We start from the raw sequence: 45,232 nt of genomic DNA, 5'->3' as shown, positions 1-45,232 counted from the left end.
GCCGATCGAGCAGGAGCTGGACGGGAATGGCACCCCGCTGGACCCGGAGCGGTTCGCCGCCGACTTCGCGACGGCCGTCAACCGGCTGCTCGACGTCCGCCAAACCGCCGGAGGCACCCCGTGCAGACGCACGACCCCGAACCCCCCGACCCCCAGGACCCCCTGCATCACGAGCGCACCCACCTCACCCGGTCCCGCGCAGCACTACGCGCGATGCGCGAAGACGTCGAGAACCTCGACATCAAGGACGTCACCGCGAACTGGGTCAACGCCGCCGTCCTCCAGCGCCAGATCGACGACCGCATCAAGGCTCTCGCGGACCTCTCCCACACCCCCCTCTTCTTCGGCCGCCTGAACTATCTGCACGCCCCCGGCGCAGACCTGGCCGAAGGGGCGGAGGGAGAGCAGTTCTACATCGGGCGTCGGCATGTCCACGACGCGGACGGCGACCCGATGGTCATCGACTGGCGCGCCCCCGTCTCGCAGCCGTTCTACCGCGCCTCGAAGAAGGACCCGATGGACATCGGGCTGCGCCGCCGCTTCGGCTACACGGGCGGCGACCTGACGGCGTACGAGGACGAGCACCTCACCGACCCCACCGAGGCCGCCACCACCAGCAAACTCCTCCAGGCCGAGATCGAGCGCCCCCGAGTGGGCCCGATGCGCGACATCGTCGCCACGATCCAGCCCGAGCAGGACGAGATCGTACGGTCCGGCCTGGGCGGCAGCGTCTGCGTGCAGGGCGGCCCCGGCACGGGAAAGACGGCCGTCGGCCTGCACCGGGTCGCGTACCTGCTCTACGCCCACCGCGACCGCCTCGCCCGCACCGGCACCCTGGTCATCGGCCCGAACAAGTCGTTCCTGCACTACATCGAGCAAGTCCTCCCGGCTCTGGGTGAGTTGGAGGTGAAGCAGGCGACGGTCGACGACCTCGTGACGACGGGCGTCGAGGTGCGCGGCACCGACGAGGCCGGGTCGGCCGTAGTCAAGGGCGACGCCCGCATGGCCGAGGTGCTCCGCAGGGCCGTCTGGTCGCACGTCACGACCCCCACCGAGCCTCTCGTGGTGGTGCGCGGTTCGCGCCGCTGGCGGGTCCCGGCGTATGAACTCGCCGAGATCGTCGAGGAGTTGAGGGACCGGGACATCCGTTACGGTGCTGCCCGCGAGGCGCTGCCTCAGCGGATCGCGCACACCGTGCTCGTACGGATGGAGCAGGCGGGCGAGGCGCCCGACGACCGCGTACAGGACGCGGTGGCCCGGAATGCGGCGGTCAAGGCGGCGGTGAAGGCGATCTGGCCCCCGGTCGACCCGGCGAAGCTGGTGCTGCGTCTGCTGAACGACCCCGATTTTCTGGCGGCGCACGCCGAAGGCGTCCTCACGGCCGACGAGCAGAAGGCGATCACCTCCCCCAAGCCCGCGCGCAGCGTGAAGTCGGCGAAGTGGACGGCGGCGGACGCCGTCCTCATCGACGAGGCGAACGACCTGGTGGCCCGCACCCACTCGCTCGGCCATGTCGTACTCGACGAGGCGCAGGACCTCTCCCCCATGCAGTACCGCGCGGTCGGCCGCCGCTGCACGACGGGTTCGGCGACCGTCCTCGGCGACCTGGCGCAGGGCACCACGCCCTGGGCGACGGCGAGTTGGGCCGAGGCGCTGCGTCACCTGGGCAAGGGCGAGGCGGTGGTCGAGGAGCTGACGGCCGGTTTCCGCGTGCCGCGCGAGGTCATCGCGTACGCCTCGAAGCTGCTGCCGTCGATCTCCCCCGGTCTGGCGGCGGTGGAGTCGGTACGTGAGACTCCGGGCTCCCTCGACGTACGAGAGGTGAGCGAGTCGGCAGATCCGGACGCGGAGGTGGTGGCCGCCTGCGTGGAGTCCCTGGCGCACGAGGGCTCGATCGGCCTGATCGCGGCGGATGCCCGAATTCCCGTACTGGCCAAGGCACTTGAGGCGGCGGGCCTCGCCCATCTGGCCCCCGGCGAGGAGACGACGGCCGACTCCCGCCTGACCCTGGTCCCGGCCTCGCTGGCGAAGGGCCTGGAGTACGACTACGTGGTCCTGGACGAGCCGGCCGCGGTGGTGGACGGCGAACCCGACGAACGCACGGGCCTGCGCCGCCTGTACGTGGCCCTGACCCGAGCGGTCTCGGGCCTCACCGTCGTCCACACGGCCCCGCTGCCACGCCAATTGGCCGAGTGACGCGGAGCGGCCGCATCAGGCCGCCGGCCGCTCCAGCATGCTGGGCCTAATACGGCAGCGACTTGATCAGCGCGTCGAGCAGGCCGGGGAAGCGGGCATCGAGGTCCTCGCGCCGCAGCCGCACATAGCGGTTGCGGCCGACGACGCGGGTCGAGGTGACCCCGGCCTCGCGCAGGGTCCGCATGTGGTGCGAGACGGTCGACTTGTGCAGGTGGTCCAGGCCCAGCGCGCCGGGCTTGCAGCTGTACTGGGCGCCGTCGGCGTACACCTTGAGCAGCCACAGCCGCACGGGGTCACCCAGTGCGTGCAGCACCTTCACCAGCTCGATGTCGGCCGCGTCGGGCTGCGGAAGCTGCTCCCCGCGGGGGTCGTCGTCGGCCAGCAGGTCCTGCTCAGGCCCCTTCTCCGTCTCCATGCCCGCACTCTCCCTCCCCCCGAAACTGTTTGACAAACATCAAACAACACCTAATATTCGAGGCGCTCACTTCGTTTGATGCTTGTCAAACCATTGTCGCACCGCGCTGCCCGTGGAAGGGGACCACCCATGCGCTTACGCCTGATCCTGCTCGCCCTCGGCACCTTCGCCGTCGGAACGGACGGCATGGTGATCGCCGGAATTCTCGGCCTGGTCGGCCGCGACCTGGACGTCTCCGTCGCGGCCGCCGGCCAGATGATCACCGTGTTCGCGCTTTCGTACGCGGTGCTCGCACCCGTCCTCGCGACGCTCACCGCGAGGTGGCCCCGGCGTCGCACCCTGCTCATCGCGCTCACCGTGTTCACGCTGGCCAACGCCCTGTCGGCGCTCGCCCCCACCTTCGGCGCGCTGCTCCTGACCAGGGTTCTGGCCGCCGTCGGCGCCGCGCTCTACACCCCGACCGCGAGCGCCGCCGCCACCGCGCTCGTACCGCCGGAGCGCCGGGGCCGGGCCATCGCCACGGTCATGGGCGGCATGACGGTGGCCACCGCGCTCGGCGTACCACTCGGCACCTGGATCGGCCGCTCCGACTGGCGGCTCACGATGTGGCTGGTCACCGTGCTCGGCGCGGCCGCCTTCGCGGGCCTCGCCCTGATGCTGCGCGACCTCCCGGCGCCCGCGCCCGCCGTCTCCCTGCGCACCCGGCTCGCCCCGCTCACCAACCGCCACGTACTCGGCGGGACCGCCACGACCTTCCTGGTCCTGCTCGCCTTCCAGACGGTCTTCATCTACTTCACGGTCGCGGCGGCCCCCGCGACCGGCGGCGACCAGTCCCGCCTCACCCTGCTCCTGCTCGTGTCCGGCATCTTCTCGGTGGCGGGCAGCAACTTGGGCGGCCGCCTCGTCGACAAGTGGGGCCCGAGGGGCGTGATGCTGGTGGGCGGCACGGTGCAGGCAGCCGTCAGCTTCGCCCTGCCCTGGCTGATGCAGTCCATGACGACCGCCCTCATCGCCTCCGTACTCAACCCGCTCGCGGGCTGGGCGGTCGCCATCGCCCTCCCGGCCCGCCTGGTCTCCCTCGACCCACCGAACGCCCCGTTGCTCCTGTCCCTCAACTCCACCGCGCTCTACCTGGGCATCGCGGCAGCGGGCGTCACGGGCAGCGCGGCCATAGCAACCCTGGGCGACAGGTGGTTCCCCTTCGCCTCAACTGCCCTGACCTTGCTGTCACTTGCGGTGGGGTACGCGACAACCCGCGACCGTCACCCCCGCCCCGCGAAGGCGACGAAGTCGCCCCAGGCGGCGGGAGAGAGGGTGAGCTGAGGGCCGGTTTTGTTCTTGGAGTCGCGGATGTGGATGGTGGCGGGGCAGGCGGCCACCTCCACGCAGTCATCGCCTTCGGCGCTGCTGTAGCTGGACTTGCTCCAGCATTCGGCTACTTCGACGCAGTCACCACTGGAGTCGCCGCTGTACGTGGCCTTCCGCCAGGAGTGGGCTACCTCGACACAACTGTCACCATCACCGCTGCTGTACGTCGACTTCCGCCAGTCGAGGGCGACTTCAACACAGTCGTCACCGTCACCGCTGCTGTAACTGCTCTTGAACCAGCCGAGTTCGGTTGTGCTCATGGCGCTCCTCGCAGTAGCTCCAGTCGGCCCACCGATTGCTCAGGCGTAAGGGCCTGTGACCGAAGTTTCGCATACCGCATGTGAAGCGTACTGACCTCTTTCGGGTCGGCTACGAACAACCCCGCTCGCTGCCCCTCGCAGTAACCGAACCACTGGTGGGACGGAGTTTCAGCAAGCCGCATGGGCCCGGCCAGGCCTGCATGAACTCCCGTGTCCATCGGGAGGATTTGGAGCTCGACGTTCCTGGGTGACGTGCTCTCCAGAACGAAGTCGATCAGTTCTCGGGTCACCTCCGGCCCACCAGTACGTCGAGCGAAGACGTACTCATCGATGATGAAGCTGTACGCGGTGTTGGGGCGGTCCGCCAGCAACTGCTGTCGCTCCAGCCGGGCCGCCAAGTTGGCCTCGATCTGCGCGTCAGCGAGAGGAGGCAGCTGCGCCCTGAACAGCACCCGGGCGTACGCCTCAGTCTGAAGCAGCCCCGGCACCAGCCGGGACTCGTACGTGTACAGGCTGATGGCCTCCCGCTCAAGGAGAGCCCATTTGCGGAACCAGGATGCGAGGCCCGGCTGCCTGCTCAAATACCGAGCCGCCCTCTTCAGCGCCCCCGTGTTGCCCGTGGCCTCCTCCGTGCCCTCGATGAAGTCGGGGTAGGGCATACGGCGCCCCAACTCCACGGAGGCGACGGTGTGTTTGGAGTAGCCGACCAGCGCCGCGAGGTCCTCGCGGCTGAGGCCGGCGTGTTCGCGCAGGGCCTGGACGACCGCGCCGAACGTCCGCAGACTGTCGGAGGAGTCGGGTTCCCCATCGTGTGCTTCGTGGTCCCATGCCATCGGCGGCCACCTCCCGGTGAACGGATCGCCCCGCGTTCGCAACTCACCCAGAGTTACGGCACGCGGCGCGTACCGTCTACACCACGTGCGCGTACGCTCGCGGAGCGTACGCGGCGGATGCCTGGTCGCGGGCGATCCGGCCCCGCCAACGTGGTCGTATGCACCTCGAAACAGAATCAAGAGCCCGTCAACTTCCGGCTACCGTGCGTGTGTTCAGAAGGCGGTTCGCGTCGACGCGGCGGGCGGCCGTCCTGGCGCGGCGGCTGGCGCAGGGGCAGTTGGACGCGTGGGGCGTCCCGCACGACAGCGAGGTCTCCGACACGGCGGCGCTGATCGTGGCGGAGCTGGCCGCGAACGCCGTGCTGCACGCGTACGTGTCCGGACGCGGCTTCGAGCTGGGGCTGCTGCTGCGCGAGGACGGCGTCCTGCGCATCGAGGTGACCGACACCCGGGCGGACAAGGCGCTGCCGGTGGTGGCCGGCGGCGCACCCGCCGACGCCGAGTCAGGACGCGGCCTGCTCATCGTCCAGGGGTTCGCCGACCACTGGGGCACGACGGAGGGCCCACCCCCGCTGAAGACGGTGTGGGCCCAACTGGCAGTAGGCGAGGGTGATTTCGTACGAGCGCCCGGGTCAGCGGCACCTCGCCGTCCGGAGTGTCGGCGCGCGGGATCCTGACGCAGCCGGAGCTCGCCACGATGACGACGACGTGCGCGGTGGCCCCGGACGCCTGGGGCGCGTCGGCGGCGCCGGTCACGAAAAGACCACCCCCGTGGATCTCTTCGCGGCCCACGCCTCCCCGCGCATCGCCTGCCCCACCGTTGGCTCCCTTGCCGACCCCATCCGACGGCGAACTCGGCGCAGTTGGCCTTGCGGACGACGTACGGGGTGGCGGCCCCGGAGCAGCCCGGGCTTCAGCCTGTCGGAGGGGGCGGGGGAAGTCGTTTGCACAGCGTTCACAGTCCTTGGCGCTCAGTGCACGGTGGCCACGCGGAGCGCCTGCCGGCGGAAGTCCTTGGGCGGCATGCCGTACGCGCCCCGGAAGGCCCGCGTGAAATCGGCGGCCCGGGGGAATCCCCAGCGGGCGGCGATGGTGTGGATGGGCGTTTGGCACATCGCCGGGTCGGCGAGATCACGACAGGCCCGCTCAAGCCGCTGGCGCCGTATCCAGGCCGCGACGGTCTCGTCCTCGTCCTGGAAGAGCCGGTGCAGATAGCTGGTGGAGATGTGGTGCGCGGCGGCGATGGCGGGCGGCGTCAACTGCGGGTCGTGCAGGTTGCGTTGGACGTGGGCGCGGATACGGTGGACGAGGGCGCGGGTACGGGTCTCGGGCGGCAGGGCCCGTTCGGCGTCGAGGGTGTGCGCGAAGAGGGCGGACAGCAGGTCGAGGAGTACGGTCCCGAGCCGGGGCCCGTCGCAGGGCTGGTAGGGGCTGGTGTCGGCGGCGAGCCGGGTGACGAACTGTACGAGCAGGGCGCCCATTCCGTCCGTACCGGGGATGGCCCGCGCGAAGAGCTGGTCCATCTTGTGCTGCGGCAGGTGCAGCATGGCCTTCGGGACCTCGATCCCTATCCCCTGGAACGGGTCGGCCCCGTTGGAGCAGGTGACTTCGACGGGGCGGGAACTGTCGAAGACCCCGATGTCGCGGGCCCCGTACACCGCCTTCTGGTCACCGAAGGCGACTCGGTTGCCCCCCTTCAGAGGGATCCCGATGTGGAACGACTCGGGGTCGGACTCGCGGATGAGCCTGGGGGTCCGGCGGTAGGTGAGGGACTGGTGGGTGGTGGGCCACATGTGGACGGCGCCGAGTTCCAGGACGCGCTGGTGCGCCCGGTAGTCGGCGGCGTGTTCGCTGTGGAGGTCGAGAGGGGCGTGGGTACGTCCGATCTGCTCACACCAGAAGTCGAACCGGTCCGCCCCCGGCAGATCCTCAGTCCGAAACACTGCCTCGCACAACATCCCCGCGACCCCTCCACACGCTTCCCCAACGCCCTGGCCTGGCGTTCTTTGCGTGGTCCACCGTCTCAATCGGGGGATGGGGGACGCCATTTGGGCGCGGGGGGTTCGCTTTCCCCACCCCGCCCCTTCACGACTGCGACACTCCGCGGCTCCGCCGCGTGGCTCCGGGGACGGGGTGTGGTCGGGCGGGCTGGGGGCGCTGAGGGCTCAGCCCGGCTCGCCAGGGCCGCCCGACCGGGCCGGAGAGGAGCCCCGCACCCCGCTACGCGTCGAGCGCCGCGCGCCACTCGGCGACCGCGGCCGCGGACACCGGGGCGGCCCATCCGCCAGGACGGGACGCCCCGCCGATGTGGACCGCGTCGATACCCGCGGCCCGCAGCTCCGGCAGGTGGTCAAGCCGCAACCCGCCCCCCACGAGGATCCGCGGCTCGTAACCCGGCTCACCCCGACGCGCGGCCTCCGCCAGGAGAACGGGCAGTCCGTCGTCGACCCCCGACGCGGACCCGGCGGTCAGGTACGCATCAAGGCCGGCCAGCCCGGACAGTTCCTTCCGCAGCGCATCGCGGGAGGCGGCCCGGTCAATGGCCCGGTGGAAGGTCCAGCGGCACCCGGACAGCGCGGAGGCGAGGGCGCGTACGGCCACCATGTCCGGCCCCCCGGTCTCGTCGAGGAAGCCGAGGACGAACTCCTCCGCCCCCTCCGCCCGCAGCGCCTGCGCGGAACGTACGAGCGCGGAGACGTCCCCCGCCTCGAAGCCGTCCGCCGCCCGCAGCATCACCCGCAGCGGGATGTCGACGGCCGCGCGGATCGCCGCGAAGGTCTCCACGGTCGGGGTCAGCCCGTCGGCCGCCATGTCGGTGACCAGCTCCAGGCGGTCCGCCCCACCGGCCTGGGCCGCGATGGCGTCCTCCGCGTCGAGCGCGATCACCTCAAGCAGTGCACGGTTGCTCATCTGACCCCATTCCTCCGTAACCCGGGCCCGGCTCGGCCCAAATAGGTCTAGTCCATTGACTAGCCTACGCCGCGAAATGCCCACCCACGTGGACGGTAAACGCGGCCGCGGGGCACCCCTTGCATCCAATACACCCCGGGGGTATACATGATCTTATCGAAATACCCCCTGGGGGTATCACCACCCCCCTCCGGCCTCAGCACTCCAGCACTCCAGCACTCCGCCCTCCGCACAAGGAGCCGCAGCCATGACCACCACCGCATCCGGCACCGCCCCCGGCGCCACATCAGGCGCCGCCGACGTCGAGCTAGCCATCGGCGGCATGACCTGCGCCTCGTGCGCGGCCAGGATCGAGAAGAAGCTCAACCGCATGGACGGGGTCGAGGCCACGGTCAACTACGCCACCGAGAAGGCGAAGGTCACCTACCGCGAGGGCGTCTCCGTCGCCGACCTCATCGCCACCGTCGAGGCCACCGGTTACACCGCCCAGGAGCCCGCGCCCGTGCGGCCCGTACGGACCGAAGCCGACTCCTCCACGGGCGAGCCGAACGACGAACTGCGGCCGCTGCGGCAGCGGTTGCTCACCGCGGTCGCCCTCGCCGTACCGGTGATCGCGATGTCGATGGCTCCGGCCCTCCAGTTCGAGTACTGGCAGTGGCTTTCCCTGACCCTGACCGCGCCGGTCGTGACGTACGCCGCCTGGCCCTTCCACCGGGCCGCCTGGACCAACGCCAGGCACGGCGCGGCGACCATGGACACGCTGATCTCGCTCGGCACGTCGGCCGCGTTCCTCTGGTCGCTGTGGGCGCTGTTCTTCGGTACGGCCGGCACCCCGGGCATGACCCACCCCTTCGAGCTGACCATCGGCCGCTCGGACGGCGCGGGCAACATCTACCTGGAGGCCGCCGCCGGGGTCACCGCCTTCATCCTCGCCGGGCGCTACTTCGAGGCCCGCTCCAAGCGCAAGGCGGGCGCGGCCCTGAAGGCGCTGCTCGAACTGGGCGCCAAGGACGTGACCGTCGTCCGCGACGGCGGCGGCGGCGAACAGACCATCCCCACCTCCGAGTTGAAGGTCGGCGACCACTTCCTGGTCCGGCCCGGCGAGAAGATCGCCACCGATGGTGTCGTGGTCGAGGGGACGTCCGCGGTCGACGCCTCCATGCTCACGGGCGAGTCCGTCCCGGTCGAGGTCGCACCCGGCGACGCCGTCACCGGGGCCACCCTCAACGCGGGCGGCCGCCTGGTCGTCGAGGCCTCCCGCGTCGGCGCGGACACCCAACTCGCCCGTATGGCCAAGCTCGTCGAGGACGCCCAGAACGGCAAGGCCGCCGCCCAGCGCCTCGCCGACAGGATCTCGGCGGTCTTCGTCCCGGTCGTCATCGGCCTCGCGCTCGCCACCCTCGGCTTCTGGCTCGGCAACGGCTCCGGCCTCACCGCCGCGTTCACGGCAGCCGTGGCCGTACTGATCATCGCCTGCCCCTGCGCCCTGGGCCTCGCCACGCCGACCGCCCTCATGGTCGGTACGGGACGGGGCGCCCAGCTCGGCATCCTGATCAAGGGCCCGGAGGTCCTGGAGACCACGCGCAAGGTCGACACGATCGTCCTGGACAAGACCGGCACGGTGACCACGGGCCGCATGACCCTCATCGCCGTCCACACCGCCGACGGCACCGACGAAGCCGAAGTCCTGCGTCTGGCAGGCGCGTTGGAGCACTCCTCCGAGCACCCCATCGCCCGCGCGGTGGCCGACGGAGCCGCCGCCAAGGTCGGTACGCTGCCGGCCCCCGAGGACTTCGCCAACATCGCCGGCCTCGGCGTGCAGGGAATCGTCGACGGCCACGCGGTCCTGGTGGGCCGCGAGAAGCTGCTGGTCGAGTGGGCCATGGAACTGCCCCCGGCCCTGAAGCGGGCGAAGGAGCAGTCCGAGGCGGCGGGACGTACCGCGATCGCGGTCGCCTGGGACGGCGAGGCCCGCGCGGTCCTCGAAGTCGCCGACGCGGTCAAGGAGACCAGCCCCGAGGCGATCCGCCGCCTCCGCGCCCTCGGCCTGACCCCGATCCTGCTGACCGGCGACAACCGGGCGGTCGCCGAGGCGGTCGCGGCGGAGGTCGGCATCGAGACCGTGTACGCGGAGGTCATGCCGCAGGACAAGGTGGACGTGGTCAAGTCCCTTCAGGCGGAGGGCCGTTCGGTTGCCATGGTGGGCGACGGCGTCAACGACGCGGCCGCCCTCGCCCAGGCCGACCTCGGCCTCGCGATGGGCACGGGCACGGACGCCGCCATCGAGGCCGGCGACCTCACCCTCGTACGAGGCGATTTGCGGGCGGCGGCGGACGCGATCCGGCTCTCCCGCAAGACCCTCGGCACCATCAAGTCCAACCTGTTCTGGGCCTTCGCCTACAACGTGGCCGCCCTGCCGCTCGCGGCGGCGGGCCTGCTGAACCCGATGATCGCGGGCGCGGCGATGGCGTTCTCGTCGGTGTTCGTGGTGGGCAACTCGCTGCGGCTGAGGAGCTTCAAGGCGGCGACCAACTGATCACCGGCGCTCAGAGCCTGTGTCTAAAGCCAGTCCGGATCGGGCCCGGGCGGGGTTTAGACACAGGTTCTCAGGCACCCACGGGCCGACGGCCGCCAACGGCGCGCAACCAGCCACCGGCGGCCCAGCCTTCCCGTCCAGCAGCAGAACAGGCGGGCAGGGCGGGAAGACCACCCCCGATACCCTCAGCCGCATGCCGCACAACCACCCCCTCCGCGCCCGCTGGCACACCACCCTGCTCGCCGCCTCCCCCGCCGCGCAGCCAGAGCCGTACGCCGACGCTCTCCTGGCCCGCTGGGCGGAGCCCCACCGCCGCTACCACACCACCGCCCACCTCCAAGCGGTCCTGGACCACATCGACGTACTGGAGCAGTACGCCGACGACCCCCACCTCGTACGCCTCGCCGCCTGGTTCCACGACGCCGTGTATCTCCCGGACCGTTCGGAGAACGAGGAGCGCTCGGCCCGTCTGGCCGAACGTGCCTTGCCCGAAGCCGGGTTGAGCCAGGAGGACACCGCCGAGGTGGCTCGCCTCGTGCGCCTGACCGTCACCCACGCCCCCGAAGACGGCGACGCGAACGGCGCGGTGCTGTGCGACGCCGACCTCGCGATCCTCGCCGCCGCCCCCGATGCATACGCCGCGTACGCCGCCGCCGTACGCGAGGAGTACGCCTTCGTGCCGGACGAGGCGTTCCGGGCGGGCCGCGCCGAGGTGCTGACCCAACTGCTCGCGCTGCCAAGGCTGTTCCGTACCCCGTACGGCGAGCGCGAGTGGGAGGCCCCGGCCCGGGAGAACCTTGAGGCAGAACTGACCCTGCTCACCACGTGACCGGCCGCATAATCACCCCGAGCCCACCGCTCACCGGGCAACTGGACCACTCCCTCTGGAAACTGGAAAGCAGGTGACCCGCGTGCTCCCCGTGACCGTCCGGGCCGACCGCGTCGCCCTTCACGAGCTGACCCGCGCGTCGGCCACAGAGCTCCAGGACGACGGCGACGGCGGCTGGGAGTGGGCGCCGGGCGGCCCGCACGAGGGCAGCCGCTTCGCCGCCGGGAAGATGCTGGCGGGCATGGAGACCGGCCGGCACCGCACGGGCTGGGGCGCGTACGTCATAGTCCGGACCGAGGACGACCGCGCCATCGGCGGCATCGGCTTCCACGGCCCGCCGGAGGACGGCCGCGTGGAGATCGGCTACGACCTGGCGGAGTCCGTACGGGGCCAGGGGTACGCGACCGAGTCCCTCAGGGCGCTGACCGCCTGGGCACTGGCGCAGCCCGACGTCGAGACGGTGTACGCCACGACCGACGAGGACAACACCGCCTCGCAGCGCGTCCTGGAACGAGCGGGCTTCCGCCGCATCGGCGACACCCCGCGTCCGATCGGCGGCCGGGAGGCCCAGTACCTGTTCGAGCAGAACCGGAACTGACCAGGGCCTGTCCCGAACCGGCACAAGCGGACCCAAGCGCCGACACGCCCAAGGAATGCCCAGGGAATCACTCCCAGCGAATGCCGAGGGAATGCCCAGGGAATACAGAACCAGCCACACCCGTTGACACCCGATATGCCCGCCGAGCCCATACCCACGCCCGTGCCCGCGCCCACCCCCACCCAGCTCTCCCCTTCTTCCTCCCCCTCGGCTTCCTCCTCCTCGGCGAAACGCATGCCGCTGGCCGTCTACATCCTGGGCCTGTCCGTCTTCGCGCTCGGAACGAGCGAGTTCATGCTCACGGGGCTGCTCCCGGCCATCGCGGACGACATGAGCGTGTCGATTCCGCAGGCGGGCCTGCTGATCTCGGCCTTCGCGATCGGCATGGTGGTGGGCGCCCCGCTGCTCGCGGTGGCCACGCTGCGACTTCCCCGCCGTACCACCCTGATCGCGCTGATCACCGTCTTCGGCCTGGGTCAGGTCGCGGGCGCGCTGGCCCCGAACTACGCGTTGCTCTTCGCCTCGCGCATCGTGTCCGCGCTGGCCTGCGCGGGGTTCTGGGCGGTCGGCGCGGCGGTCGCCATCGCGATGGTCCCGGTGAACGCGCGGGCCCGCGCGATGGCCGTCATGATCGGCGGCCTGTCGATCGCGAACGTCCTGGGCGTGCCGCTGGGCGCGCTGCTCGGTGACGGCCTGGGCTGGCGCTCCGCGTTCTGGGCGGTCGGCGCCGCCTCCGCGATCGCGCTGGTCGGCATCGTGACCCGCATCCCGCGCATCCCGCTCCCCACCGAGAAGCCCCGGCTCAGCCGTGAGCTGCGGATCTACCGCGACCCGCAGGTGCTGCTCTCGGTCGCGATCACCGCGCTCGCCGCGGGTGGCGTGTTCTGTGCGTTCAGCTACCTCAAGCCGCTCCTCACGGACGTCGCGCACGTGGACGCGGGCTGGGTCCCGGCCGTCCTCGGCCTGTTCGGGGTGGGTGCGCTGATCGGTACGACGATCGGCGGCCGGGTCGCCGACGCGCACCTCTTCGGGGTGCTGCTCAGCGGCATCACCGCCTCGACGGTGTTCCTTGTCGCGCTCGCGCTGTTCGCCTCGACGCCCGCCGTCGCGGTCACTCTGTCGTTCCTGATCGGCCTCTCGGCGTTCTACACGGCCCCCGCGCTCAACGCCCGCATGTTCAACGTGGGCGGCGCCGCCCCGACGCTGGCCGGCGCGACGACGACGTCCTCGTTCAACCTGGGCAACACCGCGGGCCCCTGGCTCGGCGGCCTCGTGATCAGCGCGAACCTCGGCTTCGCCGCCACCGCGTGGGCGGGCGCCGCGATGACGATCCTCGCCCTCGCCCTGGTCACGGCCTCCCTGCGCCTGCACAGGTCCCGGTCCCGCGTGGTGGCCCGCTCGACGAACCAGGCCCCCGCGCCGGCCCGCGTAGAGGTCTGACCCGTACACGGAAAGCGCCCCGCACCCATTCCTCGGGTGCGGGGCGCTTCGGTGTTCCCCCGGCGGAAACCGGGGTCACAGGTTCACTGCTTAGGCGGGGACGACGTTCTCCGCCTGCGGGCCCTTCGGGCCCTGCGTGACGTCGAAGGTGACCTGCTGGTTCTCCTGGAGCTCACGGAAGCCCGTGGCGTTGATCGCGGAGTAGTGGACGAAAACGTCCGGGCCGCCGCCGTCCTGCGCGATGAAGCCGAAGCCCTTTTCCGCGTTGAACCACTTCACGGTGCCGGTTGCCATGTGTTTCCCCTGTCGAGGATCGCGGGGTACTGGCTTGTCAGTACCCCTGGGTGAGGTGATCGCCCTGGTCCTCGGACATTGCTGCACAGCAAACGCCCACGGCGTAAACCGCGGGCGTTGAGACTTCGGAACCACGACTACTGGCAAGGAAGTTAGCCGATCCGCAGTCGTCTGGCTACGGGCCGCAGCCGAACCGGCGACAAGATCCCGCCAGAGAGTGTTCCTCCGGCCGGGGCTCGGACGCTCTCCGCACGCCCCACGACCCGGGGCCCGGCCTCAGGCCGGCCGCCCCTTAGGCCGCCGCAGCCCCGCCTCCGTAAGACGGCGTACGAGTTCCTTCGAGCCGATCTCGACCGCGCCCGCCCGCACCGCGTCGTCGTACCGATGCGAGGGCACGTCGTAGTGATCACGTTCGAAGGCTCGCGGCGGGCAGCCGATCGACGCCGCGAACGCGTGCAGTTCCTCGTACGAGGCGTCGCTGACCAGATGCGACCACATACGGCCATGACCCGGCCAGGTCGGCGGGTCGATGTACAGGGTCATCCGCCGAGGCCGCCGACCCGGGCCACCACGACGCCCGCCTTGCCGCACACCCAGTGCGGGTCGGGCCCCAGCTCCGGTTCCACGTCCAGCGCATGCGGATCGCCCGCGTCGCACACCGGGCACAGCGGCCAGCGCCCGTACCGCTCAAGCAGCGCGTCCTGTACGTCCTGAGCGACGAGGCCCGCGACGTACTCCGTGCCCTCGGGCCACTGCTCCACCCACCAGCGCCGGTGCGTCACCGCGTCCTCGACCAGCGAGACCACGTCCGCGTGCGCCACGTCGCGCGCCGCCAGATCCGCCAGGACCAGGGCGCGGGCGGCGTGCAGGGCTTGCTCCAGCGGCTGGATGGGTTGTACGTCGTCCATGCCCTCCATTGTCACCCCACCCACTCCCGGCGCAGGAGCGAAGGGGACCGGGCGACGCCGGGGCAGGGGACCAAGGGAGGGCCGCGACGGGACCAAAGGGGGGTTGACCGGACAAGGTCCCGAAAATATCTTTCAAGAGTGACCAATGACGTGAAGGAAAGTTTCAGCAGCCCGCCTGCGGGCGGCGGCGCCCCGCCGGCACCGGCGGCCCTCGCGGCCAAGGTGCGCACGCTCGCGCCGTCCATGACCCGCTCCATGCAGCGGGTCGCCGAAGCCGTCGCCGGCGACCCGGCCGGCTGCGCGGCCCTCACGGTCACCGGCCTCGCCGAACTCACCGGCACCAGCGAGGCCACCGTCGTGCGCACCGCCCGCCTCCTCGGCTACCCCGGCTACCGCGACCTGCGCCTCGCGCTCGCCGGGCTCGCCGCCCAGCAGCAGTCCGGCCGGGCCCCCGCCGTCACCGCCGACATAGCCGTCGACGACCCGATCGCGGACGTCGTCGCGAAGCTGGCCTACGACGAGCAGCAGACCCTCGCCGACACCGCGGCCGCCCTCGACACCGTCCAACTCAGCTCCGCCGTAAGCGCGTTGGCGGGCGCCCGGCGCATCGACATCTACGGCGTCGGCGCCTCCTCCCTCGTCGGCCAGGACCTCGCGCAGAAGCTCCTGCGCATCGGGCTCATCGCGCACGCCCACACCGACCCGCACCTGGCCGTCACCAACGCCGTGCAGCTGCGCTCCGGCGACGCGGCGGTCGCGATCACCCACTCCGGCTCGACCGGCGACGTCATAGAGCCGCTGCGGGTCGCCTTCGACCACGGCGCCACCACGATCGCGATCACCGGCCGCCCGGACGGCCCGATCTCGCAGTACGCCGACCACGTCCTGACCACCTCCACGGCCCGCGAGAGCGAGCTGCGCCCGGCCGCCATGTCGTCCCGCACGAGTCAACTCCTCGTCGTGGACTGCCTGTTCATCGGTATCGCCCAGCGCACCTACGAGACGGCGGCCCCGGCCCTGTCCGCCTCGTACGAGGCACTCGCCCACCGCCACAACCCACGCACCCGCTGAAGCCACAACCGCCACCACCGCCGCCACCCACACAGCACCCGAACCCGAACCCGAACCCGAACTCAGACCCGGACCCAGACCCAGACCCGCACCGGCACCCGCACCCGCACCCGCACCCGCACGAGCCGTACGCAGAGAAAGAGCCGCTGTCACCATGACCACCCAGGACTACGCCGAACTCCGCGCCCAGCTGGCCACCCTCACCACCGAGGCGTTCCGGCCCGAGCTCGCGGAGATCGACCGGCTGCCGACCGCCGAAATCGCGCGGATCATGAACAGCGAGGACGCCACGGTCCCCGCGGCCGTGGCCGAGCAACTGCCCGACATCGCGGCCGCGATCGACGCCACGGCCGCGCGGATGTCGCAGGGCGGCCGGCTGATCTACGCGGGCGCCGGAACGGCCGGGCGGCTCGGCGTCCTCGACGCGAGCGAGTGCCCGCCGACGTTCAACACCGACCCGTCCGAGGTCGTCGGGCTCATCGCGGGCGGCCCGTCCGCGATGGTGAAGGCGGTCGAAGGAGCCGAGGATTCGAAGCAGTTGGCGGCGGAGGACCTGGACGCGCTGCACCTGACGCACCTCGACACCGTCGTCGGCATCTCGGCCTCGGGCCGCACCCCGTACGCGGTCGGCGCGGTCGAGCACGCCCGGCGCGTGGGCGCCCTCACGATCGGCCTGTCCTGCAACGCGGACAGCGCGCTCGCGGCGGCGGCCGAGCACGGCATCGAGATCGTGGTCGGCCCCGAACTCCTCACCGGATCGACGCGGTTGAAGTCGGGCACGGCCCAGAAGCTGGTCCTCAACATGATCTCGACGATCACCATGATCCGGCTGGGCAAGACCTACGGGAACCTGATGGTCGACGTACGGGCCTCCAACGAGAAGCTGCGCGCCCGCTCGCGCCGCATCGTGGCACTGGCGACCGGCGCGGACGACGCCGAGATCGAGGCCGCGCTCGCCGCGACGGACGGCGAGGTGAAGAACGCGATCCTGGTCATCCTCGGCGGCGTGGAGGGCGGCACGGCGGCCCGCCTCCTGACCGAGAGCCGAGGCCACCTGCGCACGGCCCTGCACGCGGCCTCCTGACCCCGCTCTCGACCCTCACGACCCTCTCGGCACCGCACACAGCAAGGCACGAGCACCGCAGCACCAACACCCGCACCCGCACCGCAAGCACCAGCACCAGCACCAGCACCACAAGGCACCCGCACAGCGAGGCACACCGCACCATGGCCCCAGAGAACAAGAACCGCGCCACAGCCGCCGCGATCCTCCCGCTCGTGGGCGGTGCCCGGAACGTCGACTCGATCGCCCACTGCATGACCCGTCTCAGGCTGGGCCTGAAGGACCGCACCCTGGTCCAGGACGAGGAGCTGAAGGCGCTGCCGGCGGTGCTGGGCGTGGTCGAGGACGACACGTACCAGATCGTGCTCGGCCCGGGCACGGTGGCGAGGGTGGCCCCGGAGTTCGAGGCGCTGATGACGGAGCCGGACCACCAACTCCCGCCAACCGCAGAGGAGTTGGCAGATCGCGGCGCCGAACTGAAGGCAGCCCGACGGGAGAGGAACGCCACCCCGTTCAAACTGTTCCTCCGCCGGATCGCGAACATCTTCGTGCCGCTGATCCCGGCGCTGATCGGCTGCGGCATCATCGCGGGCCTGAACGGCCTGCTGGTGAACCTGGGCTGGCTGACCGGCGTGACGCCCGCGCTCGCCGCCATCGCCTCGGGCTTCATGGCGCTGATCGCGGTGTTCGTGGGCTTCAACACGGCGAAGGAGTTCGGGGGGACGCCGGTCCTGGGCGGGGCCGTGGCGTCGATCATCGTGTTCGCGGGGGTCGCGAAGATCACGGTCTTCGGCCAGACGCTGGCGCCGGGCCAGGGCGGAGTCCTCGGCGCCCTGGGAGCGGCGCTCCTGGCCGTATACGTGGAAAGGTGGTGCAGGCGCTGGGTCCCGGAAGCTTTGGACGTCCTGATCACCCCCACCCTGACGGTACTGATCGCGGGCCTGGTGACTCTCTACGGCCTGATGTTCCTGGCGGGGGAGGTGTCGACGGGCATCGGCCACAGCGCGAACTGGCTCCTGGACAACACGGGCGCGTTCGCGGGCCTGGTCCTGGGCGGCCTGTTCCTGCCGCTGGTGATGCTGGGCCTGCACCAGGCCCTGATCCCGATCCACACGACCCTGATCGAGCAGCAGGGCTACACGGTGCTGCTCCCGATCCTGGCGATGGCGGGCGCGGGCCAGGTGGGCTGCGCGGCGGCGGTGTACCTGCGCGCGAAGAAGAACAAGTCCCTCCGCAACACGATCAAATCAGCCCTCCCGGCGGGCTTCCTGGGCGTGGGCGAGCCGCTGATCTACGGCGTCTCGCTCCCCCTCGGCCGCCCGTTCGTCACGGCGTGCGTGGGCGGGGCGGCGGGCGGGGCGTTCGTGGGCCTGTTCTCGATGCTGGGCGACAAGGTGGGCTCGACCGCGATCGGCCCGTCGGGCTGGGCCCTGTTCCCCCTGCTCCAGGGCAACCACGGCCTGGGCACGACGATCGCGATCTACGCGGGCGGCCTGCTGACGGGTTACGCGGTGGGCTTCCTGGCCACGTACTGCTTCGGCTTCACGCGCCAGTCCCTGAGGGACCTGAACACAGCCCTCTCCCCGGCAGAGCCCACCACCCCCAAGTCAAGGGAACCTGCCCACTCGTAGGGCAGGCGAGGGCGAGCACGACCTGCCCGTCGGGATCGGACAAGCCCGGTTCAGGAGCGGCGCCACTCCTCGAACTCCCCCACCACATCCCGCAGCCGCCAGGGCCGGGCCTTCAGGAACATGCCTCGCAGTTCGGCCACCGGGACCGACGCCGGGTAGTAGTCATCGTCCTCGTACAGGTCCTCGTGGTCCGGGTCCTCCATCGGGTCGCCCGGGACGCCGACGAACGGGCCCTCCCACGTTCCCGGGTCCATCGGCGCCGCCGGGTTCACCTTCCACACCGCGCCCGCCCGTACGCACACCTCGCCCAGGTACCACGCGGGCGCGGTCACGCTCGGGGTGTGCTGGGCGGCCCGTACGCCCTCCCACTCCGACGAGGCGAAGTCCGCCCGCACCGCCCGCTCCAGCTCGTCGACCGAGTCCACCGAGAAGTCCCAGGTGCCCGGGTGCGCCGCGGCCCACTCCGCGAACGCCGCCTCCTGTTCCGCCAGCCAGGTCCTCAGCCGGGGGTGGTCCGTCCACTGCTGATCGCTCATGGGAGACGAGCGTACGGGAGTGGTGTAAGGGGCTTGTGGAGATGGGGAGTTGGGAGTTTGGGGAGCCGGAAAACTGTGGGACTGCTGTGGCCCCGGGGGCTAGCGTGTGGTGCTGCGCGACGCCATTGAGCAACGGGGGCCCCTGGTGTCGCAGCACGCTCCACGCCCACCTCTCTGGGCTCCCGGGGAAAGACACCTTCGCGTGAACCATCCGATATCTCCGATGTCTTCGACGAAATCGACGAAGACATCGACGGCCCAGCCGAACCAGACGGCTCAGACGACCCGGACGTCTTCGGGATCCGCTCGCCGACACCACCTGTGGGCCCGCGCCGCCGTCGCGCTCGCCACCGTCGGCATCCTCTCCGCCAGCGGTCTGCCGCAGCTCCAGGGCACCGCCGACGCCGCGACGAAGGCCATGCCCTGCGAGCAGATGTTCAAGCTCAAGGGCAAGCCCACCGACCCGGGCAAGCTGCCCTGGGCCAAGGGCGACGCGGTGCGGCCCGAGACCGACTGGGACTCCTACGGGTTCCCCAACCAGCGCCAGGCCATGGACGGCCTCACCCTGCCCGACGACCCCGCCGAGCGGGACAAGATCCTCGACAAGCTCGACAAGCCGTACAAGAGCTACCCGGAGGGCACCCCCGACCGGGTCTACGCGACGTACAAGGACTACCTGTCGCGCAACGGCAACACCGACACCAAGTACGGCGGATTCGGCAACTGGCTGAACGAGGCCTACATCGAGGTGTACGGGCGCCAGCCGCGCGGCGAGTCCTTCCACGGCAAGGTCGTCAAGGACCTCGGGCTCCTCGGCCCCGACTGGATCTGCGAGGAGACCTTCGACGTCACCGACCCTGAGACCGGCAAGCCCTACACGCGGCGCTTCGACGCGGTCAACCACAAGACCAAGGAAGTCGTCGAGATCAAGTCCGGCGGCAATCACGACACTTCGCAGGCGCCGAAGGACCGCGCGTTCCTGAAGGACCCGCGGTACAAGGACTACAAGCTGCGGTACGCCTTCGGGCAGCCGCAGTCCGAGGACACCATCAAGTACACCGACGGGCTCAAGAAGCTCGGCGGGCAGGGCCGGGTCACGACGTACGAGCACGTCTCCACTCCGGAGGCGGAGTTCAAGCCGGGGAAGTACACCGCGCAGGACACCGCGAAGAGCATCGGGCGCGGCTCCGACGTCATCCGGCAGTCGCCCCCGACCCCTGCGGATATGAAGGCACGGATGGACCGCATCCGGGCCGCCGACCCCGAGGGCATGCGCGTGCGCGGCCCCGGCGGCGTCGACTTCTCCACCCTCGAACTCCGCTACGTCGGCAAGCCCGTCAAGGGCCAGGGCCTCAACTACTCGTTCTCCGCGAACAAGGTCGACGAGTCCTCCGGCCTCGGCTACGGCGGTCAGCAGAAGGCCGAGCTGATCTCGGACTCCTTCTTCACCTGGCTCGCCCTCACGCCCGAGAAGTTCTGGGTCAACCTCAACCCGGACGAGCCCGAGAGGATCATGGACAAGACGTTCGGCAAGACCGACGCCGGACGCGTGCTGCTCCAGGCCGACCTGGAGATGAAGCACGACTACGCCAAGGACATGGACCCACGCACCGGCGTCGGCAAGCAGCTCTGGGACAAGCTCAACGCCGAGCACATCCCCTGCACCCACGGTGTACGGAACTGGATCGTTCCCAAGCCCGCCGAGGTCCGCGAGCAGAACGGCGGGCTCTACATCCTGAACGCGCCGCTCAAGGTCAACTCCGTTCCACAGGAGGTCAACACCCCCAGTCCCAACGGGAGTTGCAACCTCACCGAGGCCCAGCACAAGCGCGTCACCGAACTCATGGGCGCGATCATCGTGCCGGACATCGAGAAGAAGGTGAACGCCGACGCCAAGTACGCCGACCTGCGCGCCGTCTACAACGCGCGCGTCGCGGCCGAGTGGATCCGCCAGCAGGACACGGCGTCCCCGACGGACTACCACGCCGTCATCAACAGCAACCGGGTCGCCGACTGGCCGCTGCGCGGCAAGAACGCCTCCTGGACGCCCCAGCAGACCTACAAGGACTACGTGAAGTCCTTCACCCAGGGCGACTACAGCTACCCCTGCCAGAAGGCCGGCCGCCCCGGCACCTGCGTCATGGGCGGCGTCGACTTCTCCAAGTCGCCCAAGCAGAACGTCACCCAGGCCAAGTTCACCGCCGAGCACAAGCACCTGCCCCGTACGACCGACATCTCCGTCAAGGCGATGACGGACGACGCCGAGAACAAGGCGCTGCTCGCCCTCGGCGGCAACACGGCCCCCCACACCGGCACGGGCGGCGGTACGGACCCGACCCCGACGCCCACACCGACCCACCCCGGCCAGCCGTCCACACCCCCGGCCGGCCACAACCCGACCCCCGCGCCGACCGGCCAGGGCGGCCGGAACCAGCCCGGTGACCAGCACGCGAGCGGCGGCCTCGCCAACACCGGCACCCAGATCGCCACGATCGCGGGCGCGGCCCTGGCACTGGTAGCGGCAGGCGCCGGTCTCGTCTGGCTGCGCCGACGCAGGAACGGCTTGAACTAACACCAATTGACGGTCGCCGGTTGGTACTTGACGACGAACCGTCAGGACCTCGCAGCAGAAGGGGCGCCGCCTCCCAGCGGCGCCCCTTCCGTGCTGTTGTACGTCCCGGCCAGTACGGCCACGAGCCGCAGCGCCATGTCCAGATTGCAGCGCCCCAGATCCACCAGCGGGTACAGCACGTGCCCCGCACACGTCAGCGGGTCGATCCGGAGCGACGGCAGCACCACCCCGACCCCCGCCAGCCCCTCCCGCAACTGCTCCACAGCGACCTCCGTCGCCCGTACCCGCTCCTCCGCCGTCAGCCCCATCCGCCTCGCCCTCCTGCATACCGAGTGTCCTGCTTTCCTTACCCAGCGTGGCCGAATCCAGCTAGCCTGACTACTGTCGGCGACCCAACAACCCCTCATGTCCACCAGGGAGTTGCCCGTGCCAGGCCCCAAGGACCTCGATCCGTCCTCCTCACCCCGAGCCTTCCTCGGCGCCGAACTCCGCTTCGCCCGAGAAAAGGCCGGCCTCACCCAGGACGAACTCGGCCAGCCCCTCTTCGTCTCCGGCTCCTTCATCGGCCAACTCGAAGCGGGCACCCGCCGCATGCACCTCGAATACGCCCGCCAGATAGACGAGATCCTGGGCACGGACGGCTTCTTCACCCGCAACTGCGTCGCGGCGGCCAAGTCCAAGTACCCCGACCACTTCGCCGAGGCGGCAGAGGCGGAGGCCGTCGCTACGACGATTCGCGAGTACGCGCCGCTTCTCATCCCGGGTCTGTTGCAGACGGAGGCGTACGCGCGGGCCGTGTTCCGCGCCTACCAGCCCACGGCGACGGATGATGTCATCGAGAGGCTGGTGACGGCCCGACTGGAACGCGCCCAGCTCCTCGATGATCCAACAACCCCCATGTTGTGGGCGGTACTTGATGAGGCCGTGCTGCGGAGGCGAGTGGGCGGGTCTGCGGTGATGGCGGAGGCACTGGCCCGTGTGGCGGCGCTCGGCCTCAGCCATCGGGTCATCGTGCAGGTGCTGCCTTTCGACGCGGGCGCCCATATGGCCCTGGAAGGCTCCCTCAAGCTGATGGCCTTCGAGGACGCGCCCCCTCTCGCCTATCTCCAGGGCCTGGGCACAGGCCGCTTGCAGGACGATCCGGCGACGGTCACTCGCTACGAACTCACCTACGATTTGGTGGGGGCCAGCGCACTGTCACCACAACAATCTCTGGCCCTGATCGAATCAGTGGCGGAGGATTACGCGCATGAGGATCAGCCCTGAGTACGACCTGAGCAAGGCAAGTTGGCACAAATCCAGCTACAGCGGCGGCAGTGGAGGCGACTGCCTGGAGATCGCCCGATGGCAGAAGTCCAGCTACAGCGGCGGCGAGGGAGGCGACTGCCTGGAGGTGGGCCACTGGCGCAAGTCCACGTACAGCGACGGCAGCGGCGGCGACTGCCTCGAAGTCGCCGACGACTTCCCCCACATCGTCCCCGTCCGGGATTCGAAGAACCCGGACGGACCCATGCTGGTCTTCCCGGCCGCCGCCTGGGCGGCGTTCGTGGAGGACGTACGCGCATGAGGGACCCGGACCACGAGCCCGTCTTCCGCAAGAGCAGGTTCGGCACCAACCGGTACGAGTACAACCCAGCGAACCCGGTGGGCCGCGTACTGATCGTGGTCACGATCATCGGGGTAATCGTCGGCCTCGCCGTGATGAGGTCGTCGCACTGAAGCCGGCGCAACGGGCCCGGGACTCTCAAGTCCCGGGCCCTGTCGGGCCGGGCGTCAGGCGCTCATCCCCCTGAGACAGCGGCGCCCCAGCCCTTCTCCAGGAGGTCGAAGGCGCGCGTGACGGACTGGCGGGGATCCTGGCTGCTGCGGGCGGCCCGGGGTGCTTCGAGGGCGAAATGAGCAAGGGCGGCACAGGCCGGGTCGTCGGCCGGAAGCCCGCTTTCCTCGGCGATGGCGCCGGCGAGGGCGGCCTCGTGGCGCAACCACATGCGCTGGGCGTAGTCCTGCAAGGCCGGGGTGTTGTCCACCAGCTCGATGAACGCGGTGAAACCGGCGTCGTCCTCCACGGATGCGACGCGGTAGCGCAGGGCATGCTCGCGCAGGGCCGCGGGGATGGACTGGCCTTGGGGCCGCTCGCGTACGGCGGCGAGCAGACGGGCTTCCTGGTCGGCGTCCTCGTCGAAGACGAGGGCTTCCTTGACCGGGAAGTGCTTGAACAGCGTGGTGGTGGACACGTCGGCGGCGTCCGCGATCTCACGGATGCCGACCTGCTCGTATCCCCGCTCAAGGAACAGACGCAGAGCCGCCTCGGCCAGGGCTCGGCGGGTGGCGGCCTTCTTGCGTTCGCGGCGCCCCGCCGGTGCCGTCGCCGCGGTGCCGGTCGTCGTGTCGGTCATGCCACGACCCTACCCGCTCGGTTGCTCAACTTCAAAAGTTGAGTCGTTGCACTTATTGAGTTGATGTGCTCTTCTGGAGTGGCGGGGCCGCGTGGCACAGCCCGGCCCGTTCCGCACGCTCTCCTCTGCCCTCTGCTCTGCCCGAAAGGCGTGACCAGCCATGCCCACCCACCGCATCGCGATCATCGGCGCCGGCCCCGGCGGCCTGACCTGCGCCCGCATCCTGCAGCAACACGGCATCACCGCAGCCGTCTACGACCTGGCCGTCTCCCGCACCGCCCGCAACCAGGGCGGCACCCTCGACATGCACCCCGACTCCGGCCAGCACGCCCTGTGTGCGGCCGGCCTCTGGGACGACTTCCTCGCCCAGGCCCGACCCGAAGGCCAGCAGATGCGCCTGGTCAGCCGCGACGGCCACATCCTGGTCGACGCGATCCCGCCCGAGGCCGACGCCGCCGAAGGCAACCCCGAGATCGACCGCGGACAGCTCCGCGACATCCTCCTCGACTCCCTCAAGCCCGACACCGTGCACTGGGGACACAAGCTCACCCGCACCGAAGCCCTCGGCAACGGCACCCACCGCCTGCACTTCGCAGACGGCACCAGCACCGACGCCGACCTCGTCATCGGAGCCGACGGCGCCTGGTCCCAGGTCCGCCCCCTCCTGTCCGACGCGACGCCCCTCTACACAGGTGTCACCTTCGTCGAAACCGGACTCAACGACGCCGACATCCGCCACCCCCGCCTCGCCGCGCTCACCGGCAACGGCACCATGATGGCTCTCGACGACAACCAGGGCTTCGTCGCCCAGCGCAACAGCGGCGGACACATCCGCGTCTACGTCGGCATGCGCACCGCGCAGGACTGGCACCAGCAGGCAGGCCTCGACCTGACCGACACCGCCGCCGTCCGCGATGCCCTGCTGGAGAAGTTCACCGGGTGGAGCCCCGAGCTCCTCGGCTTCATCACCGCCACCGACACCGGCTACACCAACCGGCCCCTGTTCGCCCTGCCCGTCCCCCACACCTGGACCCACACCCCCGGCGTCACCCTCCTCGGCGACGCCGCCCACCTCATGTCCCCCTTCTCCGGCATGGGTGCCAACCTCGCCATGCTCGACGGCGCCGACCTCGCCCACGCCCTCATCGAAAGCCCCACCATCAACGACGCCATCCGCGCCTACGAAACCGTCCTGCTGCCCCGCTCCATCCAGGCAGCCGAAGGAGCCGCGGAAGGCATCAACAGCGCCTTCTCTCCCGACAGCGCCACCCAGACCCTCGCCCACATGACCCAGCACCACTGACAGCGATGCCTGGCCGGGCAGCCTTGAGGAGGCTCAGCCAAATACGCGGCGGACAAATTCGCGGCGGACTGACCCCGTGATGCGATGACGTCCCGAAGCTCAGGCGGCGAGCCCCGAGCCATGCCTGAAATCGAATGGGCGGAGGGCCTCAACCCACCCTCCCTCCCTGCCAGTTGAGCGACCCGTACAGCGAATTCGCACTTTCCGCGTTCGACTTGCCACGGAGGGTGACGACCGTTTAGCGTCCGAGACAACAAAATGCCCCCGGGGCGCGCAAACACCTCCGGGGGCCTCCGCCAAGATCGTTACGAGCGATCCGGCGGCGTAACCACCACGATCGTTAGGCGATCCGATGGCCGACAGCCACTTTAGTACCGAGCCCCCCGCCGCGCACCCGGACCCGCATCCGATGGCCAACCCGGGCTACGGAAAGCGGTGCGTGCCCGGCCAACTGGCCCGCACGAATAACGACTTCTCGCACCTTCCGCCCCGCGAGGCCGCCGTCGCCGCATACCTCGACCGGCTCCCGGAAGGCGCGGACATCTCCGTGAAAACCCTGGCCAAGGTGCTCCCGTACGGCCAGTGCGCCTTGCGTACCGCGCTCCAACGCCTGGTAGGCGCGGGCCACTTGCGCCGAGGCCGGGAACACCTGCTCGGCTCGGACAGCGCCCGCTGGGTGACCCGCACGTGGTTCTCGCGCACGGCGAGGGACGACGCGTGGTGGGCGGAATTCACCCGGGGGTGTGTCGACGACGCGTCCCCCTCACCCCCGCCCTCCCCCGGATCCAGGTCCGTTTCCGCACCGACACCGGCACCCACGTCGGCACCGGAACCGGAATCAACTCGACACCCCACCCGCAGCCGGGCGTTCATGCTGCTGGCCGCCCTCGGACGTACCGCACCAGTGCTCTCCCTCTCCGCACGGGACTGCTCGGACCTGGAACCGCTGGTGGCGGCATGGTTCGAGCGCGGCGCGACGGAGCAGGACGTACTGCGCGCCCTGACCACAGGCCTCCCGGCCCCGGTCTACAGCGCCGCCGCCATCACCCGCACCCGCCTCATCGCCAAGCTGCCACCCGAACCGGCGTCGACGCGCCCGGCCCTGCGCGTACTGGAGTGCGCGAAGTGCGGCACGCCGGGCCGCCCGGAGGCCCTGCCGGGCGGCGAATGCGCCCCTTGCCGAGGCGAACCCACACCCCGGCCACCCGCCGCCCCACTCCCGTCCGAAAAGGTCCGCACCCGCGCCGCCGAGGCCCGCGCGGCGGCGAGCCGCCCTCGCCCCGAGCGGACTCCCGCATGACGATGCGGCCGCCCAATGCATGCGACACCGACCCGACCTGAACCTGTACCCCGAGACGCTGAAGAACACGTTGCGGACGCTACTTCGTGCAGCCGTACTTCTTCGCTTCGCGGGGCACCAGGTCCTCAATGAACGGCTGGATCTTCTTGTAGCCGTCGGGGGCGGTCTCTACGGGGCTACCCGTGACATCAACGGACACGTCCAGGTACGAGTTCGGGGCATCGCAAGCCGCATAGATGAGAGCGCCATTGCTGCCGACATATGTTTCACCACGGAACGTCGCTTTTATTTTGGCGGCGTTCTTAAGGTTGACCTTCAGAATGTCCATATCCACAGGTTCCGGCATTCTGTCCTTGAAATACTGAACGGAGGCAGACAGAACATGCTTTTTGTCAACGCTGATGCTGCAAGTCATGCCGACAGTGGCCTGTAGGTCCGCCTTCCAGTTTTTCAAGTTTTCCCCGTCCGGCAGGAGCGGCCTCAGGCTCTCCTCCTTCAGCGACACGCCGCAAAACCCCGTCGGTACAGCGACGCCTTTGGCGCCACATCCAGTTGCTGACAGCGCGAGAGCCAAGAGAGGTATGCTTGCCTTCTTCAGCATCCGCATCATTGGGCACCTGACAAACCGCTAGTTCTGCGATTTCCATCGTTGGCCCAGCCTGCGATTTGCTTATATATCCCGTCGCCCTCGTTCGCAGAATACCCCGGATGGGAATTTGCCCAGCTTGAATTGACCGAGTACCACTGGTCAGCGAGAGCGTTGAGCTCGCCCTGTCGGTGGTCGTACGTCAACTGACTGTCGCCGGTAAGCTTCTCCGCCTGCCGGTGCTGCTCATCCATGATCCACGCCGTGGTTACCGCGTCGACTCCCCGCTGGGCCGCGTCCCCCACGACGGGAATGAGGGTTATCGGCGCGCCCAGCGCGTGGTAGCTCCAAGTCTTGTCCCAGGTGAAGTCGTGCTGGTCGCCCTTCAACGCCAGATACCGGGCTTGCTCCATAAAGCCGACTGTGTATCCGGCGGAACTCAGGGTGTCCTCCGGCTTGCGGCTCGCATCATAGAAGCCGTCGACGATGGAGCGATGCATGCCTTCGGTGAGCATGCCGTAGGAGTGCTCACTCCGAGAGATCTGCTTGGTCACTTCCAGGACCTGATTCTGGTCCAAGGGCGCGTACTTATAGTTGACCCTGCCCATCGATTCGTAGACCTCATGCCCGTGATTGCTCATCACCGTCGCCATGCTGTCCCGCAGTGACGCCGGCATGTCATCACCTTGTTTGGAAAAAAGCTCCAGGGAATGCCTGAATACGCGGTCATTGGCATCCGTGTGGGAGGTGGGGGCGAGGTGCGGTCCGGTCTGAGGGTCCGTGCCGGTTGCGGCAGCGGTCAACGCATCCCCCAGCCCCATGCGGGTATCGGCATCAGCTATGTCGGGACCGCGCGTTTCAACCTTCGCGGCCGGGCCGTCCCACTGGGTGGTGTTGATGACATCCCAATTGCGGCTGCCATCACCATGTCCCAGCAGATAATCGAAGCGCTTTTTGCCGTCTTCCGTACCTGGGTCAAGGTATCCGGCAGCACCTCCCGGATTATGGGACATGACACCGAGAGCCGCATCGACGGGGTCATTCGCGAACCAGCCGTCGCCGTCCTTCTTGTCGAACTTCCCATAAAGGTCCCAGATGTTCGGATCCTTCTTTTCCATTTCGATCATGTCATCGGTGATGTCTGCAACAAACTGCGGGGAGTAACCATGCCCTTGTTGCATCAGCGTGGCCAGGCTCTGATATCCACGTACCTTCTGCCCCTGCCCCGGCCCTACCTTGACTTGATCCTCAGCTACTTCGATGCCGTATTCATCATCGCCATGCTGCCGCAAAGCATCGCGCCACCGGTTATAGAACTGTGCATCTTTGCTGCCCTGCCAGAAGCCGAACTCAAGCTTGTATGCCGATGTCCCGAACTGCAATCGCTTGCCGGAGGCGTCCTTGAGCTCCGGGACACGCGTCGCGGTCGCCAGCGAGTCGGACAAACCGCCGTTGATACGCAGGTACGCATCCTTGTGCTTGGTGTCGTCAAAGTACGCAAGGTCGTCGATCTTGTTGGACAGCTTGAGGGTCTTGTCCGGGCCCAGCGAGTCGAGGAGCGTCTGGCTGAAGACTTGGTCGCCGGAGTTGTCACGCATAAGGCGCTCCCACTCCTCCAGGTCATCCGGCTTCTTACCGGCAAGAACCTGGTCCGCGTACGTTTTGGCCTCGCGGGCCTCGTATACCTCGATGTCGCCGACCGCGTCCCCGTTGAAGGTGTGGCCGAACCCCAGGGCCTGGTCGGCCGCCTGCTGGAGGAAGCTTTTGATGCCCGCGGCCTCATGAAGGGCCAACTTGACGCCCTGGTCTGCGTCATCGACCGCCTGCACTGCGTCCTTGATGCTCTGCGTCCACGTCTCCGCGGCTGCCTTCCCCTTCTTGACGGTCTCGTCGTAGTCCGTCCTGTAGGGGCTCAACTTGCCGGGGTCGTAGACCGCCTGGCCCTGACTGTTGACGTGCATCCCGTTCTTCTGCGCCTGCTCGACGAGATCCCGCACGTGGCTGATCCGCTGGGCGAACTGCCCGTGGGCATCTCGCAGAATAGAAGCGATCGCGTGCGCTTCCACCTGGGCATCGGCGAACTGCTTCCGCGTCGCCGCAAACTGCGCCGAGGCCGCATCGGCGCTTTCGCCGACCCAGCCCCCGTCCTTCGCGACGCCTTCCACCCAGGCCTTGTACAGACCCTCCGGTCTGATGAACTTGTCGGCCATGTCGTCCCAGCCCTGGGCAAGATCCGTCAGCGCACCTATTCGGGCGGTGACCACATCCTGATATGTGAGCATGTCCGTCCCCGTCTCCTAGACCTCGTGCCGAGGGGCATGCGCGGTGGGTGTCTGCGCGACCTGGCTCTTCACTCCGTGGTCGATGTCCTTGAAGTCCTGCTTGGTCTGTTCCAGCGCCGCCTGATCAGTTGCCAGGCGGCTCTTCAAGTTCTCGACCTGCTGCTCCCATTCGTCCTGCGCGTCCCCCAGCGCAGAACCGAACGCCCAGCCCGAGAACACCCGGGCAACCGATGCCGAGCCCTCTTCGGTATGGCGACCGGCCTTGTCCGTCCCGGGCCGTATGTCCACCCGCAACGCCTTGACCGCCGCCCCTTTCCCTGAGCCATTCGTCCTCAGATCTTCCGCGCCGCCGCTTGCGCCACCGCCCGCACCATCCAGGTGCATCTGATTTTGACGCCGCTCCACCGCGTCGGCCTTTAACTGCTCCCACTCATCCCAAGCCATCTCAGAAGGTCCTCGTGCGTTCGCTGCCTTCATGCCCCGGCCACCCCAACCCCGGTCCTTGCGTGGCTACTTGAGCCTGGGCGGCTACCGCTCGGCGGCGACGGGCGCGAAGGAACCAGAGGCCGAGGAGCGCGCCGGTGAGCGCCAGGGCGCCAATTCCCAGGGGCAGTACGTAAGTTGATGCCTTGCTTTCGCTGGTTTCTGCCGCCGGGGGCGCCTCATGCCTGGCGGGGGCCCCGGCGGGGCTTCCGGTGGAGTTCGGCGCGGGGGGCGCCACTGACGCGGTGAGGTCGGGCAACGGATACACGTCGGCGGGGCCGGGGTCGCCGGGGTTTTCCAGGGCGACTCGGGGGCGGACGATCCCGTAGCCGATCGAGTCGTTGCGCTTGGCGCCGTCTGTCGGGCCGCCGACTGTGTTGAGCATGACCCGCAGGACCTGGTTGTTGGTCCAGCTCGGGTGCTTCGACCAGATCAGGGCGGCGGAGGCTGAGGCTAGGGCGCTGGCGTCGCTTGTGCCATGCGTTCTGCACAGGCTCGTCTCGCTCTTGCACGCGTGCACCATGTCGTCGCCGGGCGCGGCCAGGTCAACCTGGGGGCCGTATTCAGACTCAGCGGTCTTGCGAAGGTCCCTGCCCACCGCCGATACGCCGACCACTCCTGGTGTAGCGGCCGGGTACTCGACTTCATTGTCTACATTGCCGTAGTTCCCCACGGACGCGAAGACCAACGATCCTTTGTCCAATGCGTATTTCACTGCTGCGGTGATCTGCGGCGAGCTTTCACTCACGCCCATGGAAATGTTGATGACCTTCGCGTTCTGGTCAGCTGCGTAGCGGATCGCCTGGGGAGCAATTATGTTGAACTGTTTGTTACCTTCAGCCTGGTTCGCGACTGCAGTTGAGTTGGGCATGCGGATCGGGAGGATCTTTGCGCCTGGGGCAAGGCCAAGAGCGCCCTTTCCACCACCGGCATCCCCCGTTCCAGCTATCAGCCCGGCCATGCCGGTGCCGTGACCCTGATAGTCGACGTGCGCATCGCCTGGCTGGTTCTCTGCGAAGTCCTTGCCCGGCAGAACTTGCCCGAGCAGATCGGGATTGCTCGGGTCGACGCCTGTATCGATCACGGCGACGGTGATGCCTTTGCCCGTGCTGGTCCGCCACATCTCGTCAGCCTTCATGGCATCGAGAAACCACTGCTTCTGGCGTGTCGACTCCGCCCAGGCCGGCGCGGTCGCGGCCCCTACCAGCAACAGGCCACACAACGCCGACACCGCAGCGGGCCCGCGCCTCCCCCCAACACTGCTCCTTGGCATGGGATTCCCTCGCGCCTTTCCTGAACGCATCAGTCGATGACCGGCGGCACAGCGCGCCCTGCGCCCTGCCGCCACGTCTCTTCGTCCTCGGTGAGGTAGCCGGGCCTTCCACCCGGTCCCTCACGCCGTAGGCGTGGCTTTTGTGAGTCCCGGGGCGCCCTGCCACCACGGTCACCGCCCGGAGCCGCACCAACCGGCCTCCCGCCCACGATGCCTCCTCGCTCCGCACCGGCACCTGCCGACGCGGAAGACGGAGCGCCCGCCCGCCCCGGCTGCTGCGCGCTGCCGCCGCTCACCCCTCTGCTCGCGGACGGCAAACGGCCGCCAGGAACCGCTCCTGGCCTGCCGGACGCCGTTCCCGGTGAGCCGAAACCCGCTGCTGGCCGACCCGCCATCTGGCCAGCGGGACCTGCTCCCGTGACAGGCCCTGCTGCGCCGTGGCCTGCTCCTTCCCCGGCCCCCACGACGGTTCCCCTGGGCATGCTGCCACCCGGTCGACCCGGAGGTGCGGGCACGGGACGACCGCCGGTGATGCCGGGGCTACTGTCCGGCATGCGAATGGGGCTGCGCCCAGACGCATTCTGTCCAGGCCCCATCCGAGGACTCCCTGCGGCCGTAGGCCGCCCCGGGCCCGTTGGACCTGGAGTCACGCTCAGCCCGCCGCCGAGAGCCGACGGCGGCATGCGTACTACCGACAAGTCACCGCTGTTGGTCGGGGGCGGGCTCGGCATGCTCCCTGCAGGGCTCGGTGTCGGTGCTGTCTGCGGCAAGGTGGCCACCGAGTCGATGTCCAACTTCGCGGGCTGCTGAACGTCCCCCAATGCGGGGTTCACTGGCAAGCGGAGGCTCGAATGGGGCGTCGGGCCTGGGCTGCCAGAAGCGGAAGCCTGGGCTTGCGCCGGGTACCCCGGGGCGGCGCGGCGGGACGAGGAGGTACCCCCCGCCGTACCGCTGTCGGACGGCTCGGCTGTGCCACCGTCGGACCAATTGCCTGCCCCTTGGGCCATCGCCGCCGGCGGCGGCGGAAACTTAGGCCGCTCCAAGCCATTCATCTGCGTCGCAGACTGCTGGTACGCCTGGCCCAGCTTCCGCATCTGTGTGACGGCCTCCTGCCGCACCTTCTCCTTGTCCGCTTCCAGCGCCACCAGTTCGGCCGTCGACTTCTTGCTGATCGCTGCCGCGTCCGGGTCGTTGTGCGCTGCACGTGCCGCGTCCAGGTTTCCTTGTGCGCCCGCCTTGTCTCGGGGGATGGCGGCCTGGGCCGAGGCGATCGCGTCGGAGGCGTGGCCCAGCCAGGTCGCGGAGCCCTCGCTGAAGTCGCCCAGCCTCAGTGTGGCGTTGGCCAGGTCCGCGCTCCAGGTGCGGAACGCGTCCGCGCCCGCGCCCTTCCACTCCACCCACTGAGGGCGGACCTTCAGGTCGTCCGCGATCTTCCGGATCTCCTTGGCCGCTTCCGCCAGGCGGACAGCGGCCCCCTGAACGGTGCCGCTGTTCGCCTGGTCCAGCCAAGCCAGCATGGCCTCGTGGCTCATGCCCTCGAACGGCGTGCTGCCGCCGGCGTTCCCCTTGCCGCCCATCAGATCGTCCCTCCGGCGTCGCCGCCCGACGACGGCTGCCCCGGCTTGGCCTGCTGGTTCGTACCGCTGCCCGGATGAGTCTCCGGCGCGGCCTGCCGGGGGTCGTAATCGCCTCCGTAGTGCTTCCTGGTCTCCACGGCGATCGCCGCCATCCGCTTGCGGATCTCGGCGTCGATGTTCTGGTAGCCCTTGTGGGACGCCATTACCGCGATGCCCATGCCCTCGATGGAGTCCGACAGCAACTTGGACAGGCTCTCCAGCTCGGCGATCACCGTCTCGTACGAGGTGAACAGACCCGTGGCTTCGGCGAACGCGCCGCCCCCGCCCCCGAACTGGTCGCGGGCCAGGCGCTCTTGGCCCACCTCGCCCGGTCCGGCCGGAGAGCCCTTGAGGTTCCGGATCAGCTCGTCCACACGCTGCTGGAACTTCGTGAACGACGTCAGCTCGGTGACCACGTCCCCCGCGGCCCGCACCACATCGGCCGCGTCGGACGGCCAAGACTCCGACTGCGACGCCGCCCCACCCCCGCTTGGTGGCAAAACACCCTCCCCGTACAGCACTGTTTTCACACGCAACGCAACTCTAACTATCGGGAATTGCGGTTCCCAGTCGTCGCCTCGCAAAGTGCGGCGGAAACAGGCCAATGTGGGGTGCGGATCGACAGAAGTGTTCGCTCGTGGGCTACTTGGCGGGCTTCACCGATATGTCGCCGTTGCTCGTGGTCAGGTTCAGGCGGTGCGCGGCGGTCGGGGCGTCGGGTATGCCGAGCTTCTTGTTGCCGCTCTGGGTCCGGGCCGAGACCTGGTACTGGGCGGACGGGGCGGTCACCGTGATGCTGCCGTTGGTGGTCTGGGCCGTCACGTTCTGCACGGTGTCCGGGGTCAGGGAGATCGAGCCGTTGGACGCCCGGGCCGTGATGCCCGTGCCCTTCAGGCCGTCTCCGTTGATCGAGCCGTTGGTCGTGCGGATGTCGACCGGGCCCGTCGCGTCGTGCACCTTCACCCCGCCGTCGGTCGTGGACACCTTCACCTGGCCGACCGAGGACAGGCTCAGCGCGCCCGCTTCCGTCGAGCCGGTGACCGGGATGCCGGCGGGCACGTCCACCGTGTAGTCCACCGAGCAGTGGCCCGAGCAACCCTCCAGCACCAGCACGCCGTTCTCCACGTGGTACGTCGTGCCGTCCGGCTTGGACTTGCCCCGGTAGTTGACCTCGCGGTGTACGGCCGCCGTGTCGCGGCCCTTCTTGCCGCGCACCCGGAAGCCGTCCGAGTTCCCGTCTATACGTACTGCGGTGATCTTGTCCTTGACCGTCGCGTCGTCCTTGAACGTCTTGTCGTCCAGCGGGCCGCACGCGCCCAGCGCGCCGGCCGCGAGGGCGGTGAGGCTCACGGCCGCGATGGTGCGGATCCGCAGTCGTGTGGTGCGCATGCAATTCCCCCGAGTGTGTGCCAGTTGCTGCTAAACGCTTGTAGTCGCTTGCCAGTTGAGGCGGTCTCCCGGCCCCTTCTGATCATAAATTCTGCCCGGCCCGCAGGTCCCGCACCATGGAGCCAGCACTACCTTCGACGTTCGGTTTTCCCGAACCCGTTCCGTACCCCCGGGTTCGGAACCCGAAGACCCGGAACCGGGAAACGCCCGAGGGCGGCACCCCCGTGATGGGGATGCCGCCCTCGACGTATAGCCAGTACAGCCAATACAGCCAGTACTGCCAGGAGCTACCGAGCCGGGGCTCAGAAGTCCATGTCACCGCCCGGCATGCCGCCCGGAGCGCCGCCAGCCGCGGCCTTCTCCGGCTTGTCGGCGATGACGGCCTCGGTGGTGAGGAAGAGCGCCGCGATGGAGGCGGCGTTCTGCAGCGCGGAACGGGTGACCTTCGCCGGGTCGATGATGCCCTCGGCGATCATGTCGACGTACTCGCCCGTGGCGGCGTTCAGACCGTGGCCGACGGCCAGGTTGCGCACCTTCTCCACGACGACGCCGCCTTCGAGACCACCGTTGACGGCGATCTGCTTCAGCGGGGCCTCAAGGGCGAGCTTCACGGCGTTGGCGCCGGTCGCCTCGTCACCTTCGAGCTCAAGCTTCTCGAACACCGCGGAGGCCTGGAGCAGGGCCACGCCACCACCGGCGACGATGCCCTCCTCGACGGCCGCCTTCGCGTTGCGAACGGCGTCCTCGATGCGGTGCTTGCGCTCCTTGAGCTCGACCTCGGTCGCGGCACCGGCCTTGATGACCGCAACACCACCGGCGAGCTTCGCCAGGCGCTCCTGCAGCTTCTCGCGGTCGTAGTCGCTGTCCGAGTTCTCGATCTCGGCGCGGATCTGGTTGACGCGGCCCTGGACCTGGTCGCTGTCACCGGCACCGTCGACGATCGTCGTCTCGTCCTTGGTGATGACGACCTTGCGGGCGCGGCCGAGCAGGTCGAGACCGGCGTTCTCCAGCTTGAGGCCGACCTCCTCGGAGATGACCGTGCCGCCCGTGAGGATGGCGATGTCACCGAGCATGGCCTTGCGGCGGTCGCCGAAGCCCGGGGCCTTGACGGCGACGGACTTGAACGTGCCACGGATCTTGTTGACGACCAGGGTCGACAGGGCCTCGCCCTCGACGTCCTCGGCGATGATCAGCAGCGGCTTGCCGGACTGCATGACCTTCTCAAGGAGCGGCAGCAGGTCCTTGACCGAGCTGATCTTCGAGTTGACGATCAGGATGTACGGGTCGTCGAGCGACGCCTCCATACGCTCCATGTCGGTGGCGAAGTACGCCGAGATGTAGCCCTTGTCGAAGCGCATGCCCTCGGTGAGCTCAAGCTCAAGACCGAAGGTCTGCGACTCCTCGACGGTGATGACGCCTTCCTTGCCGACCTTGTCCATGGCCTCGGCGATGAGCTCGCCGATCTGGGTGTCGGCGGCGGAGATGGAGGCCGTAGAAGCGATCTGCTCCTTGGTCTCGACATCCTTGGCCTGCTCCAGGAGGGCGGCGGAGACGGCCTCGACGGCCTTCTCGATGCCGCGCTTCAGGGCCATCGGGTTGGCGCCGGCGGCCACGTTGCGCAGACCCTCGCGCACCAGGGCCTGGGCCAGGACGGTCGCGGTGGTCGTACCGTCACCGGCGACGTCGTCCGTCTTCTTGGCGACTTCCTTGACCAGCTCGGCGCCGATCTTCTCGTACGGGTCCTCAAGCTCGATCTCCTTGGCGATGGAAACACCATCGTTGGTGATCGTGGGGGCGCCCCACTTCTTCTCGAGGACGACGTTACGGCCCTTGGGGCCGAGGGTGACCTTGACGGCGTCGGCGAGCTGGTTCATCCCGCGCTCGAGACCGCGCCGTGCCTCCTCGTCGAACGCGATGATCTTGGCCATGTGAAGTGGTCCTCCCGGACAGGGGTGGCGTTCTTCGTGGATCGTGCCCGCGCCCGCGACGGACGGCCTGCAGCCCTTGTGGTTCCTTGCCCCACGCGGTCTGCGGGCCTCACTGACCCGATCCAAGTTCTGTCACTCTCACTGGGAGAGTGCTAAGCCCAATGATTAGCACTCGGCACCTGCGAGTGCAAGCGAGTCTCGTGAACCCGGGCCCTCTGCCGACCCCCTCGCGCCGGCCCCGGGACCGGCGGGGACCCCCCATGAACAGGGGGGACCCCCATCGCGACGGAATCGCACATGTCACAGCCCCGCGCCCCTAAGCAGGGCCGATGCCAGCCGGGCGCATGCCTAGCCCGTCATGGGGGTCCCCCCTGGCCCTTAAGGCCTTGGGGGGGTTTGAGGACGAGCGCCCTTCAGGCGCGAACGCGGTCCGGGGCGGAGCCCCAGCAGGACCCACCGGGCCGCACCACGGGGGACGCAGGAACGCGTGAAGGGGGCCACCCTTTTGGGCAGCCCCCTTCATGCGTGAGTGCGTCGGTGGCCGATCGCGCCGAGATCAGACGGCGAGCTTGACCATGTCCGCCTGCGGACCCTTCTGGCCCTGCGAGATCTCGAACTCGACTCGCTGACCTTCTTCAAGGGTGCGGTAACCGTCCATCTGGATCGCGCTGTAGTGGACGAAAACATCCGCACCACCGTCGACCGCGATGAAGCCGTACCCCTTCTCCGCGTTGAACCACTTGACGGTGCCCTGAGCCATGCCTAACTCCCCTATTACTGGCCCTTGCACGGGACCACACTTCGCGGACCCGGGTCAGACCTCCACCCTCCGACAGGAGAGGGTGTGCGCCGGAACGCGTCGACCGCGGCTGAATGTATCTGCCCAACTGCCCTCTGCAACAGGTCAATCGGACGAGAATTCCGGGCACACTCGGGGAGCGGAATGCCGTGAATTCTACATTCCGGGGCAAGTCGGGCCGGGCAAAGCGCACTTAAGGCACAAAGGACACACACACTTTGACCTCATGTTGTCGCGTTCTCATATGCACTTGGCACTCGAAGCGAAGGCGCTTCCCCAACTGTACCCCGCTCAACCATGTTGAATTGCCCCCTCCGCTTCTCGTGCGGAGGGGGCAACTCAAGAGCAACTCCGAGTACGACTCGGGTTAAGCGCGCGGCCGTTCAGCCGCCCGCGACCGCCGGGATGATCGAGACGCCGGCGCCCTCGGGCGTGGCCGTCTGCAGGCCCTGCTCGAAGCGCACGTCGTCGTCGTTGACGTACACGTTGACGAAGCGGCGCAGCTTGCCCTGGTCGTCCAGGACGCGCGCGGCGATCCCGGTGTGGTTCTTCTCCAGGTCGGCGATGACCTCGGCGAGGGTGGCGCCCTCGGCGGGGACCTCGGCCTTGCCGCCGGTGTAGGTGCGGAGAATCGTGGGGATGCGGACGTTCACGCTCATGGTTCGGTGCTCCTAGTCGTTCGGCAGTGGCCCAGTGGGCCGGGGGCCGCCTCGTGGCCCGCTCGTGGCCCGTCGCGGTTCGCTCGTGAGCCAGTGGCTCAGTGGGCGAGGCCCGCGTCGCGGAAGGCGTCCAGGCTCGGGCGGATGGTCGCGGTCGCCTGGGACGTGGCGGCCACCGCGTCCAGGGTCTTGAGGCCGTCGCCGGTGTTGAGTACGACCGTGGTGAGCGACGGGTCGAGCAGACCGGCCTCGATGAGCTTCTTGGTGACGCCGACCGTCACACCGCCCGCGGTCTCCGCGAAGATGCCCTCGGTGCGGGCGAGCAGCTTGATCGCGTCGACGATCTGCTCGTCGTCGACGTCCTCCACCGCACCGCCGGTACGGCGCGCGATGTCCAGGACGTACGGGCCGTCCGCCGGGTTGCCGATCGCGAGCGACTTGGCGATGGTGTTCGGCTTCTGGGGGCGTACGACGTCGTGCCCGGCCTTGAAGGCGGTCGACACCGGGGAGCAGCCCTCGGCCTGCGCGCCGAAGATCTTGTACGGCTTGTCCTCGACCAGGCCGAGCTTGATCAGCTCCTGGAGACCCTTGTCGATCTTGGTGAGCTGGGAGCCCGACGCGATCGGGATGACCAGCTGGTCCGGCAGCTGCCAGCCGAGCTGCTCGCAGATCTCGTACGCCAGCGTCTTGGAACCCTCGCCGTAGTACGGCCGCAGGTTGACGTTGACGAAGCCCCATCCCTCGCCGAGCGGGTCGCCGATGAGCTCGGAGCAGAAGCGGTTCACGTCGTCGTAGTTGCCCTCGATGCCGACGAGCTCGCCGCCGTACACCGCGGCCATGACGACCTTGCCCTGCTCCAGGTCGTGCGGGATGAACACGCAGGAGCGGAAGCCGGCCCGCGCGGCGGCGGCGCCGACCGCGCCCGCGAGGTTTCCGGTGGAGGAGCAGGAGAGCGTGGTGAAGCCGAAGGCGCGGGCGGCCTCAAGGGCCTGGGCGACGACACGGTCCTTGAAGGAGTGCGTCGGGTTGCCGGAGTCGTCCTTGACGAACAGCTTGCCGGGCTCGACGCCCAGCTCGCGCGCCAGGTTCTCGGCCTTGACGAGCTTGGTGAAGCCCGGGTTCAGGTTCGGCTTGTCGGCCACGTCGGCGGGGACGGGAAGGAGCGGCGCGTAACGCCAGATGTTCTCGGGGCCGGACTCGATCTGCTTGCGCAGCGCCTCGGGGTCGCCCAACGGCAGGTCATAAGCCACTTCGAGCGGTCCGAAACACAGTTCGCAGGCGAAGATCGGGCCAAGTTCGAAACGCTGGCCGCACTCGCGGCAGGAAAGCCCGGACGCCGGACCGAGATCGACAGCGGTGCGGGATTCAACAGTCTGTGCAGACATGGAGGGGAGGCCCTTTCTCCTCATCTTCCTCATGGCGAACGTCGCCATGAGACGGATTTGGCACCTTCCCTAGCCGGTGGCCTCGTGTCTTGATCGGCTTGATCGACGAGAACCGACTGGAGGGTTGCCGGGGCTTCAACGGGCCGTTTCCCTCTGCCCCTCTGGATGAGCGGTATTCGATTGTCAGCGTGATGACGACCCCCGACATGCGACGGTCATCCGCGTTGTTCAAGACTGTAACCGAAGCCCCGGACGGTTGAGATAGTCGTCCGAACCGCGAGATGGATCACACGAGGAGGCCAGGAAACGTGCTGGAAGAGGTGGAACGCTGGCTGAGCAGGCGTTCCTGGTCCGCGGCGGAACGGCCGATCGAGCGGATCCTGGCCGCGAAACAGCGGACGGGTACGACCGTCAGTGTCGTACTGCCGGCGCTCGACGAGGAGGCCACGGTCGGTGACATCGTGGCCGCGATCCGGCGCGAGCTGATGACCGCTTCCGTGCCCCTGGTCGACGAGCTCGTGGTCGTCGACTCCGGCTCCCGCGACCGTACGGCCGAGGTCGCGGCGAAGGCCGGCGCCCGGGTCGTCCACCGGGACGCGATCCTGCCGCGGATACCGGCGCTGCCCGGCAAGGGCGAGGTGCTGTGGCGCTCGCTGCTCGTGACCAGCGGAGACATCGTGTGCTTCATCGACGCGGACCTGAAGGACTTCGATGCCGGGTTCGTCTCCGGGATCGTCGGACCGCTCCTGACCGACCCGGACGTGGACTTCGTCAAGGCGATGTACGACCGCCCGTTCGCGGACTCCGCAGGCCAGGGCGGCCGGGTCACCGAGCTCGTGGCGCGGCCGCTGCTCAACCTGCACTGGCCCCAACTGGCCGGAATCGTCCAGCCGTTGGGCGGCGAGTACGCGGCCAGGCGCTCGCTCCTGGAGCGGCTGCCCTTCCCCGTCGGGTACGGAGTGGAGCTCGCGCTGCTCGTCGACGCGCTGCACACGGTGGGGCTCGACGCGCTGGCGCAGGTCGACGTCGGCGTGCGCAAGCACCGCCACCAGGACGGGCAGGCGCTCGGCCGGATGGCCGCCGCGATCTACCGCACCGCGCAGCTGAGGCTGTCCCGGGGCCATCTCGTACGGCCCGAGATCACCCAGTTCGAGCGCGGCGAGCACGGCTTCGTCCCGCGCACGTACGCCGTGGACACGGAGGAGCGGCCACCGATGCGGGACATCGAGGAGTACGCGGTGCACCGGGCCGCGTAGGACGGCCGGATCCCGCTCATGGGGCGGGCGTACGGGCGTTTGAGGGGTTGCGGGGTGGGCTAGGTTCCGCAACATGGTCACCGCGCACGCCGCCCCCAGGGCCCAGGTACTCGTCGCGTCGAATCGCGGCCCCGTCTCGTACGCGCTGAAGGAGGACGGGTCCCTCGAATCCAAGCGGGGCGGGGGCGGGCTCGTCTCCGGGCTGAGCGCGATCGGCTCCGACGTGGAGTCGGTGTGGGTGTGCGCGGCGCTCGGCGACGGTGACCGCGAGGCGGTGCGGCGGGGCATCGGCGAGACGGGCGTCCGGATGCTGGACATCGACCCGGCCGTGTTCTCCGACGCGTACAACGGCATCGCGAACTCGGTGCTGTGGTTCGTCCAGCACATGCTGTACCAGACGCCGCTGGAACCGGTCTTCGACGCGGAGTTCCGGCGGCAGTGGGCGTCGTACGAGGCGTACAACCGCGCGTTCGCCGAGGCGCTGGCGGTGGAGGCGGGGGACGGGGCGCGGGTCCTGGTGCAGGACTACCACCTGGCCCTGGTGCCGGGCATGCTCCGCGAACTCCGCCCCGACCTGCGCATCGCCCACTTCTCGCATACGCCGTGGGCGCCGGTGGACTATTTCCGGATGCTGCCGGACGACGTCGCGCGGCAGTTGCTGCGGGGGATGCTGGGGGCGGACCGGCTGGGGTTCCTCACGTGGCGGTGGGCCGCCGCCTTCGCGGATTCGGTCTCGGGGGTGCTGGGGGCGGACGAGGGCGAGGTGTCCGGCGCGCCGGGCGGGGAGGAGCGGGTCTTCTTCCGGCACCGCCTGCCGGGCGGGGCCGCGCGCGAGACCGACATCGCCGTGTACCCGCTCGGCGCGGACGGTGACTTCCTGCGGCGGCGTGCGCACGAGGCCGACGTCGAGGAGCGCATGGCCGCGCTGCGCGAGCAGATCGGGCCGGGCCGTCGGACGATCGTGCGGGTCGACCGCACCGAGCTGTCCAAGAACATCGTGCGGGGCCTGCTCGCCTACCGGCATTTGCTGGACGTGCACCCCGAGTGGCGGGAGCGGGTCGTGCACGTCGCCTTCGCGTATCCCTCGCGGCAGGACCTGGCGGTGTACCGGAAGTACACGGAGGAGGTGAGCCGGGTGGCTTCCGAGATCAACTCCCTTTACGGGACGGACAGTTGGACTCCGGTCGCGCTGCACGTCCAGGACGACTTCGCCCGGTCGCTTGCCGCCTATCGCCTCGCGGACGTCGCCCTCGTCAACCCCGTGCGGGACGGCATGAACCTCGTCGCCAAGGAGGTTCCGGTGGTGTCCGACTCGGGGTGCGCGCTTGTGCTGTCGCGGGAGGCGGGGGCGCACGAGGAGCTCGGCGAGGACGCGCTCGTCGTGAACCCGTACGACGTCACGGGGACGGCCGCCGCGTTGCACGCGGGGCTGACCATGGCGGAGGGGGAGCGGGCCGAGCGGACGAAGCGGCTGGCGGCGGCCGGTACGGCGCTGCCGCCCCGGCGGTGGTTCTTGGCGCAGCTTCAGGCGCTGGGGGGCTGAGCGCCTACCGGTTCCGCTGGACGCAGGTCCGGTCCCCCGCCGGCAGGCGGCCACCGGCCAGGTACTCGTTGACCTGGTCGTCGACGCACGTGTTGCCGTAACGGCCGAACAGGGCGTGCCGGTTGGCGCCCTTCAGGGTGAGCAGCCTGGAGCTCGGCAACTGGCGGTGCAGTTCGACGCTGCTCCTGTACGTGGTGCGCGGGTCGCCGGTGGCGGACACGATCAGCGCCGCGGCGTCGTGCCGTATCCCGGTGGGCTTTTCGCGCGGACGGTCCCAGAAGGCGCACGGGGTGATGTTGTCGGCCAGCGGGCCGAACAGCGGGTGCGCGGCGCGGCCGCGCTCGATGTCCCGCCAGTACAGCTCGGGGTCGCGCGGCGCGGACACGTCCCCGCAGATGATCGCGGACTGCACGCCGGTGGGGCCGCCCTCACCGCGCAGCGCGTACCGCAGCGAGGCCGTGAACTCCGGTGACAGCGTGGTCTGTTCACCCTTGGCGGCCTTGGCGAGGAGGGCCGTCTGCTCGGCGAAGGACGCCCTCGCCCGGTCGGTGTCGTCCGCGGTGCCGGTGTAGAGGAGGAGCGGGACGCGGCTGTCGTCGATCGCGAAGGCATCCGCGCCGGTCCCGATGGTCAGCGGGGCTCGCGCGGCCGCCTCGGTGACGCGGCCGAGAGTCGCGAGCACCTCGGTGCGGGTGCCGCCGAGGCCGTAGGTGTCGTGGCGCCGCGCCGCCCAGGCGGCCCAGTCGGAGAGCGCCTTCTCGTTCTCGCGCTCGGTGCCCCGCAGGAGCCGGGGCCGGTAGTCGCCCGGCGCGAACGCCCCGTCGAGCACCATCCGGTCGGTGCGGCCGGGGAACAGCTGCGTGTAGACCGTGCCCAGGTAAGTGCCGTACGAATAGCCGAGATAGGAGATCCTCCGCTCGCCGAGCGCACCGCGGATGACGTCCATGTCGCGGGCCGTGTTGCGGGTGCTGACGTACGGGAGCACCGAGGCGGCGGCGGCCCGGCACTTGTCGGCCAGGCTCTTCTGGAGGGCGACCTGCCGGTCGAAGGAGGCCCGGGTGGCGCCGGCCGAGAGCCAGGGCATGCCGACGGGCCAGCCGCAGTCCAGCGGGGTGCTGCGGCCGACGAAGCGCGGGTCGAAGCCGACGATGTCGTACCGCGCGCCCACCTCCTTCATCGCCTTGCGGATGTCCGGCGGCGACTGCACCGCGGGGCCGCCGGGGCCGCCGTTGTTCAGCAGGAGCGAACCGATGCGACGGCGGGTGTCGGTGGCCCTGAGCCGGGAGACCGCCACGGTGATCCTGCGGCCGCGGGGGTCGGTGTAGTCCAGCGGCACGGTCACGTCCGCGCACTGGGCGCCGGCCCGGTCGAGTTCGCGGCCCGTCGCGTCCTCGGGGCCCTTGGCGCAGCCGCCCCAGCCGAGGCGCTGCTGGTAGTAACTGCCCAGCCCGGCCCCGTATTCGGCGGGTACGTCGCCGGTCGCGGCCAGCGCCGGTACGGGGAGGGTGCTGAGGCAGGAGGCGAGGGCAAGGCCCACGGCGAGGGCGCGGAGGGGGCTCACGGAGTCTCCTCGGGCTGGTGTGATCGCATGCCCCGAGGCTAGGAATCGGCCCTGGCCCGGCACATCACCCACCGGCAGGAGGACCCCGCTCCCGCCCGTCGGACCGCATGGGCCCCAGATCCCGGTCGGGCTCCCCCTGCGGGAGGAGGCGAGCCGCCGGCAACGGTTACGTGTGTGCGGCGAGCGTCCGCGGGGTCGCCCGAGCGGTCACATGTGTGCCGCGAGCGTCCGCAGGAACGTGGTCATCGAGGCCGGGCCGTTCATCAACAGGTCGGCCCTTTCCGCCAGTTCGGGGATCACCGTGTCCGCGGCCACCAGCAGCCCCGGCATGCCGTCCGAGCGGAGTTTCTCCACGGCGGCGAACGCGGGGAGGTCGCCCAGGTCGTCGCCCGCGTACAGGACCGACTCGGCTCCGACCTCGCGCAGGTACGCCGCGAGCGCCACCCCCTTGTCCATGCCGGGGGGCCTCAACTCCAGTACCAGGCGGCCGGGTTCGAGGACCAGGCCGTGGTGGGCGGCCAGGTTGGCGAGAGGGACGCGGAGGGCCTCGAAGGCTGCCTGGGGGTCGCGGGCCCGGCGGGTGTGGACCGCGACGGCCTGCCCCTTCTCCTCGATCCAGGTGCCCCGCCAGGCGCCGTGCGCGTCGAGGACTCCGGGAAGTTCCGCGCGGGCGGCGGCCACGCCGGGGTGGGGGGCGGGGGTATGGACGGTGCCGGTGACCGCGTCCCAGCGCTCGGCACCGTAGTGGCCCAGGACCACGAGGTGCTCCAGGCCTCCTACGCCCGCGAAGCCTCCGTAGCGGACCGCGACCCCGGCCGGCCGGCCGGTGACCACGGCGACGGACGCCACGTGCGGGGCGAGTGCTACCAGTGCGGGTACGGCGTCGGGGTGGGCCCGGGCCTGCTCGGGGTCGGCGACGATCTCGGCGAGCGTGCCGTCGAAGTCGATCGCGACGACGGCCCGCTCCGGGCGGGCAACGATCGCGGCGAGACCGTCGCGGCCCAGCTGGGTGGTGGGGGTCGGCAGGGGTTGCGATTGGCTTCCCATGCGGCCGACCCTATCGGGGCGCGGGCGGGCGGAGGCGGGTGCACGTATGGCGCAACGGTGCGTGCGGTCAGCGGCGGTCGCGCTGTTCGTCCCTGGCTCGGCGCAGACGGTTGACCGTCACGGGGGCGTGGGCGAGGGCGCGGGTGTCGTCCAGGAGGGCGTTGAGCAGCTGGTAGTAGCGGGTGGGCGACATCCCGAACTCCTCCCGGATGGCCCGTTCCTTGGCGCCGGGGGTGGGCCAGGTGCGGCCCTCCATCCGGAGCACGGCCCTAGCGCGGTCGTCCAGCTCGTTCACTTCACCCGGCTCGTCTGCCATGGCCTCCACGGTAGCCCTGGCGGAGGTGCGGGGGCCCGGGGGGTGCCGGGCCCTGGGGGGGGTGCCGGGTCCCCGGGGGGGGCGGGGTCCCCGGGGGGGGCGGGGTCCCGGAGGGTGCGGGCTCGGCGGGGTGCCCGGGCCGGGCTGGGTGCGCTGGGGCTGCGCCCCAGACCCCGGGAGGCCCCACCCCACCCCTTCCCGAAACCCGCCGGGGGTGTGGGCAGCTGTGGCCGGCGCTTCGGGTGCGGGCCGTCCGTGGCTGGTCGCGCAGTTCCCCGCGCCCCTGGCAGTACTGGATGCTGGCAGGGGCGAGCACCTTCAGCCCGTCCGGCGCTTGAGGACGAGCGCCCTTCAGGCGCGATACGGGGTCCGGGGGCGGAGCCCCCGAAAGGGGCGCAGGGGACGAAGTCCCCGCGGGGGTTCGAGGGGCGCAGCCCCTCAGGGGGGTCTGGGGCGCAGCCCCAGGGCTCAGCCGTCCAACCCCCTGCACGGGCGGGAGGGTGGAAAACCCCCGGGGGTCTGGGGGCGCAGCCCCCAGGAGCCGAACCCTCCCACCCCTTGCACGGGCGGGAGGGTGGGAAAACCCCCGGGGTCTGGGGCGCCGCCCCCAGATCGGAAGAGGGGGGGGGTGGGGCAGAGTGTGGTACGCC

General features: G+C 69.7%; 44 protein-coding genes and 1 riboswitch. Of the genes, 20 read left to right on the top strand and 24 right to left on the bottom strand.

Features of this window, described 5'->3' with window-relative positions:
• Positions 1 to 120 precede the first annotated feature (120 nt).
• Complete coding sequence (locus ACWC2B_RS35365; protein ID WP_450724001.1) at positions 121 to 2,196, top strand: HelD family protein; 2,076 nt, start codon at positions 121 to 123, stop codon at positions 2,194 to 2,196.
• Positions 2,197 to 2,242: 46 nt separating this feature from the next.
• On the opposite strand, the gene ACWC2B_RS35360 is transcribed toward ACWC2B_RS35365, so the two are convergent.
• Complete coding sequence (locus ACWC2B_RS35360) at positions 2,243 to 2,611, bottom strand: ArsR/SmtB family transcription factor (RefSeq protein ID WP_450723999.1); 369 nt, start codon at positions 2,609 to 2,611, stop codon at positions 2,243 to 2,245.
• Positions 2,612 to 2,740: 129 nt separating this feature from the next.
• On the opposite strand from ACWC2B_RS35360, the gene ACWC2B_RS35355 reads away from it, so the two are divergent.
• Positions 2,741 to 3,934: an MFS transporter gene (locus ACWC2B_RS35355; protein ID WP_450723997.1), complete on the top strand. Its 1,194-nt coding sequence runs from the start codon at positions 2,741 to 2,743 to the stop codon at positions 3,932 to 3,934.
• Here ACWC2B_RS35355 and ACWC2B_RS35350 read toward each other — a convergent pair.
• Together ACWC2B_RS35350 and ACWC2B_RS35345 are read right to left on the bottom strand one after the other, a co-directional pair.
• Positions 3,874 to 4,239 (bottom strand): DUF397 domain-containing protein, encoded by a 366-nt coding sequence (locus ACWC2B_RS35350; RefSeq protein WP_450723995.1) that lies wholly within the window; start codon positions 4,237 to 4,239, stop codon positions 3,874 to 3,876. The genes ACWC2B_RS35355 and ACWC2B_RS35350 overlap by 61 nt on opposite strands.
• Positions 4,236 to 5,072: a helix-turn-helix domain-containing protein gene (locus ACWC2B_RS35345; protein WP_450723993.1), complete on the bottom strand. Its 837-nt coding sequence runs from the start codon at positions 5,070 to 5,072 to the stop codon at positions 4,236 to 4,238. The genes ACWC2B_RS35350 and ACWC2B_RS35345 overlap by 4 nt, the downstream gene beginning before the upstream one ends.
• Before the next feature lie 209 nt (positions 5,073 to 5,281).
• Between ACWC2B_RS35345 and ACWC2B_RS35340 the strand changes: the two genes are divergently transcribed.
• Positions 5,282 to 5,749 carry an ATP-binding protein gene (locus ACWC2B_RS35340; protein ID WP_450724005.1) on the top strand — a complete coding sequence of 156 codons (468 nt, stop codon included), beginning with the start codon at positions 5,282 to 5,284 and terminating at the stop codon, positions 5,747 to 5,749.
• A gap of 294 nt (positions 5,750 to 6,043) precedes the next feature.
• On the opposite strand, the gene ACWC2B_RS35335 is transcribed toward ACWC2B_RS35340, so the two are convergent.
• Positions 6,044 to 7,030: an AraC-like ligand-binding domain-containing protein gene (locus ACWC2B_RS35335; protein WP_450723991.1), complete on the bottom strand. Its 987-nt coding sequence runs from the start codon at positions 7,028 to 7,030 to the stop codon at positions 6,044 to 6,046.
• A gap of 262 nt (positions 7,031 to 7,292) precedes the next feature.
• A complete protein-coding gene (locus ACWC2B_RS35330) occupies positions 7,293 to 7,982 on the bottom strand; it encodes a copper homeostasis protein CutC (RefSeq protein WP_450723989.1) in 690 nt (229 codons plus the stop codon).
• A 247-nt stretch (positions 7,983 to 8,229) separates the two neighbouring features.
• Here ACWC2B_RS35330 and ACWC2B_RS35325 point away from each other — a divergent pair, with 247 nt between their 5' ends.
• The 4 genes from ACWC2B_RS35325 (at position 8,230) to ACWC2B_RS35310 (ending at position 13,385) form a co-directional block, all read left to right on the top strand.
• On the top strand, positions 8,230 to 10,518 hold the full coding sequence (locus tag ACWC2B_RS35325; protein WP_450723987.1) for a heavy metal translocating P-type ATPase: 2,289 nt from the start codon (positions 8,230 to 8,232) through the stop codon (positions 10,516 to 10,518).
• A gap of 193 nt (positions 10,519 to 10,711) precedes the next feature.
• Entirely contained in the window at positions 10,712 to 11,347 is a 636-nt protein-coding gene (locus ACWC2B_RS35320; RefSeq protein WP_450723985.1) for an HD domain-containing protein, read from the top strand.
• A gap of 82 nt (positions 11,348 to 11,429) precedes the next feature.
• A complete protein-coding gene (locus ACWC2B_RS35315; protein ID WP_450723983.1) occupies positions 11,430 to 11,945 on the top strand; it encodes a GNAT family N-acetyltransferase in 516 nt (171 codons plus the stop codon).
• A gap of 234 nt (positions 11,946 to 12,179) precedes the next feature.
• Positions 12,180 to 13,385, top strand: coding sequence for a Cmx/CmrA family chloramphenicol efflux MFS transporter (locus ACWC2B_RS35310; RefSeq protein ID WP_450724003.1), 1,206 nt, complete (start codon positions 12,180 to 12,182; stop codon positions 13,383 to 13,385).
• Between the two features lie 90 nt (positions 13,386 to 13,475).
• Here ACWC2B_RS35310 and ACWC2B_RS35305 read toward each other — a convergent pair whose 3' ends face one another.
• The 3 genes from ACWC2B_RS35305 to ACWC2B_RS35295 all read right to left on the bottom strand — a co-directional run bounded on the left by ACWC2B_RS35305 (position 13,476) and on the right by ACWC2B_RS35295 (position 14,587).
• Positions 13,476 to 13,679, bottom strand: a complete 204-nt coding sequence (locus ACWC2B_RS35305) for a cold-shock protein (RefSeq protein ID WP_450723981.1) — start codon at positions 13,677 to 13,679, stop codon at positions 13,476 to 13,478.
• A gap of 276 nt (positions 13,680 to 13,955) precedes the next feature.
• On the bottom strand, positions 13,956 to 14,222 hold the full coding sequence (locus tag ACWC2B_RS35300; protein ID WP_450723979.1) for a DUF4031 domain-containing protein: 267 nt from the start codon (positions 14,220 to 14,222) through the stop codon (positions 13,956 to 13,958).
• Complete coding sequence (locus ACWC2B_RS35295; protein ID WP_450723977.1) at positions 14,219 to 14,587, bottom strand: hypothetical protein; 369 nt, start codon at positions 14,585 to 14,587, stop codon at positions 14,219 to 14,221. The genes ACWC2B_RS35300 and ACWC2B_RS35295 overlap by 4 nt, the downstream gene beginning before the upstream one ends.
• Positions 14,588 to 14,725: 138 nt before the next feature.
• Between ACWC2B_RS35295 and ACWC2B_RS35290 the strand changes: the two genes are divergently transcribed.
• From ACWC2B_RS35290 to ACWC2B_RS35280, 3 genes are all read left to right on the top strand, one after another.
• Complete coding sequence (locus ACWC2B_RS35290) at positions 14,726 to 15,658, top strand: MurR/RpiR family transcriptional regulator (protein ID WP_450723975.1); 933 nt, start codon at positions 14,726 to 14,728, stop codon at positions 15,656 to 15,658.
• Between the two features lie 154 nt (positions 15,659 to 15,812).
• Positions 15,813 to 16,742 (top strand): N-acetylmuramic acid 6-phosphate etherase, encoded by a 930-nt coding sequence (gene murQ / locus ACWC2B_RS35285; protein WP_450723973.1) that lies wholly within the window; start codon positions 15,813 to 15,815, stop codon positions 16,740 to 16,742.
• Between the two features lie 143 nt (positions 16,743 to 16,885).
• Complete coding sequence (locus tag ACWC2B_RS35280) at positions 16,886 to 18,352, top strand: PTS transporter subunit EIIC (protein ID WP_450723971.1); 1,467 nt, start codon at positions 16,886 to 16,888, stop codon at positions 18,350 to 18,352.
• Between the two features lie 50 nt (positions 18,353 to 18,402).
• Here the strand turns inward: ACWC2B_RS35280 and ACWC2B_RS35275 are convergent, their stop codons facing one another.
• Positions 18,403 to 18,888 (bottom strand): hypothetical protein, encoded by a 486-nt coding sequence (locus ACWC2B_RS35275; protein ID WP_450723969.1) that lies wholly within the window; start codon positions 18,886 to 18,888, stop codon positions 18,403 to 18,405.
• A 223-nt stretch (positions 18,889 to 19,111) separates the two neighbouring features.
• Between ACWC2B_RS35275 and ACWC2B_RS35270 the strand changes: the two genes are divergently transcribed.
• The gene (locus ACWC2B_RS35270) at positions 19,112 to 21,460 is read left to right on the top strand and encodes an LPXTG cell wall anchor domain-containing protein (RefSeq protein ID WP_450723967.1); all 2,349 of its coding nucleotides are present in this window, start codon (positions 19,112 to 19,114) and stop codon (positions 21,458 to 21,460) included.
• 41 nt (positions 21,461 to 21,501) lie between these two features.
• Here the strand turns inward: ACWC2B_RS35270 and ACWC2B_RS35265 are convergent, their stop codons facing one another.
• Positions 21,502 to 21,768: a hypothetical protein gene (locus tag ACWC2B_RS35265; protein ID WP_450723965.1), complete on the bottom strand. Its 267-nt coding sequence runs from the start codon at positions 21,766 to 21,768 to the stop codon at positions 21,502 to 21,504.
• 118 nt (positions 21,769 to 21,886) lie between these two features.
• Between ACWC2B_RS35265 and ACWC2B_RS35260 the strand changes: the two genes are divergently transcribed.
• Genes ACWC2B_RS35260 through ACWC2B_RS35250 form a run of 3 tightly spaced genes read left to right on the top strand, consistent with a single transcriptional unit; the run spans position 21,887 to position 23,179 of the window.
• Positions 21,887 to 22,726, top strand: coding sequence for a helix-turn-helix domain-containing protein (locus tag ACWC2B_RS35260; RefSeq protein ID WP_450723963.1), 840 nt, complete (start codon positions 21,887 to 21,889; stop codon positions 22,724 to 22,726).
• Positions 22,710 to 23,027 carry a DUF397 domain-containing protein gene (locus ACWC2B_RS35255; protein WP_450723961.1) on the top strand — a complete coding sequence of 106 codons (318 nt, stop codon included), beginning with the start codon at positions 22,710 to 22,712 and terminating at the stop codon, positions 23,025 to 23,027. The genes ACWC2B_RS35260 and ACWC2B_RS35255 overlap by 17 nt, the downstream gene beginning before the upstream one ends.
• Complete coding sequence (locus ACWC2B_RS35250) at positions 23,024 to 23,179, top strand: hypothetical protein (protein WP_450723959.1); 156 nt, start codon at positions 23,024 to 23,026, stop codon at positions 23,177 to 23,179. Before ACWC2B_RS35255 ends, ACWC2B_RS35250 begins: the two co-directional genes overlap by 4 nt.
• A 62-nt stretch (positions 23,180 to 23,241) precedes the next feature.
• Here ACWC2B_RS35250 and ACWC2B_RS35245 read toward each other — a convergent pair whose 3' ends face one another.
• Entirely contained in the window at positions 23,242 to 23,856 is a 615-nt protein-coding gene (locus tag ACWC2B_RS35245; protein ID WP_450723957.1) for a TetR/AcrR family transcriptional regulator, read from the bottom strand.
• Between the two features lie 160 nt (positions 23,857 to 24,016).
• Between ACWC2B_RS35245 and ACWC2B_RS35240 the strand changes: the two genes are divergently transcribed.
• On the top strand, positions 24,017 to 25,159 hold the full coding sequence (locus tag ACWC2B_RS35240; RefSeq protein WP_450723955.1) for an FAD-dependent oxidoreductase: 1,143 nt from the start codon (positions 24,017 to 24,019) through the stop codon (positions 25,157 to 25,159).
• 352 nt (positions 25,160 to 25,511) lie between these two features.
• Positions 25,512 to 26,459 carry a hypothetical protein gene (locus tag ACWC2B_RS35235; RefSeq protein ID WP_450723953.1) on the top strand — a complete coding sequence of 316 codons (948 nt, stop codon included), beginning with the start codon at positions 25,512 to 25,514 and terminating at the stop codon, positions 26,457 to 26,459.
• A gap of 79 nt (positions 26,460 to 26,538) precedes the next feature.
• Here the strand turns inward: ACWC2B_RS35235 and ACWC2B_RS35230 are convergent, their stop codons facing one another.
• Genes ACWC2B_RS35230 through mycP form a run of 4 tightly spaced genes read right to left on the bottom strand, consistent with a single transcriptional unit; the run spans position 26,539 to position 30,948 of the window.
• Entirely contained in the window at positions 26,539 to 27,060 is a 522-nt protein-coding gene (locus ACWC2B_RS35230; RefSeq protein WP_450723951.1) for a hypothetical protein, read from the bottom strand.
• A 5-nt stretch (positions 27,061 to 27,065) separates the two neighbouring features.
• Positions 27,066 to 29,327, bottom strand: coding sequence for a hypothetical protein (locus ACWC2B_RS35225; protein WP_450723949.1), 2,262 nt, complete (start codon positions 29,325 to 29,327; stop codon positions 27,066 to 27,068).
• A gap of 15 nt (positions 29,328 to 29,342) precedes the next feature.
• Positions 29,343 to 29,771, bottom strand: a complete 429-nt coding sequence (locus ACWC2B_RS35220; protein ID WP_450723947.1) for a hypothetical protein — start codon at positions 29,769 to 29,771, stop codon at positions 29,343 to 29,345.
• A gap of 1 nt (position 29,772) precedes the next feature.
• On the bottom strand, positions 29,773 to 30,948 hold the full coding sequence (gene mycP / locus ACWC2B_RS35215; protein WP_450723945.1) for a type VII secretion-associated serine protease mycosin: 1,176 nt from the start codon (positions 30,946 to 30,948) through the stop codon (positions 29,773 to 29,775).
• A gap of 816 nt (positions 30,949 to 31,764) precedes the next feature.
• Between mycP and ACWC2B_RS35210 the strand changes: the two genes are divergently transcribed.
• Together ACWC2B_RS35210 and ACWC2B_RS35205 are read left to right on the top strand one after the other, a co-directional pair.
• The gene (locus ACWC2B_RS35210; RefSeq protein ID WP_450723943.1) at positions 31,765 to 31,893 is read left to right on the top strand and encodes a hypothetical protein; all 129 of its coding nucleotides are present in this window, start codon (positions 31,765 to 31,767) and stop codon (positions 31,891 to 31,893) included.
• Between the two features lie 438 nt (positions 31,894 to 32,331).
• Positions 32,332 to 32,487, top strand: coding sequence for a hypothetical protein (locus ACWC2B_RS35205; protein WP_450723941.1), 156 nt, complete (start codon positions 32,332 to 32,334; stop codon positions 32,485 to 32,487).
• Positions 32,488 to 32,659: 172 nt separating this feature from the next.
• Here ACWC2B_RS35205 and ACWC2B_RS35200 read toward each other — a convergent pair whose 3' ends face one another.
• From ACWC2B_RS35200 to thrC, 6 genes are all read right to left on the bottom strand, one after another.
• Entirely contained in the window at positions 32,660 to 33,199 is a 540-nt protein-coding gene (locus tag ACWC2B_RS35200) for a hypothetical protein (RefSeq protein WP_450723939.1), read from the bottom strand.
• Positions 33,200 to 33,341: 142 nt separating this feature from the next.
• Positions 33,342 to 34,088 carry a DUF4097 family beta strand repeat-containing protein gene (locus ACWC2B_RS35195; RefSeq protein ID WP_450723937.1) on the bottom strand — a complete coding sequence of 249 codons (747 nt, stop codon included), beginning with the start codon at positions 34,086 to 34,088 and terminating at the stop codon, positions 33,342 to 33,344.
• A 302-nt stretch (positions 34,089 to 34,390) separates the two neighbouring features.
• The gene (gene groL / locus ACWC2B_RS35190; protein WP_386031783.1) at positions 34,391 to 36,016 is read right to left on the bottom strand and encodes a chaperonin GroEL; all 1,626 of its coding nucleotides are present in this window, start codon (positions 36,014 to 36,016) and stop codon (positions 34,391 to 34,393) included.
• Between the two features lie 556 nt (positions 36,017 to 36,572).
• Complete coding sequence (locus ACWC2B_RS35185; protein ID WP_005315736.1) at positions 36,573 to 36,776, bottom strand: cold-shock protein; 204 nt, start codon at positions 36,774 to 36,776, stop codon at positions 36,573 to 36,575.
• Positions 36,777 to 37,198: 422 nt separating this feature from the next.
• Positions 37,199 to 37,474, bottom strand: a complete 276-nt coding sequence (locus ACWC2B_RS35180) for a MoaD/ThiS family protein (protein ID WP_450723935.1) — start codon at positions 37,472 to 37,474, stop codon at positions 37,199 to 37,201.
• Between the two features lie 98 nt (positions 37,475 to 37,572).
• Entirely contained in the window at positions 37,573 to 38,859 is a 1,287-nt protein-coding gene (gene thrC, locus ACWC2B_RS35175) for a threonine synthase (protein ID WP_450723933.1), read from the bottom strand.
• A gap of 17 nt (positions 38,860 to 38,876) precedes the next feature.
• A riboswitch (SAM riboswitch) is annotated at positions 38,877 to 39,031 on the bottom strand.
• 136 nt (positions 39,032 to 39,167) lie between these two features.
• Between thrC and ACWC2B_RS35170 the strand changes: the two genes are divergently transcribed.
• On the top strand, positions 39,168 to 40,115 hold the full coding sequence (locus ACWC2B_RS35170) for a glucosyl-3-phosphoglycerate synthase (protein WP_450723931.1): 948 nt from the start codon (positions 39,168 to 39,170) through the stop codon (positions 40,113 to 40,115).
• A 73-nt stretch (positions 40,116 to 40,188) separates the two neighbouring features.
• Complete coding sequence (locus ACWC2B_RS35165; protein ID WP_450723928.1) at positions 40,189 to 41,658, top strand: alpha,alpha-trehalose-phosphate synthase (UDP-forming); 1,470 nt, start codon at positions 40,189 to 40,191, stop codon at positions 41,656 to 41,658.
• A 4-nt stretch (positions 41,659 to 41,662) separates the two neighbouring features.
• Here ACWC2B_RS35165 and ACWC2B_RS35160 read toward each other — a convergent pair whose 3' ends face one another.
• The 3 genes from ACWC2B_RS35160 to ACWC2B_RS35150 form a co-directional block, all read right to left on the bottom strand.
• The gene (locus ACWC2B_RS35160) at positions 41,663 to 43,219 is read right to left on the bottom strand and encodes an alpha/beta hydrolase (RefSeq protein ID WP_450723926.1); all 1,557 of its coding nucleotides are present in this window, start codon (positions 43,217 to 43,219) and stop codon (positions 41,663 to 41,665) included.
• A 207-nt stretch (positions 43,220 to 43,426) separates the two neighbouring features.
• Entirely contained in the window at positions 43,427 to 44,266 is an 840-nt protein-coding gene (gene otsB / locus ACWC2B_RS35155; RefSeq protein WP_450723924.1) for a trehalose-phosphatase, read from the bottom strand.
• Positions 44,267 to 44,333: 67 nt separating this feature from the next.
• The gene (locus tag ACWC2B_RS35150; RefSeq protein WP_450723922.1) at positions 44,334 to 44,582 is read right to left on the bottom strand and encodes a DUF3263 domain-containing protein; all 249 of its coding nucleotides are present in this window, start codon (positions 44,580 to 44,582) and stop codon (positions 44,334 to 44,336) included.
• Positions 44,583 to 45,232 lie beyond the last annotated feature (650 nt).

The organism is Streptomyces sp. NPDC001415, assembly GCF_053597395.1.
The sequence above is the reverse complement of the archived record's forward strand: the minus strand, read 5'-3'. Positions and strand labels throughout refer to the sequence as shown.

Bases quoted from the DNA above. Each gene is read 5' to 3' on its own strand.
- ACWC2B_RS35360 (WP_450723999.1), bottom strand. From the start codon at position 2,611: ATGGAGACGGAGAAGGGGCCTGAGCAGGACCTGCTGGCCGACGACGAC.
- ACWC2B_RS35355 (WP_450723997.1), top strand. From the start codon at position 2,741: ATGCGCTTACGCCTGATCCTGCTCGCCCTCGGCACCTTCGCCGTCGGA.
- ACWC2B_RS35350 (WP_450723995.1), bottom strand. From the start codon at position 4,239: ATGAGCACAACCGAACTCGGCTGGTTCAAGAGCAGTTACAGCAGCGGT.
- ACWC2B_RS35345 (WP_450723993.1), bottom strand. From the start codon at position 5,072: ATGGCATGGGACCACGAAGCACACGATGGGGAACCCGACTCCTCCGAC.
- ACWC2B_RS35335 (WP_450723991.1), bottom strand. From the start codon at position 7,030: ATGTTGTGCGAGGCAGTGTTTCGGACTGAGGATCTGCCGGGGGCGGAC.
- ACWC2B_RS35330 (WP_450723989.1), bottom strand. From the start codon at position 7,982: ATGAGCAACCGTGCACTGCTTGAGGTGATCGCGCTCGACGCGGAGGAC.
- ACWC2B_RS35325 (WP_450723987.1), top strand. From the start codon at position 8,230: ATGACCACCACCGCATCCGGCACCGCCCCCGGCGCCACATCAGGCGCC.
- ACWC2B_RS35320 (WP_450723985.1), top strand. From the start codon at position 10,712: ATGCCGCACAACCACCCCCTCCGCGCCCGCTGGCACACCACCCTGCTC.
- ACWC2B_RS35310 (WP_450724003.1), top strand. From the start codon at position 12,180: ATGCCGCTGGCCGTCTACATCCTGGGCCTGTCCGTCTTCGCGCTCGGA.
- ACWC2B_RS35305 (WP_450723981.1), bottom strand. From the start codon at position 13,679: ATGGCAACCGGCACCGTGAAGTGGTTCAACGCGGAAAAGGGCTTCGGC.
- ACWC2B_RS35300 (WP_450723979.1), bottom strand. From the start codon at position 14,222: ATGACCCTGTACATCGACCCGCCGACCTGGCCGGGTCATGGCCGTATG.
- ACWC2B_RS35295 (WP_450723977.1), bottom strand. From the start codon at position 14,587: ATGGACGACGTACAACCCATCCAGCCGCTGGAGCAAGCCCTGCACGCC.
- murQ (WP_450723973.1), top strand. From the start codon at position 15,813: ATGACCACCCAGGACTACGCCGAACTCCGCGCCCAGCTGGCCACCCTC.
- ACWC2B_RS35280 (WP_450723971.1), top strand. From the start codon at position 16,886: ATGGCCCCAGAGAACAAGAACCGCGCCACAGCCGCCGCGATCCTCCCG.
- ACWC2B_RS35275 (WP_450723969.1), bottom strand. From the start codon at position 18,888: ATGAGCGATCAGCAGTGGACGGACCACCCCCGGCTGAGGACCTGGCTG.
- ACWC2B_RS35270 (WP_450723967.1), top strand. From the start codon at position 19,112: ATGTCTTCGACGAAATCGACGAAGACATCGACGGCCCAGCCGAACCAG.
- ACWC2B_RS35265 (WP_450723965.1), bottom strand. From the start codon at position 21,768: ATGGGGCTGACGGCGGAGGAGCGGGTACGGGCGACGGAGGTCGCTGTG.
- ACWC2B_RS35255 (WP_450723961.1), top strand. From the start codon at position 22,710: ATGAGGATCAGCCCTGAGTACGACCTGAGCAAGGCAAGTTGGCACAAA.
- ACWC2B_RS35250 (WP_450723959.1), top strand. From the start codon at position 23,024: ATGAGGGACCCGGACCACGAGCCCGTCTTCCGCAAGAGCAGGTTCGGC.
- ACWC2B_RS35245 (WP_450723957.1), bottom strand. From the start codon at position 23,856: ATGACCGACACGACGACCGGCACCGCGGCGACGGCACCGGCGGGGCGC.
- ACWC2B_RS35240 (WP_450723955.1), top strand. From the start codon at position 24,017: ATGCCCACCCACCGCATCGCGATCATCGGCGCCGGCCCCGGCGGCCTG.
- ACWC2B_RS35235 (WP_450723953.1), top strand. From the start codon at position 25,512: ATGGCCGACAGCCACTTTAGTACCGAGCCCCCCGCCGCGCACCCGGAC.
- ACWC2B_RS35230 (WP_450723951.1), bottom strand. From the start codon at position 27,060: ATGCTGAAGAAGGCAAGCATACCTCTCTTGGCTCTCGCGCTGTCAGCA.
- ACWC2B_RS35225 (WP_450723949.1), bottom strand. From the start codon at position 29,327: ATGCTCACATATCAGGATGTGGTCACCGCCCGAATAGGTGCGCTGACG.
- ACWC2B_RS35220 (WP_450723947.1), bottom strand. From the start codon at position 29,771: ATGGCTTGGGATGAGTGGGAGCAGTTAAAGGCCGACGCGGTGGAGCGG.
- mycP (WP_450723945.1), bottom strand. From the start codon at position 30,948: ATGAAGGCTGACGAGATGTGGCGGACCAGCACGGGCAAAGGCATCACC.
- ACWC2B_RS35210 (WP_450723943.1), top strand. From the start codon at position 31,765: ATGCGTACTACCGACAAGTCACCGCTGTTGGTCGGGGGCGGGCTCGGC.
- ACWC2B_RS35205 (WP_450723941.1), top strand. From the start codon at position 32,332: ATGGCGGCCTGGGCCGAGGCGATCGCGTCGGAGGCGTGGCCCAGCCAG.
- ACWC2B_RS35195 (WP_450723937.1), bottom strand. From the start codon at position 34,088: ATGCGCACCACACGACTGCGGATCCGCACCATCGCGGCCGTGAGCCTC.
- groL (WP_386031783.1), bottom strand. From the start codon at position 36,016: ATGGCCAAGATCATCGCGTTCGACGAGGAGGCACGGCGCGGTCTCGAG.
- ACWC2B_RS35185 (WP_005315736.1), bottom strand. From the start codon at position 36,776: ATGGCTCAGGGCACCGTCAAGTGGTTCAACGCGGAGAAGGGGTACGGC.
- ACWC2B_RS35180 (WP_450723935.1), bottom strand. From the start codon at position 37,474: ATGAGCGTGAACGTCCGCATCCCCACGATTCTCCGCACCTACACCGGC.
- thrC (WP_450723933.1), bottom strand. From the start codon at position 38,859: ATGTCTGCACAGACTGTTGAATCCCGCACCGCTGTCGATCTCGGTCCG.
- ACWC2B_RS35165 (WP_450723928.1), top strand. From the start codon at position 40,189: ATGGTCACCGCGCACGCCGCCCCCAGGGCCCAGGTACTCGTCGCGTCG.
- otsB (WP_450723924.1), bottom strand. From the start codon at position 44,266: ATGGGAAGCCAATCGCAACCCCTGCCGACCCCCACCACCCAGCTGGGC.
- ACWC2B_RS35150 (WP_450723922.1), bottom strand. From the start codon at position 44,582: ATGGCAGACGAGCCGGGTGAAGTGAACGAGCTGGACGACCGCGCTAGG.